The organism is Citrobacter sp. Cc139 (genome assembly GCF_030334645.1).
GTDB lineage: Bacteria > Pseudomonadota > Gammaproteobacteria > Enterobacterales > Enterobacteriaceae > Citrobacter > Citrobacter werkmanii.
The window spans coordinates 114,518-172,063 of the sequence record NZ_JAOWDM010000076.1 but is presented as its reverse complement, the minus strand read 5'-3'; the positions used below and the strand labels follow the sequence as shown (position 1 = coordinate 172,063).

The 57,546-nt window shown below is 53.4% G+C and carries 54 protein-coding genes and 1 other annotated feature (2 of these 55 only partly in view); of the genes, 17 read left to right on the top strand and 37 right to left on the bottom strand.

Annotation, left to right across the window (positions count from 1 at the left end; all coding sequences use genetic code 11):
* The 5 genes from OGV69_RS10440 to OGV69_RS10420 all read right to left on the bottom strand — a co-directional run.
* A protein-coding gene (locus OGV69_RS10440; protein ID WP_069324075.1) for an MFS transporter crosses the window boundary here: on the bottom strand, positions 1 to 1,032 show its 5' portion. Its footprint begins 312 nt before the window's first position; the window shows 1,032 of its 1,344 coding nt (coding positions 1-1,032); it begins with the start codon at positions 1,030 to 1,032; its stop codon lies off the left edge, out of view.
* Positions 1,033 to 1,179: 147 nt separating this feature from the next.
* On the bottom strand, positions 1,180 to 1,467 hold the full coding sequence (gene fixX, locus OGV69_RS10435) for a ferredoxin-like protein FixX (RefSeq protein WP_000203731.1): 288 nt from the start codon (positions 1,465 to 1,467) through the stop codon (positions 1,180 to 1,182).
* Complete coding sequence (locus OGV69_RS10430; protein ID WP_069324076.1) at positions 1,464 to 2,750, bottom strand: FAD-dependent oxidoreductase; 1,287 nt, start codon at positions 2,748 to 2,750, stop codon at positions 1,464 to 1,466. Before OGV69_RS10430 ends, fixX begins: the two co-directional genes overlap by 4 nt.
* A gap of 49 nt (positions 2,751 to 2,799) precedes the next feature.
* Complete coding sequence (locus tag OGV69_RS10425; RefSeq protein WP_069324077.1) at positions 2,800 to 3,741, bottom strand: electron transfer flavoprotein subunit alpha/FixB family protein; 942 nt, start codon at positions 3,739 to 3,741, stop codon at positions 2,800 to 2,802.
* Positions 3,742 to 3,756: 15 nt separating this feature from the next.
* Positions 3,757 to 4,527 carry an electron transfer flavoprotein FixA gene (locus tag OGV69_RS10420; protein ID WP_038637105.1) on the bottom strand — a complete coding sequence of 257 codons (771 nt, stop codon included), beginning with the start codon at positions 4,525 to 4,527 and terminating at the stop codon, positions 3,757 to 3,759.
* Positions 4,528 to 5,007: 480 nt separating this feature from the next.
* Here OGV69_RS10420 and caiT point away from each other — a divergent pair, with 480 nt between their 5' ends.
* The 6 genes from caiT (at position 5,008) to caiE (ending at position 12,114) form a co-directional block, all read left to right on the top strand.
* Positions 5,008 to 6,525: an L-carnitine/gamma-butyrobetaine antiporter gene (gene caiT, locus OGV69_RS10415; protein WP_069324079.1), complete on the top strand. Its 1,518-nt coding sequence runs from the start codon at positions 5,008 to 5,010 to the stop codon at positions 6,523 to 6,525.
* A gap of 34 nt (positions 6,526 to 6,559) precedes the next feature.
* Positions 6,560 to 7,702, top strand: a complete 1,143-nt coding sequence (gene caiA / locus OGV69_RS10410; protein ID WP_003018898.1) for a crotonobetainyl-CoA dehydrogenase — start codon at positions 6,560 to 6,562, stop codon at positions 7,700 to 7,702.
* An 82-nt stretch (positions 7,703 to 7,784) separates the two neighbouring features.
* Positions 7,785 to 9,002: an L-carnitine CoA-transferase gene (gene caiB, locus OGV69_RS10405; RefSeq protein ID WP_038637101.1), complete on the top strand. Its 1,218-nt coding sequence runs from the start codon at positions 7,785 to 7,787 to the stop codon at positions 9,000 to 9,002.
* A gap of 62 nt (positions 9,003 to 9,064) precedes the next feature.
* Positions 9,065 to 10,618: a crotonobetaine/carnitine-CoA ligase gene (caiC, locus tag OGV69_RS10400; protein WP_069324080.1), complete on the top strand. Its 1,554-nt coding sequence runs from the start codon at positions 9,065 to 9,067 to the stop codon at positions 10,616 to 10,618.
* 53 nt (positions 10,619 to 10,671) lie between these two features.
* Complete coding sequence (gene caiD, locus OGV69_RS10395) at positions 10,672 to 11,457, top strand: crotonobetainyl-CoA hydratase (RefSeq protein WP_069324081.1); 786 nt, start codon at positions 10,672 to 10,674, stop codon at positions 11,455 to 11,457.
* A gap of 60 nt (positions 11,458 to 11,517) precedes the next feature.
* Positions 11,518 to 12,114: a carnitine operon protein CaiE gene (gene caiE, locus OGV69_RS10390; RefSeq protein ID WP_069324082.1), complete on the top strand. Its 597-nt coding sequence runs from the start codon at positions 11,518 to 11,520 to the stop codon at positions 12,112 to 12,114.
* Between the two features lie 76 nt (positions 12,115 to 12,190).
* Here the strand turns inward: caiE and caiF are convergent, their stop codons facing one another.
* From caiF to OGV69_RS10365, 5 genes are all read right to left on the bottom strand, one after another.
* Positions 12,191 to 12,586 carry a carnitine metabolism transcriptional regulator CaiF gene (gene caiF, locus OGV69_RS10385; protein ID WP_038637093.1) on the bottom strand — a complete coding sequence of 132 codons (396 nt, stop codon included), beginning with the start codon at positions 12,584 to 12,586 and terminating at the stop codon, positions 12,191 to 12,193.
* Positions 12,587 to 12,860: 274 nt separating this feature from the next.
* A complete protein-coding gene (carB, locus tag OGV69_RS10380) occupies positions 12,861 to 16,085 on the bottom strand; it encodes a carbamoyl-phosphate synthase large subunit (RefSeq protein ID WP_038637091.1) in 3,225 nt (1,074 codons plus the stop codon).
* Between the two features lie 18 nt (positions 16,086 to 16,103).
* On the bottom strand, positions 16,104 to 17,252 hold the full coding sequence (gene carA / locus OGV69_RS10375; RefSeq protein WP_038637089.1) for a glutamine-hydrolyzing carbamoyl-phosphate synthase small subunit: 1,149 nt from the start codon (positions 17,250 to 17,252) through the stop codon (positions 16,104 to 16,106).
* Between the two features lie 455 nt (positions 17,253 to 17,707).
* Complete coding sequence (gene dapB / locus OGV69_RS10370; protein WP_038637087.1) at positions 17,708 to 18,529, bottom strand: 4-hydroxy-tetrahydrodipicolinate reductase; 822 nt, start codon at positions 18,527 to 18,529, stop codon at positions 17,708 to 17,710.
* Between the two features lie 268 nt (positions 18,530 to 18,797).
* Entirely contained in the window at positions 18,798 to 19,430 is a 633-nt protein-coding gene (locus tag OGV69_RS10365; RefSeq protein WP_069324083.1) for an alanyl-tRNA editing protein, read from the bottom strand.
* Between the two features lie 92 nt (positions 19,431 to 19,522).
* Between OGV69_RS10365 and OGV69_RS10360 the strand changes: the two genes are divergently transcribed.
* Entirely contained in the window at positions 19,523 to 20,431 is a 909-nt protein-coding gene (locus tag OGV69_RS10360; protein WP_069324084.1) for a LysR family transcriptional regulator, read from the top strand.
* Here the strand turns inward: OGV69_RS10360 and rihC are convergent, their stop codons facing one another.
* The 7 genes from rihC to OGV69_RS10325 form a co-directional block, all read right to left on the bottom strand.
* Positions 20,432 to 21,346 (bottom strand): ribonucleoside hydrolase RihC, encoded by a 915-nt coding sequence (rihC, locus tag OGV69_RS10355; RefSeq protein WP_038637081.1) that lies wholly within the window; start codon positions 21,344 to 21,346, stop codon positions 20,432 to 20,434. It lies immediately after the preceding gene.
* 65 nt (positions 21,347 to 21,411) lie between these two features.
* Complete coding sequence (ispH, locus tag OGV69_RS10350; RefSeq protein ID WP_038637079.1) at positions 21,412 to 22,362, bottom strand: 4-hydroxy-3-methylbut-2-enyl diphosphate reductase; 951 nt, start codon at positions 22,360 to 22,362, stop codon at positions 21,412 to 21,414.
* A gap of 1 nt (position 22,363) precedes the next feature.
* Positions 22,364 to 22,813 (bottom strand): FKBP-type peptidyl-prolyl cis-trans isomerase, encoded by a 450-nt coding sequence (gene fkpB, locus OGV69_RS10345; protein ID WP_038637078.1) that lies wholly within the window; start codon positions 22,811 to 22,813, stop codon positions 22,364 to 22,366.
* A 117-nt stretch (positions 22,814 to 22,930) separates the two neighbouring features.
* Positions 22,931 to 23,428 (bottom strand): signal peptidase II, encoded by a 498-nt coding sequence (lspA, locus tag OGV69_RS10340; RefSeq protein ID WP_069324085.1) that lies wholly within the window; start codon positions 23,426 to 23,428, stop codon positions 22,931 to 22,933.
* A complete protein-coding gene (gene ileS, locus OGV69_RS10335; protein ID WP_069324086.1) occupies positions 23,428 to 26,244 on the bottom strand; it encodes an isoleucine--tRNA ligase in 2,817 nt (938 codons plus the stop codon). The genes lspA and ileS overlap by 1 nt, the downstream gene beginning before the upstream one ends.
* Before the next feature lie 37 nt (positions 26,245 to 26,281).
* A complete protein-coding gene (gene ribF / locus OGV69_RS10330) occupies positions 26,282 to 27,220 on the bottom strand; it encodes a bifunctional riboflavin kinase/FAD synthetase (protein ID WP_038637072.1) in 939 nt (312 codons plus the stop codon).
* A 7-nt stretch (positions 27,221 to 27,227) separates the two neighbouring features.
* On the bottom strand, positions 27,228 to 27,443 hold the full coding sequence (locus tag OGV69_RS10325) for a DUF2575 family protein (RefSeq protein WP_071888087.1): 216 nt from the start codon (positions 27,441 to 27,443) through the stop codon (positions 27,228 to 27,230).
* Positions 27,444 to 27,548: 105 nt separating this feature from the next.
* On the opposite strand from OGV69_RS10325, the gene rpsT reads away from it, so the two are divergent.
* Entirely contained in the window at positions 27,549 to 27,812 is a 264-nt protein-coding gene (rpsT, locus tag OGV69_RS10320) for a 30S ribosomal protein S20 (protein WP_038637070.1), read from the top strand.
* Between the two features lie 58 nt (positions 27,813 to 27,870).
* On the opposite strand, the gene nhaR is transcribed toward rpsT, so the two are convergent.
* From nhaR to dnaK, 4 genes are all read right to left on the bottom strand, one after another.
* Positions 27,871 to 28,770 carry a transcriptional activator NhaR gene (gene nhaR / locus OGV69_RS10315; RefSeq protein WP_038637068.1) on the bottom strand — a complete coding sequence of 300 codons (900 nt, stop codon included), beginning with the start codon at positions 28,768 to 28,770 and terminating at the stop codon, positions 27,871 to 27,873.
* A gap of 38 nt (positions 28,771 to 28,808) precedes the next feature.
* Complete coding sequence (gene nhaA, locus OGV69_RS10310) at positions 28,809 to 29,975, bottom strand: Na+/H+ antiporter NhaA (protein WP_069324087.1); 1,167 nt, start codon at positions 29,973 to 29,975, stop codon at positions 28,809 to 28,811.
* A 208-nt stretch (positions 29,976 to 30,183) separates the two neighbouring features.
* Complete coding sequence (dnaJ, locus tag OGV69_RS10305) at positions 30,184 to 31,317, bottom strand: molecular chaperone DnaJ (protein WP_069324088.1); 1,134 nt, start codon at positions 31,315 to 31,317, stop codon at positions 30,184 to 30,186.
* Between the two features lie 87 nt (positions 31,318 to 31,404).
* Entirely contained in the window at positions 31,405 to 33,327 is a 1,923-nt protein-coding gene (dnaK, locus tag OGV69_RS10300) for a molecular chaperone DnaK (protein WP_038637064.1), read from the bottom strand.
* A gap of 384 nt (positions 33,328 to 33,711) precedes the next feature.
* On the opposite strand from dnaK, the gene OGV69_RS10295 reads away from it, so the two are divergent.
* The 3 genes from OGV69_RS10295 to satP all read left to right on the top strand — a co-directional run bounded on the left by OGV69_RS10295 (position 33,712) and on the right by satP (position 35,577).
* Entirely contained in the window at positions 33,712 to 34,116 is a 405-nt protein-coding gene (locus OGV69_RS10295; protein ID WP_069324089.1) for a DUF2541 family protein, read from the top strand.
* Between the two features lie 32 nt (positions 34,117 to 34,148).
* A complete protein-coding gene (gene msyB, locus OGV69_RS10290; protein WP_038637060.1) occupies positions 34,149 to 34,862 on the top strand; it encodes an acidic protein MsyB in 714 nt (237 codons plus the stop codon).
* 148 nt (positions 34,863 to 35,010) lie between these two features.
* Positions 35,011 to 35,577 carry an acetate uptake transporter gene (gene satP / locus OGV69_RS10285; RefSeq protein ID WP_006686623.1) on the top strand — a complete coding sequence of 189 codons (567 nt, stop codon included), beginning with the start codon at positions 35,011 to 35,013 and terminating at the stop codon, positions 35,575 to 35,577.
* A gap of 34 nt (positions 35,578 to 35,611) precedes the next feature.
* Here the strand turns inward: satP and OGV69_RS10280 are convergent, their stop codons facing one another.
* The 3 genes from OGV69_RS10280 to tal form a co-directional block, all read right to left on the bottom strand.
* Positions 35,612 to 36,919 carry an MFS transporter gene (locus OGV69_RS10280; protein WP_069324090.1) on the bottom strand — a complete coding sequence of 436 codons (1,308 nt, stop codon included), beginning with the start codon at positions 36,917 to 36,919 and terminating at the stop codon, positions 35,612 to 35,614.
* A 124-nt stretch (positions 36,920 to 37,043) separates the two neighbouring features.
* Positions 37,044 to 37,631, bottom strand: coding sequence for a molybdopterin adenylyltransferase (gene mog / locus OGV69_RS10275; RefSeq protein ID WP_003018973.1), 588 nt, complete (start codon positions 37,629 to 37,631; stop codon positions 37,044 to 37,046).
* Between the two features lie 110 nt (positions 37,632 to 37,741).
* On the bottom strand, positions 37,742 to 38,695 hold the full coding sequence (tal, locus tag OGV69_RS10270) for a transaldolase (RefSeq protein ID WP_005124064.1): 954 nt from the start codon (positions 38,693 to 38,695) through the stop codon (positions 37,742 to 37,744).
* A 274-nt stretch (positions 38,696 to 38,969) separates the two neighbouring features.
* Between tal and OGV69_RS10265 the strand changes: the two genes are divergently transcribed.
* The gene (locus OGV69_RS10265; RefSeq protein WP_069324091.1) at positions 38,970 to 40,400 is read left to right on the top strand and encodes an alanine/glycine:cation symporter family protein; all 1,431 of its coding nucleotides are present in this window, start codon (positions 38,970 to 38,972) and stop codon (positions 40,398 to 40,400) included.
* Positions 40,401 to 40,477: 77 nt separating this feature from the next.
* On the top strand, positions 40,478 to 41,251 hold the full coding sequence (gene yaaA / locus OGV69_RS10260) for a peroxide stress protein YaaA (RefSeq protein ID WP_042312480.1): 774 nt from the start codon (positions 40,478 to 40,480) through the stop codon (positions 41,249 to 41,251).
* 84 nt (positions 41,252 to 41,335) lie between these two features.
* Here the strand turns inward: yaaA and thrC are convergent, their stop codons facing one another.
* The 6 genes from thrC to yjjY form a co-directional block, all read right to left on the bottom strand.
* Positions 41,336 to 42,622, bottom strand: coding sequence for a threonine synthase (gene thrC, locus OGV69_RS10255; protein WP_069324092.1), 1,287 nt, complete (start codon positions 42,620 to 42,622; stop codon positions 41,336 to 41,338).
* Between the two features lie 3 nt (positions 42,623 to 42,625).
* Complete coding sequence (thrB, locus tag OGV69_RS10250) at positions 42,626 to 43,555, bottom strand: homoserine kinase (RefSeq protein ID WP_038637046.1); 930 nt, start codon at positions 43,553 to 43,555, stop codon at positions 42,626 to 42,628.
* A gap of 1 nt (position 43,556) precedes the next feature.
* Entirely contained in the window at positions 43,557 to 46,019 is a 2,463-nt protein-coding gene (thrA, locus tag OGV69_RS10245) for a bifunctional aspartate kinase/homoserine dehydrogenase I (protein WP_069324093.1), read from the bottom strand.
* 23 nt (positions 46,020 to 46,042) lie between these two features.
* Positions 46,043 to 46,169: a sequence feature (Thr leader region), on the bottom strand.
* Complete coding sequence (gene thrL, locus OGV69_RS10240) at positions 46,099 to 46,164, bottom strand: thr operon leader peptide (protein ID WP_032337689.1); 66 nt, start codon at positions 46,162 to 46,164, stop codon at positions 46,099 to 46,101. (Overlaps the previous feature by 66 nt.)
* A gap of 206 nt (positions 46,170 to 46,375) precedes the next feature.
* Entirely contained in the window at positions 46,376 to 47,062 is a 687-nt protein-coding gene (locus OGV69_RS10235) for a tRNA/rRNA methyltransferase (protein ID WP_069324094.1), read from the bottom strand.
* A gap of 398 nt (positions 47,063 to 47,460) precedes the next feature.
* Positions 47,461 to 47,601 (bottom strand): YjjY family protein, encoded by a 141-nt coding sequence (yjjY, locus tag OGV69_RS10230; protein ID WP_042998021.1) that lies wholly within the window; start codon positions 47,599 to 47,601, stop codon positions 47,461 to 47,463.
* Between the two features lie 95 nt (positions 47,602 to 47,696).
* Between yjjY and arcA the strand changes: the two genes are divergently transcribed.
* Entirely contained in the window at positions 47,697 to 48,413 is a 717-nt protein-coding gene (arcA, locus tag OGV69_RS10225) for a two-component system response regulator ArcA (RefSeq protein ID WP_001194359.1), read from the top strand.
* A gap of 60 nt (positions 48,414 to 48,473) precedes the next feature.
* Here arcA and creD read toward each other — a convergent pair whose 3' ends face one another.
* The 4 genes from creD to creA are packed head-to-tail and all read right to left on the bottom strand — an operon-like array spanning position 48,474 to position 52,492.
* Positions 48,474 to 49,835, bottom strand: a complete 1,362-nt coding sequence (creD, locus tag OGV69_RS10220) for a cell envelope integrity protein CreD (RefSeq protein ID WP_069324095.1) — start codon at positions 49,833 to 49,835, stop codon at positions 48,474 to 48,476.
* A gap of 57 nt (positions 49,836 to 49,892) precedes the next feature.
* Entirely contained in the window at positions 49,893 to 51,317 is a 1,425-nt protein-coding gene (gene creC / locus OGV69_RS10215; RefSeq protein ID WP_069324096.1) for a two-component system sensor histidine kinase CreC, read from the bottom strand.
* On the bottom strand, positions 51,317 to 52,006 hold the full coding sequence (creB, locus tag OGV69_RS10210) for a two-component system response regulator CreB (protein ID WP_038637035.1): 690 nt from the start codon (positions 52,004 to 52,006) through the stop codon (positions 51,317 to 51,319). Before creB ends, creC begins: the two co-directional genes overlap by 1 nt.
* A 12-nt stretch (positions 52,007 to 52,018) precedes the next feature.
* Positions 52,019 to 52,492, bottom strand: a complete 474-nt coding sequence (gene creA / locus OGV69_RS10205; RefSeq protein ID WP_038637033.1) for a protein CreA — start codon at positions 52,490 to 52,492, stop codon at positions 52,019 to 52,021.
* A gap of 211 nt (positions 52,493 to 52,703) precedes the next feature.
* Here creA and robA point away from each other — a divergent pair, with 211 nt between their 5' ends.
* A complete protein-coding gene (gene robA / locus OGV69_RS10200) occupies positions 52,704 to 53,573 on the top strand; it encodes an MDR efflux pump AcrAB transcriptional activator RobA (RefSeq protein ID WP_038637031.1) in 870 nt (289 codons plus the stop codon).
* Here the strand turns inward: robA and gpmB are convergent.
* Complete coding sequence (gene gpmB, locus OGV69_RS10195; protein WP_069324097.1) at positions 53,570 to 54,217, bottom strand: 2,3-diphosphoglycerate-dependent phosphoglycerate mutase GpmB; 648 nt, start codon at positions 54,215 to 54,217, stop codon at positions 53,570 to 53,572. The two genes, robA and gpmB, sit on opposite strands and share 4 nt — an antisense overlap.
* A gap of 52 nt (positions 54,218 to 54,269) precedes the next feature.
* Here gpmB and yjjX point away from each other — a divergent pair, with 52 nt between their 5' ends.
* Complete coding sequence (gene yjjX / locus OGV69_RS10190) at positions 54,270 to 54,785, top strand: inosine/xanthosine triphosphatase (protein ID WP_038637026.1); 516 nt, start codon at positions 54,270 to 54,272, stop codon at positions 54,783 to 54,785.
* Positions 54,786 to 54,840: 55 nt separating this feature from the next.
* Here yjjX and trpR read toward each other — a convergent pair whose 3' ends face one another.
* Both trpR and sltY read right to left on the bottom strand, forming a co-directional pair.
* Positions 54,841 to 55,167, bottom strand: coding sequence for a trp operon repressor (trpR, locus tag OGV69_RS10185; RefSeq protein ID WP_003837292.1), 327 nt, complete (start codon positions 55,165 to 55,167; stop codon positions 54,841 to 54,843).
* A gap of 90 nt (positions 55,168 to 55,257) precedes the next feature.
* Positions 55,258 to 57,195 (bottom strand): murein transglycosylase, encoded by a 1,938-nt coding sequence (gene sltY / locus OGV69_RS10180; RefSeq protein WP_038637023.1) that lies wholly within the window; start codon positions 57,193 to 57,195, stop codon positions 55,258 to 55,260.
* 207 nt (positions 57,196 to 57,402) lie between these two features.
* Here sltY and ettA point away from each other — a divergent pair, with 207 nt between their 5' ends.
* Positions 57,403 to 57,546 carry the start of an energy-dependent translational throttle protein EttA gene (gene ettA, locus OGV69_RS10175; RefSeq protein WP_038637020.1) on the top strand. 1,524 nt of this gene lie beyond the right edge of the window, so 144 of the gene's 1,668 nt are visible here — the first part of the coding sequence; its start codon is at positions 57,403 to 57,405; its stop codon lies off the right edge, out of view.

Genomic DNA, 57,546 nt, shown 5'->3' with positions numbered 1-57,546 from the left:
GTATACGGCAAAGGCCAGCACCACCAGCCACGCCCCCATATCAGGAATTAACCCCAGTACGGCCAGCGCCAGCGTCATCATAATAAAGCTGCCAATCAACAGCGGTCGCCGCCCCGCGCTATTGAGCCAAAACATCGGCGGAATACACCCCAGCATAAAGCACAAGCTAATCACCACGTTGCCCAACGCGGCGCTTTTCCCGGCACCCAGTCCCAGTAGCCCAACAATCTGCGGGCCAAAGGTATAGATGGCGAACATCGGGATCACCTGACAAGTCCAGATGGCGGCAACAAACAGCACAAACGGGAAATGACGACGATTAAACAGCTGGAGAAAACGCGTCTCCTGCGGCGCTTCTTCGTCGAACACCACCGGTTCGCCGAACAGCTTGATCATCATCGCCTCGCACTCTTTCACCCGCCCCTTACGCAGCAGCCAGCGCGGCGATTCAGGCAGGTCGAAGCGTCCAATCAGGATCAAAATACAGGGGATCACCGCGCTACCTAGCATCCAGCGCCATCCGCCCTCAACATCATACAAACAGTAACCGACCAGATCGGCACAGGTTGCGCCGACATACCACATAGCCGCGATAAAACCGATAGAGAAGGCACGCTGGCGGGTATTGGAAAATTCGGTAATCATCGAGGTGGCGATCGGGTAATCGGCGCCAATCACAATGCCGATCAGCACACGCATCACCAGGAGTTCAATGGGCGAGGTAACGAACATGGTCGCTGCCGATATCACGCCAATGGCGATGATATCGATAATAAACATTTTTCGCCGCCCGACCTTATCAGAAATGTAGCCAAACAACGACGTACCAACAAACAGTCCGGCCAGCGTGCCCGCACCCAGCAAGCCAATCCACTGAGCATCCAGTTTCAATGCTGGCGTGAGTTGTTCAAGCGCCACGCCAATCATTACCAGCACATAACCATCCAGAAACGGCCCACCGCTTCCCCATAGCATTATCCTGCGGTGAATAGAGGTAAATTTGATGTCATCAAAGTTCCTGGGCTGCTGCATGGTGATGTCCTGTTTCAACACGGGCAAAGCGTCATCTGTAGGCCGGATAAGGCGTTTACGCCGCCATCCGGCATTGGCACCACATGATTGCCGGATGGCGATGCTACCGCATCTTATCCGGCCTACGGGTGCACAACCTCGTACTTATTAGCCGTAGCGGAACTCCACGCCAAACGTCCCGCGTGGGTATTCCCATTTTTCCAGCGCCGTATCAAGGCCGAGGATCCGGCACGTTCCGCACTCCAGGCACCCGGCGTAATCAAAACGAACGCTACCGTCGTCCTGCTTTTTATACAGTCCCGCCGGACAGGCCTTAATCAGCACCTCCAGCGCCTGTTTATCAGGATCGGCTTTGAGAATGATGTGTGGGCTATCTTCATCCACATTGAACTTATTGACGCCCAGTTTGACGTCCACATTGACGGGAGATGTCATAATACGGTCACTCCTTTCAGGCCATCTTTCATCAGGTTGATGAAGCCCACTTTCTTCGCATGGCGCAGGATTTTTTTACGCATTGGCACCGGAGCGGAGCCATCCACGGTGAACAGGTCGCGCGCGATACTGACCGCCATTTCGGGATAAGCGGTAAACATGCGGGGATTATCAAGAAAAGCCGGCAGTTTCTGATACATGCGCATATCGCGCATCGGACCTTCGTCCAGATGCTGACGGTATTCACTCAGCGACTGCTTGCTAAAATCGTCGCGCTTCATCGCCGAAAGCACCGTCTTCGCCGCCGCTTCGCCTGCGGATATGGCGAGATCCATACCACGGATGGTAAAGCCGAGGTTCATACACATACCGGCAGCGTCTCCGGCAATCAGTACGCCATCGCCCACCAGTTCAGGCTGCATATTCATTCCCGCCTCGGGTACAACGTGCGCGGCATATTCCACCAGCTTGCCACCAGCGATCAGCGGAGCGACTGCCGGATGCTGTTTGAAATCTTCCAGCATTTGCGGGACCGATTTTTTCGCATCTTTCAGATGATGAAGGCCGCAGACCAGCCCCAGAGAAAGTGTTGTTTCATTCGTATACAGGAAGCCACCGCCCATCAGACCATCGGTTGGCGCCCCGGCAAACAGACAGGCGGCGCCTTCGTTGCCCTGTAGCTGGAAACGATCTTCAATTACCGACTTCGGCAATTCGATCAGTTCCTTCACGCCGACGGCAACATGCGATGCCTCAACACGCTTGGCCATGCCCAGCTTTTCAGCCAGCAGAGAATTCACCCCGTCGGCGAGGATCACGACTTTGGCTTCCAGAATATCGCCATCGGCTTCCACGCCCACGACTTTACCCTCGCGCTGAACGACGTTATCGACGCGAATACCGGTGATCAGTTGCGCCCCCGCCTCTTCGGCCTGCTCCATCAGCCAGGCGTCAAATTTACTGCGCAAGACGGAATAAGAAACCTGCGACGCGGCGGCCTCTTCACCATTGCAGTAGTCGATAGTCATCGCCCCGTTGTCGGTCATAAAGGCGAGTTTTTCGTGGGTAATCATGCGTTCAATGGGGGCCTGATCCGCAAAGCCGGGAATGATGCGTTCCAGGCTATGCGCATACAGACGCCCACCGGTGACATTCTTCGCGCCAGCAGAATTGCCGCGCTCGATAACCAGCACCTGTGCACCTTCGCGAGCAAGCACCAGCGCCGCAACCGAACCGGCCAGACCTGCACCCACGATGATGGCATCAAAGATATCTTCGGACATACGTACTCCTGTCAGCGGCAGGATACCTTCGCATCCTGCCCGAAATGATTTATCGCGCTAAGGCAGCCGTCAGCGCAGGCAGGATCTTCAGCGCATCGCCAACGATGCCAAAATCCGCATACTGGAAGATCGGCGCATTTTTATCTTTATTGATGGCGAAAATCGTCTGCGCGCCGTTGGCGCCGACCATGTGTTGGATCTGCCCGGAGATCCCCACCGCCAGATACAGTTCAGGCTTGAGCATCAGGTTGGAGATACCGACGTAGCGCTCGTGCTCCATCCACTTCTCGTTTTCCGCTACCGGGCGAGAACAGGCCAGCTCAGCGCCAATCGTCTGGCACAGCGCTTCGGCCAGCGAGATATTCTCTTTGCTACCGATACCGCGTCCCACACTGACCACCAGACGCGCTTTATCGAGATCGACGCTGTTGCTCTGACGCGCCTGGGTTGCGGTGCGGGTCACGGCAATGGCCGGAGCCTGCCACTGCACGGTGTGCATCTCACCGCTGCGAGAAGTGTCCGGGTCTTGTGCGTCAAACGTTCCGCTGCTGAGCGTGATCACAGCGAACGGCGAAGCAATGGTTTCTGCCCCTATCGCCAGACCGCCGTAGACCATATGCTTAACCGCCGCTTTTCCATCCTGCAGGGCGACTTCGCTGGCGTCGTTGGAAACCGCAGCCGACAAGCGAAAGCCCAGCTTTGCCGCCAACAGTTTGCCCCGGCGCGTATTCGGCAGCAGCACCGCGCCGCCCTCGCTATGCTGACGAACAGTCTCAGCCATCACATCAGCGTAGTCTTCGATCATGCGGTCTTCTGGTTTGCCGCTGAGCAGCCAGACATGATCCGCGCCCAAATGACATGCTGTCGCGCTATCCGCTTCGTTCAGTACGAACGCGTTAACTTTTTCACCTACAGCCCGCGCGCCACTCATCAGTTCGGGCAGACGAGAAGGGGTATCGCTGAATACCCAGACACTGGAAAATTTGTTCATAACATCCCCTGATAATTAAATGATTTTGCGCAGATTCTCGACAAACGCGGCGATTTGTTCTTCACCGTCACCTTCAATCACCACACGCTGACGCTCGCGCTGCTTCGGTGCGGCAACCTGTTGTGTGGAATACGCGGGTACGCTGTTCAGCCCGATATCCGCAGGCGACCAGACCTGAACCGGTTTTTTCGCCGCGCCAAGAATGGCTTTCATCGAAGGGATTTGTGGAGTGTTGATGTCGGTGGAAACCGCGATCACCGCCGGGAGCGGGATGCTCAGCGTTTCAACTTCATCTTCCAGTTCGCGTTCTACCGTCAGCGTACTGTCGGTAAGAGAGAGGATCTTACTCACGCCGTTAATCGCCGGAACGTTCAGCGCTTCGCCTACCAGCAAACCAACCTGCTGAGCATAAAGATCGGAAGAACCGTCGCCGCAAATAAGCAGATCGAAACCTGATTTTTGCGCCGCGGCGGCCAGCGCGGTAGCGGTGTGTTGCGGCAGCGCCTGCTCAAATTGATCGTCAATCACCACAATCAGTTCATCAGGGCCACGAGAAAGGACATCTTTGCGCCCTTTTGCATTAGTCAGCGCTTTGCCGCCAACGCTCATGGCGACAACCTGAGCTTCTCCCACCTGCTGTTTTAACTGGCAAGCTGCTTCAATTGCATTCAGATCATATTGGCTGATTTTGCCATCCGCTTTGCTGAAATCGAGTGAACCATCAGCATTATTAATCGCAATATCCTGTTCATCAGGTACGCATTTGTAGCAAGTAATTATCTTCATTGCATCTCCAGAAATCATGAAGGAAACGTATTTATATCGGCGGTGTTAAATACAGATATCACGCTCTTTAATTCGGAAATAAAACCTTAATCACCAATATTGAAAATGTCACACATTGAAATTCGTAACTTTCAATAGTGTTACATGCCTCACCAATATTGAAAGAAACACGTCAAATATGAAAATTTTCAATATTGCTTGCTGGTTCAACAATATTGAACGCCAGACACTTAAAAAAGTTAAAAAACCAATGACAACAATATGATTTATAAATAAAAAACAGATATTTCAAGACAAAATAACCAGCACAAAAAAGTGTGATCAAGGTAACAGAATCACGCGAAATGAATACCCATTATGAGTTACTCGTTGAGGTGTCCCAGAGGTTAATAAGTTATCAACAAACCATTAATAATAAATAAACAAACATTCAAAAACGGGCACGCTAAATAAATTTCGTTTTCACACTGGAATTCACTTATGAAAAATGAAAAGAGAAAATCGGGAATTGAACCGAAGGTTTTTTTTCCGCCATTAATAATTGTCGGAATACTTTGCTGGCTAACAGTAAGGGATCTTGATGCCGCTAACGTCGTTATTAATGCGGTATTCAGTTATGTCACCAACGTCTGGGGATGGGCATTTGAATGGTATATGGTCATCATGCTATTCGGCTGGTTCTGGCTGGTTTTTGGCCCCTATGCCAAAAAGAGATTAGGTGACGAAAAACCGGAGTTTAGCACCGCCAGCTGGATTTTTATGATGTTCGCGTCCTGTACATCCGCTGCGGTGCTGTTCTGGGGCTCTATTGAGATCTACTACTATATCTCCACCCCGCCGTTCGGCCTGGAACCAAATTCCACGGGCGCGAAAGAGATAGGTCTGGCGTACAGCCTGTTCCACTGGGGGCCGCTGCCGTGGGCAACCTATAGCTTCCTTTCTGTAGCCTTCGCCTACTTCTTCTTTGTACGTAAGATGGATGTCATCCGTCCCAGCTCCACGCTGGTACCGCTCGTCGGTGAGAAACATGCGAAAGGGTTGTTCGGTACCATCGTTGATAACTTCTACCTGGTGGCGCTGATCTTCGCAATGGGCACCAGCCTCGGTCTGGCTACCCCGCTGGTCACCGAGTGTATGCAGTACCTGTTCGGTATTCCGCATACGCTGCCACTCGACGCCATCATCATTACTTGCTGGATCATTCTGAACGCCATTTGCGTGGCCTGTGGCCTGCAAAAAGGGGTCAAGATCGCCAGTGACGTACGTAGCTATCTGAGCTTCCTGATGCTCGGCTGGGTGTTTATCGTCAGCGGCGCCAGCTTCATCATGAACTACTTCACCGACTCCGTCGGGATGTTGCTGATGCATCTGCCACGGATGCTGTTCTATACCGATGCCATCGGTAAAGGCGGCTTCCCGCAGGGCTGGACCGTTTTCTACTGGGCGTGGTGGGTAATTTACGCCATCCAGATGAGTATCTTCCTGGCCCGTATTTCTCGTGGTCGCACCGTACGCGAACTGTGCTTCGGGATGGTACTGGGCCTGACCGCGTCTACCTGGATCCTGTGGACTGTCCTTGGCAGCAACACGCTGCTGCTGATGGATAAAAACATCCTCAACATTCCGCAGTTGATTGAACAACACGGCGTGGCGCGCGCCATTATCGAAACCTGGGCCGCCTTACCGCTCAGCACCGCCACCATGTGGGGTTTCTTTATCCTCTGCTTTATCGCCACCGTAACGCTGATTAACGCCTGCTCTTACACCCTGGCGATGTCCACCTGTCGCGAAGTTCGCGATGGTGAAGAACCGCCTCTGTTAGTGCGTATCGGCTGGTCGGTGCTGGTCGGCATCATCGGTATCGTTCTGCTGGCACTGGGTGGGTTGAAACCGATTCAGACCGCAATTATCGCCGGAGGATGCCCGCTGTTCTTCGTCAACATTATGGTGACGCTGTCCTTTATTAAAGACGCCAAAGTGCACTGGAAAGACAAGTAATTCTTATTAACCCAATTGATCAAGAGGCTGAAAGATGGATTTCAACTTAAATGACGAGCAGGAACTGTTTGTCGCCGGTATTCGTGAACTGATGGCCAGTGAGAACTGGGAAGCTTATTTTGCCGAGTGCGATCGTGACAGCGTCTACCCTGAGCGTTTTGTAAAAGCGCTGGCGGATATGGGCATTGATAGCCTGCTGATCCCGGAAGAACATGGCGGTTTGGAAGCGGGTTTTGTTACCGTCGCCGCCGTCTGGATGGAGCTGGGACGTCTTGGCGCACCAACTTACGTGTTGTACCAATTGCCGGGAGGTTTTAACACTTTCCTGCGTGAAGGGACTCAGGAGCAAATTGATAAAATCATGGCGTTCCAGGGTACCGGTAAGCAGATGTGGAACTCTGCTATCACCGAACCGGGAGCGGGATCGGATGTCGGCAGTCTGAAAACCACTTATACACGCAAAAATGGTAAGGTTTATCTTAATGGCAGTAAGTGCTTTATCACCAGTAGCGCCTATACCCCGTACATCGTGGTCATGGCGAGAGACGGTGCATCGCCGGATAAGCCTGTTTACACCGAATGGTTTGTCGACATGAGCAAAGCGGGTATCAAGGTCAACAAACTGGAGAAACTCGGTCTGCGCATGGACAGTTGCTGTGAAATCACTTTTGACGACGTTGAACTGGACGAAAAAGACATGTTCGGTCGGGAAGGTAACGGTTTCAACCGCGTGAAAGAAGAGTTTGACCATGAGCGCTTCCTCGTCGCGCTGACCAACTACGGCACCGCAATGTGCGCTTTTGAAGATGCCGCGCGTTACGCTAATCAGCGCGTGCAGTTTGGTGAAACTATTGGCCGCTTCCAGCTGATTCAGGAGAAGTTTGCGCATATGGCGATCAAACTGAACTCCATGAAAAACATGCTGCTGGAAGCCGCGTGGAAAGCAGATAACGGCACTATTACCTCCGGCGACGCGGCAATGTGCAAATACTTCTGCGCCAACGCCGCGTTTGAAGTGGTAGACACCGCCATGCAGGTACTGGGAGGTGTTGGTATCGCGGGCAACCACCGCATCACGCGTTTCTGGCGTGACCTGCGTGTTGACCGCGTTTCTGGTGGTTCTGATGAAATGCAGATCCTGACGTTAGGCCGTGCGGTACTCAAGCAATACCGATAGAACGGCGCAACCTGTAGGCCTGATGAGACGCTCGCGTCGCCATCCGGCCTACATGGCCCCCATAAATGCCAGGAGAAAAATTATGAATCATTTACCAATGCCAACCTTTGGCCCTCTTGCTGGAGTACGCGTTGTTTTTTCAGGGATCGAAATCGCCGGTCCATTCGCCGGACAGATGTTCGCCGAATGGGGCGCCGAGGTTATCTGGATTGAAAACGTCGCATGGGCCGATACCATCCGCGTACAGCCTAACTACCCGCAGCTTTCACGCCGCAACCTGCACGCCTTGTCGCTCAATATTTTCAAAGATGAAGGTCGGGAAGCGTTTCTGAAACTGATGGAAACCACCGATATTTTCATTGAAGCCAGTAAAGGCCCGGCCTTTGCACGCCGCGGTATTACTGATGAAGTGCTGTGGGAACATAACCCGAAACTGGTCATTGCCCACCTTTCCGGTTTTGGCCAGTTTGGTACGGAGGAGTACACCAATCTTCCGGCGTATAACACCATCGCGCAGGCGTTCAGTGGTTATCTGATCCAAAACGGCGACGTTGACCAACCGATGCCAGCCTTCCCGTATACCGCGGATTACTTCTCCGGGATGACCGCGACGACAGCGGCGCTGGCGGCCCTGCACAAAGTGCGCGAAACGGGTAAAGGTGAAAGCATCGATATCGCCATGTACGAAGTGATGCTGCGCATGGGTCAGTACTTCATGATGGACTACTTCAACGGCGGCGAAATCTGTCCACGTATGACGAAAGGGAAAGATCCTTACTACGCCGGTTGCGGCCTGTATAAATGCGCCGATGGTTACATCGTCATGGAGTTGGTCGGCATCACGCAAATCAATGAGTGTTTTAAAGATATCGGCCTGGCGCACATTCTCGGTACGCCGGAAGTTCCGGAAGGCACGCAGCTCATCCATCGCGTGGAATGCCCTTACGGCCCGCTCGTCGAAGAGAAACTGGACGCCTGGCTGGCAGCGCATACCATCGCCGAAGTCCAGGCGCGCTTTGCTGAGCTGAATATCGCCTGTGCGAAGGTGCTAACCATTCCGGAACTGGAAGGCAATCCGCAGTACGTTGCTCGCGAATCCATTACTCAGTGGCAAACAATGGACGGCCGCACCTGCAAAGGGCCGAACATCATGCCGAAATTTAAAAACAACCCGGGGAAAATCTGGCGTGGCATGCCATCACACGGCATGGATACCGCCGCCATTCTGAAAAACATTGGTTATAGCGAAGCAGACATAAATGAGCTGGTCGGCAAAGGCCTGGCCAGGGTTGAGGAATAAACGCGACGCGCTAACCCGCTCGTGGGTTAGCGCTCACGCCTGATTTCAGTGGATAAAGCAATATGGATATCGTTGGCGGACAAAACTTACGTCAGATGTGGGACGACCTGGCCGGGGTGTACGGAAATAAAACGGCGTTAATTTTCGAATCCTGTGAAGGAATCGTTCGGCAATTTAGCTATGCCTCGCTCAATGAAGAGATTAATCGCACGGCGAACCTTTTTCATTCCTTAGGGATCCGCAAGGGCGATAGGGTCGCCCTGCATCTGGATAACTGTCCGGAATTCATCTTTTGCTGGTTTGGACTGGCAAAAATCGGCGCCATTATGGTGCCGATTAATGCTCGCTTACTGGGCGAAGAAAGTGCCTGGATCCTGCAAAACAGCCAGGTGAGCCTGCTGGTTACCAGCGCCCAGTTTTATCCTATGTACCGTGAAATACGCCAGGAAAATAGCACTCCGCTTAATCATATCTGTCTGATTGGCGAGCAGCTTCCGGCTGACGATGGCGTGAGCCACTTTACCCAACTGCAGGCTCGTCAGTCGACCACCCTGTGCTATACGCCTGCGTTATCCACTGACGATACGGCGGAAATTCTGTTTACCTCCGGTACCACCTCGCGTCCAAAAGGGGTGGTGATTACCCATTATAACCTGCGCTTTGCGGGCTATTACTCTGCCTGGCAAATCGCCCTGCGCGATGATGACGTATACATGACGGTGATGCCCGCTTTTCATATCGACTGTCAGTGTACCGCCGCAATGCCGGCCTTTTCCGCCGGCAGCACCTTTGTGCTCATGGAAAAGTACAGCGCCCGGGCGTTCTGGGATCAGGTACGTAAATATCAGGCGACGGTGACCGAGTGCATCCCGATGATGATCCGCACGCTGATGGTCCAGCCCGCCGCGCCAACGGACAGGCAGCATCATCTGCGCGAAGTGATGTTCTATCTCAATCTATCCGCGCAGGAAAAAGACGCCTTTATCGAACGCTTTGGCGTCAGGCTGCTGACCTCTTATGGTATGACTGAAACCATTGTCGGAATTATTGGCGACCGTCCCGGAGACAAACGACGCTGGCCTTCCATTGGTCGCGTGGGATTTAGCTATGAAGCTGAAATTCGCGACGATCAAAATCGTCCGCTGCCCGCCGGAGAAATTGGCGAAATCTGTATTAAAGGCGTCCCCGGCAAGACCATCTTCAAAGAGTATTACATGCAGCCGGAAGCAACCGCCAGGGCGCTGGAACCAGAGGGCTGGTTACATACCGGTGATTCGGGTTACCAGGATGAGGATGGCTATTTCTATTTTGTCGACAGACGCTGCAACATGATTAAACGCGGCGGGGAAAATGTCTCCTGCGTCGAGCTGGAAAATATTATTTCTGCACATCCGAAAATTCAGGACATTGTGGTTGTTGGTATTAAAGACGCGATCCGTGATGAAGCCATTAAAGCGTTTATTGTCCTTAATGAAGGTGAAACATTAAGCGAAGCCGAGTTTTTCAGCTTCTGCGAAAACAATATGGCGAAATTCAAGGTTCCCTCTTTTATGGAGATCAGAACCGACCTGCCGCGCAACTGCTCAGGAAAAATAATCAAAAAAAATCTGAAATAAACCTTCCGGCAGGAATCCCTCCCGCCGGGAAACTATTTATCTGGAGATGAACCATGAGTGAATCATTACATCTGACCCGTAATGGCCCGATCCTGGAAATTACCCTCGACCGACCTAAAGCCAATGCCATTGACGCCAAAACCAGCTTTGCAATGGGCCAGGCTTTTCTTAATTTCCGTGACGATCCGGAATTACGCGTAGCAATCATTACTGGCGGCGGGGAGAAATTCTTTTCTGCTGGCTGGGACTTAAAAGCGGCAGCGGAAGGTGAAGCGCCGGATGCCGATTTTGGTCCCGGCGGCTTTGCCGGTTTAACCGAAATATTTGATCTGGATAAGCCGGTCATCGCCGCGGTAAACGGCTATGCGTTTGGCGGCGGTTTTGAGCTGGCGCTGGCAGCGGACTTTATTGTCTGCGCGGAAAACGCCAGCTTCGCGCTACCGGAAGCCAAGCTCGGCATCGTGCCTGACAGCGGCGGCGTTTTGCGCCTGCCTAAGCTGTTGCCACCGGCTATCGTCAACGAAATGGTGATGACCGGTAGACGAATGAGCGCCGAAGAAGCGCTGCGTTGGGGGATCGTGAACCGCGTTGTTAGCCAGAGCGAACTGATGGATAGCGCGCGCGAACTGGCGCAACAACTGGTTAATAGCGCCCCGCTGGCGATCGCGGCGCTGAAAGAGATTTATCGTGCGACTAGCGAAATGCCGGTAGAAGAAGGCTACCGCTACATCCGCAGCGGCGTACTGAAGCAGTATCCGTCGGTACTGCATTCGGAAGATGCGCTCGAAGGACCGCAGGCATTTGCCGAAAAACGCGATCCGGTGTGGAAAGGTCGTTAATGTGACTATGCCGGATAAGGTGTTTACGCCGTCGTCCGGCAAAAAAACCGAGGTACAACCATGAGCTATTACGCCTTTGAAGGACTGATCCCGGTGGTACACCCGGACGCGTTTGTCCATCCCAGCGCCGTGCTGATTGGCGATGTCATCGTGGGTGCTGGTGTTTATATTGGCCCACTCGCGTCATTGCGTGGGGATTATGGGCGCCTGATCCTTAAGGCAGGATCTAATCTGCAGGATGGCTGCATTATGCATGGCTACTGCGATACCGATACCGTCGTGCATGAGAACGGTCATATCGGCCACGGCGCTATTTTGCATGGCTGCGTGGTGGGCCGGGACGCCCTGGTCGGCATGAACAGCGTGATTATGGACGGCGCAGTGATTGGCGAAGAGAGCATTGTCGCCGCCATGAGTTTCGTCAAAGCCGGATTTCAGGGTGAGGCAAGGCAACTGCTGGTGGGTTCACCTGCGCGAGTACTACGCCAGGTCACAGACCAGGAGCTGCACTGGAAACGCCTCAACACCAAAGAATATCAGGATCTTGCGGTCCGCTGTCGAACGGGGCTATCTGAAACGAAGCCGTTAACGCAGGTCGAAAAAAACCGGCCGCGCCTGAAAGGCACGACGGACGTGAAGCCAAAATCAGCCCAATAATTGATGCCGGATGCGCTGACGCTTATCCGGCCTACGCGTCAATCCCCATTAACGCTGCCATCAGGCAAACTAACCATTAGCGACGCATACTTTTTGACAGCATCATCTGCCATTTCTGCTCACGGTTGAGCTCTGTTGGGGGAACGGCAGACAGTCGCGGCGCTTTCGCCACACTCACTTTTCTTTCCTGCAAATTATGATTCAATCGGCGATAGAGATGAGAATCAATACTCACGACTTTCACCAGACGCTGGCACTGACAGCCTCGTCCTGCAATCTGGTTAGGGATCATCTTCACTTCACAAACAATTTCCCCAACTTCTGACAGAATATAGGAGAGCGTATTAATTGCTTTGCAGTGTTCAATATCAAATTGACGGGAAATCTCCTTGGCAGTGATCCATCGGTCCTCTGCCATCATCCAGTCAGCAATTAACAAATAAAGCGGTCTTTCAACATATTTTTCACACATAAGCACACCATTTCACAAATTAAAAATCTGGCTACGGCCTGTCCAAATTAATAAAAACTAAGCCATATTAAAATTGTGGATATAAAGATAGTATGCGACTTGAATGTTGATTAGTGTGAGCAATATCGTGCTTATTACATTGAAAATGTGGTTAAGGAAACGGACATCTCCAGGAATGACCTGATAGGGTAAAAAAAACGGCTCCTTCTCAGGAACCGTTTCAAATTTATATTGCAGATCCGATTAACGCAAATATCACCGAACCTTCTGTTTATTATTTATTGATCTGCGCGTGCATTTCCTGCACCGAGGTCACCTTCTCGGTGGCATCCGCATTCAGCGCCATGGCCGTTGCGAAACCACCGTTCAGGGTGGTGTCGTAATGCACTTTGTACTGCAAGGCGCTGCGGCGAATCAGCTTGGAGTCTTCAATCGCCTGACGACCTGCGGTGGTGTTGATAATGTAGGTGTATTCGCCATTCTTGATACGGTCCTGAATGTGCGGACGACCTTCATGCACCTTGTTCACCAGACGCGGGTTGATACCGGCTTCACCCAGCACAATCGCGGTACCGTGAGTCGCATCCAGCTCGAAGCCCTGTTTTAGCAGCTTAGCGGCCAGGTCCACGACGCGCTCTTTGTCGCCTTCGCGAACCGAGAGCAGCGCACGGCCCTGTTTCTTCATCGTGGAGTTACTGCCCAGCTGTGCCTTGGCGAACGCTTCCGCGAAGGTACGGCCCACGCCCATCACTTCCCCGGTAGAGCGCATTTCTGGCCCTAACAGCGGGTCAACGCCCGGGAATTTGTTGAACGGCAGCACCACTTCTTTCACCGAGTAGTACGGCGGGATAATTTCTTTGGTCACGCCCTGCTCGGTCAGCGATTTGCCGGCCATCACGCGCGCCGCCACTTTCGCCAGCGGTACGCCGGTGGCTTTGGAGACGAACGGTACGGTACGCGCCGCACGCGGGTTGACTTCAATCAGGTAGACTTCGTTGTCTTTCACCGCAAACTGCACGTTCATCAGGCCGCGCACCTGCAGTTCGAAGGCCAGCTTCTGTACCTGCTGGCGCATCACATCCTGAATTTCCTTGCTCAGCGTGTAGGCAGGCAGAGAACAGGCGGAGTCGCCGGAGTGTACGCCCGCCTGCTCGATGTGCTCCATGATGCCGCCAATCAGCACCATTTCGCCGTCGCAGATGGCGTCAACGTCCACTTCGATGGCATCGTCGAGGAAGCGGTCCAGCAGCACCGGCGCGTCGTTGGAGACGCTAACCGCGGTCTGGAAGTAGCGACGCAGGTCGGCTTCGTCGTAGACGATTTCCATCGCGCGGCCGCCCAGTACGTAAGACGGGCGCACCACCAGCGGGTAGCCAATTTCTTTCGCCTTCTCAACCGCTTGTTCAATGGCGGTCACGGTGGCGTTGGCTGGCTGTTTCAGCTTCAGACGGTCAACCGCGTGCTGGAAGCGTTCACGGTCTTCCGCGCGGTCAATCGCGTCCGGGCTGGTACCGATAACCGGTACGCCTGCGGCTTCCAGTTCACGCGCCAGTTTCAGCGGGGTCTGGCCGCCGTACTGCACGATGACGCCTTTCGGCTTCTCGATGCGCACGATTTCCAGTACGTCCTCCAGCGTTACCGGCTCGAAGTACAGACGGTCGGAGGTGTCGTAGTCGGTAGAGACAGTTTCCGGGTTACAGTTGACCATGATGGTCTCGTAACCGTCTTCGCGCAGCGCCAGCGAGGCATGGACGCAGCAGTAGTCAAATTCGATACCCTGGCCGATACGGTTCGGGCCGCCGCCGAGGACCATGATTTTGTCGCGGTCGACGGATGGGTTAGATTCGCACTCTTCTTCATAGGTGGAGTACATGTAGGCGGTATCGGTGGCGAATTCCGCCGCGCAGGTATCCACGCGCTTGTAGACCGGGTGCAGGTTGTACTGGTCGCGCAGCTTGCGGATTTCCGCTTCGCGAACGCCCGCCAGTTTTGCCAGACGCGCATCGGCGAAGCCTTTGCGCTTCAGGTGACGCAGGAAGTCAGCGTCGAGGCCGTTGATGCCCACTTCCGCCACTTTCTCTTCCAGACGTACCAGCTCTTCAATCTGTACCAGGAACCAGCGGTCGATGTTGGTCAGGTTGAATACGCCGTCGACGGAGAGGCCCGCGCGGAAGGCATCGGCGATATACCAGATGCGCTCGGCGCCCGCGTCTTTCAGCTCGCGGCGGATTTTGGTCAGCGCTTCCGGGTCGTCGAGGCTCACTTTCGGGTCGAAACCGGTGGCGCCTACTTCCAGGCCGCGCAGCGCTTTCTGCAGGGATTCCTGCTGCGTACGGCCAATCGCCATCACTTCGCCGACGGATTTCATCTGGGTGGTCAGACGGTCGTTCGCACCGGCGAATTTCTCGAAGTTGAAGCGAGGAATCTTGGTGACAACGTAGTCGATAGAGGGCTCGAAGGAGGCCGGAGTACGGCCACCGGTGATGTCGTTCATCAGTTCGTCGAGGGTGTAACCCACCGCCAGTTTGGCCGCCACTTTGGCAATCGGGAAGCCGGTGGCTTTGGAAGCCAGCGCCGAAGAGCGGGAGACGCGCGGGTTCATTTCGATAACGATCAGACGACCATCTTTCGGGTTCACCGAGAACTGAACGTTGGAACCGCCGGTTTCTACGCCGATTTCACGCAGTACCGCCATCGAGGCGTTACGCATGATTTGGTATTCTTTGTCGGTCAGGGTCTGCGCCGGAGCAACAGTGATCGAGTCACCGGTGTGAATGCCCATCGCATCGAAGTTTTCGATAGAGCAGACGATGATGCAGTTGTCGTTTTTATCACGCACCACTTCCATCTCGTACTCTTTCCAGCCGATCAGCGATTCATCAATCAGCAGCTCGTTGGTTGGCGAGAGGTCCAGGCCGCGTTCGCAGATTTCTTCAAACTCTTCACGGTTGTAGGCGATACCGCCGCCGGTGCCGCCCATGGTGAAAGATGGACGGATGATGCACGGGAAGCCCACGTCAGCGGCAACCGCCAGCGCTTCTTCCATGGTGTGCGCGATACCGGAACGCGCGGTGTCGAGGCCGATTTTCTTCATCGCCACGTCGAAACGACGGCGGTCTTCTGCTTTATCAATCGCATCAGCGGTCGCACCAATCATGGTCACGCCGAACTCTTCCAGCACGCCCTGACGCTCCAGCTCCAGCGCGCAGTTCAGCGCGGTCTGGCCGCCCATGGTTGGCAGAACCGCATCCGGACGCTCTTTTTCGATGATTTTGCGTACCACTTCCCAGTTGATCGGCTCGATGTAGGTCGCATCGGCCATTTCCGGGTCGGTCATAATGGTTGCCGGGTTAGAGTTCACCAGAATAACGCGGTAACCCTCTTCGCGCAGCGCTTTACACGCCTGGGCGCCGGAGTAGTCAAACTCACACGCCTGACCGATAACAATCGGGCCCGCGCCCAGAATCAGGATACTTTTTATGTCTGTACGTTTTGGCATGGCTCTTATTACTCCTGATTATTTCGCGGACTGACGGTATTGCTCAATAAGCTCGATAAAGTGGTCGAACAGCGGCGCCGCATCATGCGGGCCTGGGCTCGCCTCCGGGTGCCCCTGGAAACTGAACGCCGGTTTATCGGTACGGTGAATCCCTTGCAGGGTACCGTCGAACAGGGATTTGTGGGTCACGCGCAGGTTGGCAGGCAGCGAGTCTTCATCCACCGCAAAGCCGTGGTTCTGCGCGGTGATCATCACCACATTCTTATCCATGTCTTTCACCGGGTGGTTACCACCGTGGTGACCAAATTTCATCTTGATGGTCTTCGCACCGCTCGCCAGCGCCAGCAACTGATGGCCGAGGCAGATGCCAAATACCGGAATATCGGTCTGGAGGAATTTCTCAATGGCTTCGATGGCGTAGTCGCACGGGGCCGGGTCACCTGGGCCGTTAGACAGGAAGATACCGTCCGGATTCATCTTCAGAACATCTTCCGCGGAGGTTTTCGCCGGTACCACCGTCAGGCGGCAGCCGCGATCCACCAGCATACGCAGAATGTTGCGCTTGGCGCCAAAATCGTAGGCCACCACGTGGAACGGCAGCTCTTCTGCAGACTTCGCTTCCGGCAGGTCACCCGAAAGCGTCCAGCTACCCTGAGTCCAGCTGTAGGATTCAGCGGTGGTCACTTCTTTTGCCAGATCCATCCCATTTAAGCCCGGGAACGCTTTGGCTTTTTCTAAGGCCAGCGCAGCATCCAGATTATCGCCTGCAATGATGCAGCCGTTCTGAGCGCCCTTCTCGCGCAGCAGTCGCGTCAGCTTACGGGTATCGATATCGGCAATCGCCACAATATTATGGCGCTTGAGGTAAGAAGAGAGGTCTTCGGTGTTGCGGTAGTTGCTGGCAATCAGCGGCAGGTCGCGGATGACCAGGCCTTGCGCATGTACCTGAGAAGATTCTGCATCGGCTTCATTGGTGCCGACATTACCGATATGAGGATAAGTAAGAGTGACGATTTGGCGGGAATAGGAAGGATCAGTGAGGATTTCTTGATAACCGGTCATTGAAGTATTGAAAACGACTTCCCCAACCGCCGAACCTGTTGCCCCTATGGCCCGACCGTGAAACTGGGTTCCGTCTTCCAGAACCAATAGCGCTGACTTAATCAAAACACCCTCCAGAGAATATTCACTCACTTTATTTGCATATTAATTCATTAACACCTCATGAATCAATGCAAATTTGCTTACCTATGGATTTCTGGCAAACGGCGGCATTCTAGAGATAGCCCACGTAAAAGTCTACCCAAAAGGGCAATTTTTATTATTATTTTACGCCACTGGGATAAATCCCTCGATTTAACAGGCAAAAAGATCAGCTAACTCAGGGTGGAAAACGCTTGCGGTAGATAAAGAGTGTAAAAACGGGAGCAGCGAGAGAAAAAAGTGGACCACTTGGTCAAAATTTACATTCAGATAACAGAATGAAGCATAAAAACATATATAAACATCATCTTAGATAAAAAATAAAACCAAAAGCCAAAAAATTAAAGGGCAATAAAATATTGCCCCATGTAATCAAATAATTACGATTACCATAACCACATCACGAAGGGTAATAAAATCTATAAACTGCGTAAATCAAGTACATCTTTCATATCAAAAAGACCATTTGACTTAGATTTCAGCCAAACCGCCGATCGCACTGCGCCATTGGCAAAAGTCATGCGGCTGGACGCTTTATGGGTGATTTCAATACGCTCGCCAATATCGGCAAACATCGCGGTATGTTCGCCGACAATGTCACCGGCGCGTACGGTCGCAAAACCAATAGTGCCCGGCACACGCTCGCCGGTATAACCTTCGCGCGAGTAGACTGCGCAGTCTTTCAGATCTTTATCCAACGCCCCGGCGATCGCCTCACCCATCGCCAGCGCGGTCCCCGATGGGGCATCCACTTTGTGGCGGTGATGCGCTTCGATAATCTCAATATCGGTATAGTCCCCCATCACTTTTGCTGCTTTCTCAAGCAGTTTCAGCATGACGTTAACGCCGACGCTAAAATTCGCAGCGAAGACGATAGCAATCTCCTGCGCGGCATCGCGAATAGCCTGTTTACCGGCATCATCGAATCCGGTGGTACCAATCACCATTCCCTTACCGTGCTGGCGGCAAAACGCCAGATGCGTCAGCGTACCTTCCGGTCGCGTGAAATCGATGAAAACATCGAAATCATCTTTCACCGCCTCAAGGCTGCTTTGTACGGTAACGCCCGTTTTCCCGGCTCCCGCTAACTCTCCGGCATCGCTTCCCAGTAAGGAAGAGCCTTCGCGCTCCAGCGCCGCGCCAAGCTGTACGCCATCCATGCCAAGTGTGGCCTGAATCAACTGACGCCCCATGCGTCCTCCGGCTCCCGCGATGGCAACGCGGATTTGTGCATCATGCATAGCTATTCTCTTTTGTTAATTTTGCGTAAATCGTTTTCAGAGTAACCAGCACGCCCGGAGGCCGCTAGCTGAAAACACCCATAATTAGAATTTAATGATAAACAGAGGGGAATATCAGTAAAAGACATGATTCATCCCGCAGGATGAATCATTGCTGGAGCACTGGAAAGAAGTCAAACTTACTCAGTATGGCGCAAAGTGATGGGAAAACGATGGAAAACCGAGCAGAAACCAGCCAATCTGCGTAGATATTTTCGCGAGTGCGGTTTTATGGCACGAGCGTGTAGGTGACGATCATCTGCCCTTTTTTCATCTTCACCTGAGTAATCGTCACCTGCCCAATGTCGGATAAACGCGCAACATGCGTACCGCCGCAAGGGTAAGCGGGCAGCTCACCGAACCCGACTTCGCGCAAACCGCCGTCGAATGTCACCCGGCGAGGAAGATCCTCCGCCTGCCAGGCGTTGATTTTCGCCAGCAGTGAGGCGCCGTCCGGCAGCGTACTGCTGCCTTTTGCGGAAAACGTAATCCGCCCTTCGCCAGGCCAGTGGTGCGCTTTTACCGGTTGCCATCCGTACTCTGTACCCGCCAGCCCGATAAGGTGCCCCGCAGAGTGCAGCCGCGCATGCAGCTGACGCTGTGTCGCATCAACTCTCAGGCTGATTACGCCAGGCGCAATCGGTGTCGCCACGATATGTAGCACATCGTCATCACTCACGATCACCGTCTCGACGGGGATTTCATCAATCCAGCCAGCATCCGCGGGTTGCCCACCGCCCTGTGGGTGAAATAGCGTGCCGTCCAGCACCACCGCATAGCCTCCTTCCGCTCGCGCTGTACAGCTCATCACCGTGGCCTGGCCTTCGGTGTTATCACAGGTGTAATAAAGACGTTCGGTCATGATTGCTCTCCTCTTGATAGGAAGAGTATATTCACTTTACTGACGGCGATAATCCTGCGCCGGTTCAATGCATCTTTGCCTGGTATGCACAAATGAACCCTAACCTTCTTCCTGACCTTGCCACCTTTGTGTTGATTATCGACCAGGGGAGCTTCTCTGCCGCCGCCAAAGTCTCAGGTGCTACGCCTTCCGCTATTAGCCGCAGCGCATCACGCCTCGAGAAGGCGCTGGGCAGCAAACTGCTGCACCGTACGACACGCAAGCTGGCGCTTAGCGAAACGGGCAAAATAGTGTATGCGCACGCGCAGGAAATGCTGCATGCGGCGCAAATGGCTGTCGACTCAGGCAGCAGCCGACAAACTATTGCGCAAGGGCAACTGACCCTCAGCGTGCCCAAAGCGGTGGGGCGATTTGTCATTCATCCACTGATGGCCGAATTCTTTACGCGCTACCCACAGGTGGACGTCCGCCTTCGGCTGGAAGACCGTTATATGGATTTAATCGACGACGGCGTCGACCTTGCGCTGCGCATCAGTCAGTCGCCCTCCCCGGGCCTGTATGGGAAACCACTGATGCCGGTCAGCCATGTCATATGCGCTACCCCCGAGTATTTACGCAAGCATGGTACGCCCGAGCACCCGCAGGCACTGCGCGAGCATAGCTGTATCAGTCTTGGCGAGACCCCTGCGGATTCACGCTGGAAGTTTCGCCGCGGTGAACGTGTGGAGACCATTCAGACTCACGGTCGCTACGCCGCCAACCATACCGGCGTACGTCTGGATGCGGTGAAAAATAACCTCGGAATCGGCAGCCTGCCGCTGTTCACCGCCCGCGCGGCACTCTCCAATGGCGAGATTGTCCAGGTACTGCCGGAATGGGAATTTATCAGCGACTACAGCGGGGAACTGTGGCTGCTATGGACGCGCAATCAACATATGCCCGCCAGAATGCGGGCGATGATTGATTATCTCGGCGAAAAGGTACCGCTACACAACACCTGATTATGGTGCCAGCGCCAGCACCTCTGCCACCCACTGCTGGAACCCCTCAACGTCAAGATCCAGTGCAACCTGGGCATTTGCCGGATGCCCCAAACGCCCTTCAATATCCACCACCGTGGTACCCGAGGTATATTCCCCCTGAGTTTCCACCGCCACGAAGCACGGCTGCAGGGTAAAGAGTTCCGGGCGCACCAGCCAGGCAATCGCGCACAGATCATGCATCCGCAGTCCTGTATTCATACTGCCGCTGCGGTAATGGCTAAATAGTGCGTGCAGCATACTGCCGGTCTTATTGAGCGCGGGAAGCGTCGCCAGATACTCCGGCGTCAGCATGGCCTGATTAGTGACATCCAGCCCACACATCACGATCTCCAGCCCACTCTGAAAAACTTTCGCGGCGGCCTCAGGATCGATAGCAATATTAAACTCGGCATTTGGCGTAAAGTTCCCGCGCCCGGCTGAACCGCCCATCATCACCAGACGGTGAATATTGAATATGCATTCAGGATAATGGGTCAGCAGCAGCGCAATGTTGGTCAGCGGACCAATCGCCACCAGCGTCACGGGCTGCGGGGCATGCATCAGCGCGTCACGAATAGCCTGGAAGGCGGGTTTTGCCATCGCCTGTCGGTCGTGTTCGACAAATTCATACCCTTCCATACCGGACTCGCCGTGCACGGAAGCAGCATCACGCAGCGGCCGCACCAGCGGCATTGATGCCCCTTGCGCCAGCGGAATATCCGCATTCCAGAAATGCAGCAACTGCAACGCATTACGGGTGGTTTTTTCCACCGAAACATTGCCTGCTACCGTGGTCATGAGTTGCAGATCCAGCTCAGGGGCAAACAGCGCGGCGGCAATAGCGGCGGCATCATCAATGCCGGGATCGGTATCAAGAATGATCGGTAAGCGCATGGTTTCTCCATAAAAAATGCCAGACGTTAAGTCTGGCATCTTCTCATAATCGTATCGTGAAAGACTTACTCTACTTCACGAACATCCACTCGCAGCTCTTTGGGCACTTCGAAAACAATATTTTCTTCACGGCCTTCCAGTGGGATAGCCTCTCCACCGCCAAGTTCCTGCAGACGAGCGATCACGTTTTGCACCAGGATATCCGGCGCCGAGGCTCCGGCCGTCACGCCTACGCACTTAGCGTCTTTTACCCACGCTTCCTGGATGTCGGTCGCATCGTCAATCAAATACGCCGCTTTCCCCATTCGCTGGGCCAGTTCAGCCAGACGGTTAGAGTTAGAGGAGTTTTTCGAGCCGACCACCAGCACCACATCAGCCTGTTCCGCCAGCGCGCGAACTGCTTCCTGACGGTTGGTGGTGGCATAACAGATATCGTCTTTGCGTGGCCCGACAATTTTCGGGAACCGTTGGCGCAGCGCATCAATGACGTCAGAAGTGTCGTCAACGGAAAGCGTGGTCTGTGTCATGAAGGACAATTTACCTTCATTCTTCACGGTCAGTTTCAGTACATCTTCCGGTGATTCAACCAGATACATCCCCCCCTGTGGGTTACTGTACTGGCCCATCGTGCCTTCGACTTCCGGGTGTCCGGCGTGACCAATCAGAATTGACTCTTCACCGCGACGGCTGGCGCGCGCCACTTCCATATGCACTTTGGTGACTAACGGACAGGTGGCGTCGAAAACCGTGAGATCACGACCTTTGGCTTCGTTACGTACCGCCTGAGAGACACCGTGGGCGGAGAAGATCAGGATCGCGCCGTCAGGCACTTCACTGATTTGCTCAATAAAAATAGCGCCGCGCTCGCGCAGGCTATCCACCACATAGCGGTTATGCACCACCTCATGACGGACATAAATCGGCGCGCCATAAATAGCCAGCGCGTTTTCTACAATGCTGATAGCGCGGTCTACGCCAGCGCAAAAACCGCGCGGGTTAGCCAACAGGATCTGCATTTTACGCCTCCAGTACTGGTTCGACTTCCAGCACTTCAATATCAAAATGAACGGTATGCCCGGCCAGCGGATGGTTGAAATCAACCGTGATAGAGTCACCGTTGATTTCACGAATCACGCCAGGCATCTCACTGCCGTCCATTGCGGTAAAGAGCATGATAGCGCCAATTTCTGGCTCGCCCGCGTCCATAAATTCCCGACGCGAGAAATACTGAATCAAGTCCGGGCTTGGCACGCCAAAGGCGGCATCCGGCTCCAGGGAAAAAGTGGTTTTATCACCCTCTTTTAGCCCCAGCAGGTGTTGTTCCAGTCCTTCAGACAGAGAACCATCGCCCAGGCGAAACAGCGCAGGCTTGCCGTTATTGCGGGTTGACTCTGCGGTGGAGCCATCGTCGAGCTTAAGGGTGAAGTGCACCAGCACCGCACTGTTACTCTGTACTGATTTAGACATGCAGGTTGCTCTTTAAAATTGCTGCCGCCTGTTTGCCCGGTGGCGCTACGCTTACCGGGCCTACAAGGTTCGCGATAGATTGTAAGCCGGATTAGCATAGCGCCATCCGGCATTTTTTTATGCGGCTTTTTTCTCTTTCGACGGTAAGAAGCCTTCGAGAACAATCAATGCCGCGCCGATACAGATTGCCGTATCAGCCAGGTTGAATGTCGCGAAATGCCAGTCGCCAACGTAAAAGTCAATCATATCAACCACGAAGCCATGCCACAGGCGATCGAACAGATTGCCCAGCGCACCGCCAATGATTAACGCATACGCGATGTTGGTCAGCTTCTGCGTCGCCTTCGAGCGATACATCATCACCATCAGGATGACGCAGATACCAATAGCGATACCGGCAAAAAACCAACGTTGCCAGCCGCCGCTGTCGGCTAAGAAGCTAAACGCCGCGCCATAGTTTCGCGCGTAGTGCAGATTAAGCGACGGGAACAGCGATACCGTATCCCCCAGAGCAAAATTCTGGAGGATCAGGTACTTGCTGCCTAAATCGATAATCAGCACGACTACCACCAGCCACAGCCAGCGTAGCCCTGTTGAACAAAGAGGCTTACTCATCAGGCAAACTTACGTTGTTCGCCATCACCGGCGATGTTGCTGACACAGCGTCCGCAGATATCTGCATGTTCCGCCACCTGGCCGACGTCGGTAGTGTAATGCCAGCAGCGCGGGCACTTCTCACCTTCGGCTTTGCTCAGTACGATTTTCAGACCTTTAAGCAATTCGCTCTGCTGAGCATCAGCTGGCGCCTCGGCAAACTCCGCAACGCTCGCACCAGAGGTCAGCAGCACAAAGCGCAACTCTTCGCCGAGCGCGGTCAATTTCGCCGCCAATTCGGGTTCAGCGTACAGGGTGACTGCCGCTTCCAGAGAACCACCGACTTTCTTATCCGCACGCGCCTGCTCGATGACCTTGTTCACTTCGCCGCGTACTTTCAGCAGCTCGTCCCAGAAGGTATCGTTCATCGCTTCGGTTTCACCTAAGCCAAACAGGCCTTCGTACCATTCACCGGTAAAGACGTATTTTTCACGTTCGCCCGGCAGGTAACCCCAGATTTCATCCGCGGTGAAGGACATGATCGGCGCCATCCAGCGAACCAGCGCTTCTGCGATATGGAACAGCGCAGTCTGGCAGCTACGACGCGCCCGGCTTTCCGCTTTCGCGGTGTACTGGCGGTCTTTGATGATGTCGAGGTAGAACGAACCCATTTCTACGGAGCAGAAACGCATCAGGCGCTGCACTACTTCGTGGAAGTCATAGGCTTCGTAAGCTTTCAGGATCTCTTCCTGGGCCGCTTGCGCACAACCTACCGCCCACCTGTCCAGCACCACCATCTCTTCCGGTTTCACCATGTCTTTTACCGGATCGAACCCGTTCAGGTTCGCCAGCAGGAAGCGCGCGGTGTTACGGATACGACGATAGCTGTCGGCAGCACGTTTCAGAATTTCGTCAGAAACCGCCATTTCACCGGTGTAGTCGGTAGACGCCACCCACAGACGCAAAATATCCGCGCCGAGTTTGTTCATCACGTCCTGCGGAGAAACGGTGTTACCGATAGACTTGGACATCTTACGGCCCTGACCATCCACGGTGAAACCGTGAGTCAGTACCTGGCGATACGGCGCTTTGCCTTTCATCGCGGTGGAGATCATCAGAGATGACATGAACCAGCCACGGTGCTGGTCAGAGCCTTCCAGATACATATCCGCTGCGTGACCGGCAAATTCAGGACGCACGTCTACGACAGATGAGTGGGTGGAACCAGAGTCAAACCAAACGTCCAGCGTATCCGGGACTTTGACATACTGGTCAGCTTCGTCGCCGAGGATATCTTTCGGATCGAGATCCCACCACGCCTGGATGCCGTCAATTTCAACGCGTTTAGCCACTTCTTCCATCAGTTCGATAGCGCGCGGATGCAACTCTTCGGTGTCTTTGTGAACGAACAGAGACATCGGCACACCCCACGTACGCTGACGGGAGATACACCAGTCAGGACGGTTGGCAACCATGGATTCGATACGCGCCTGGCCCCAGTCAGGGATCCACTGCACGCCTTTGATCTCTTTCAGGGACTGCGCGCGCAGGCCTTTCTGATCCATGCTCACGAACCACTGCGGGGTCGCCCGGAAGATGATCGGCGTTTTGTGGCGCCAGCAGCACGGATAGCTATGCTGCATCTTCTCGACGTGCAGCAACGCGCCTTTTTCGCTCAGCAGAGCGACAACAATATCGTTGGCTTTAAAGACGTTCACACCGTCCAGGGTCGGGTAGGTGCCCGCCAGATAAGCGCCGTCCGGACCCACCGGGTTCGCCACTTCCAGACCGTATTTTTGACCGATGACATAGTCGTCCGGGCCGTGGCCAGGCGCGGTATGTACCGCCCCGGTACCCGCATCCAACGTGACGTGATCGCCCAGAATCGCCGGTACGTCAAAACCCATAAACGGGTGGGTAAAGCGCAACAGTTCCAGCTCTGCGCCTTTAACGGTGCCCAGAATGGTGTAGTCGGCCGCGCCAATGCGCTGCATGACGCTTTCAACCAGATCTTTCGCCAGAATCACGGCCTGGCCGTCGATCTGCACCAGCGCATAGTCAAAATCAGGCGCCAGGGAGATCGCGCGGTTCGCCGGCAACGTCCACGGGGTGGTGGTCCAGATAACCAGCGAGATCGGGCCGTTAACGTCAGAAACGGCAAATTTCGCTTTCACCGCGTCCTGATCGGCGGCGTGGAACGCCACGTCGATGGACGGGGAGGTTTTGTCATAATACTCAACTTCCGCTTCCGCCAGCGCGGAACGGCAGTCAACGCACCAGTGCACCGGTTTCGCCCCCTTATGCAGGTGACCGTTGCCGATGATTTTACCCAGCGCGCGAATGATGTTGGCTTCGGTTTTGAAGTCCATGGTCAGGTACGGATGTGACCAGTCGCCCAGCACACCAAGACGGATAAAGTCTTTACGCTGACCGTCAACCTGTGTAGCAGCGTATTCACGGCATTTAGCGCGGAACTCAGCGGCGGTGAACTTCTCGCCCGGTTTGCCATATTCCTGCTCTACTTTCAACTCGATCGGCAGACCGTGGCAGTCCCAGCCCGGAACGTAAGGCGAGTCATAGCCCGTGAGTCCTTTGGACTTCACGATAATGTCTTTCAGAATCTTGTTAACCGAGTGACCAATATGAATGCTGCCATTCGCATAAGGAGGGCCATCATGCAGAATGAAGGTTTTTTTGCCTTTTTTGGCCGCACGAATGATGCCGTACAGGTCATCATCAGTCCAACGCGCCAGCATTCCCGGTTCACGCTTGGCGAGATCGCCGCGCATCGGGAACCCTGTTTCCGGCAAATTCAGGGTTGATTTATAGTCACTCATCAGATTCTCGGTTCCGTATTTAAAACTCGTATAGGCATTAAGCCGGTTTTGTTAGCCCAAAAAAATCGCGGGCAGTCAACTCATCACGCGCAATCTGCGCTTTTAGTTCATCCAGCGAAGCAAATCGCTGCTCGCTGCGAATTTTTTTACGCAGCACTACATCTATATGGCGACCATAGAGGTCCATTACAACGTCCAGTAGATGCACTTCCAACTGCTGACGTACGCCGGCTACCGTCGGGCGGGTGCCGATGTTGGCAACACCGGGAAAAGGTTTGTCACCCAGCCCCATAACTTCAACCGCATAAACCCCTTTCACCGGAGAAACCTGGCGACGAAGCGGTAAGTTTGCCGTCGGAAAGCCAATGGTGCGTCCTAACTCGTCACCATGCACCACCCGTCCTGAGATGGTAAAAGGGTGCCCAAGCAGGCTTTCGGCCAACTGCAGGTTATCTTCAGCCAGCGCCTGACGTACCGCGGTGCTGCTGATACGAACACCGCCTTCACAGAAGGTTTGGGTACTGGTGATATCAAAACCATACTCAGCGCCCGCTTCCTGTAATAACAAGAAATCGCCCGCACGGCTAGCGCCAAAGCGGAAATCATCGCCCACGGCAAGAAATTGTACACCAAGGCGCTTAACCAGCAGATCGCTGATAAAAGTCTGCGCCGTTAATGCCGCGAAGCGCCTGTCAAAACGCACGCACAATACGTAATCTACGCCACACTCCGCCAGATAACGCAGTTTTTCTCGCAGGCGAGTAAGGCGCGCAGGTGATTTGTCCGTTGCAAACAGCTCTAATGGCTGTGGCTCGAAAATCATCACCATCACCGGCAAATTGCGTTTGCGCCCTTCTTCCCGTAAGCCCTGCAGCAACGCACGGTGGCCACGGTGCACGCCGTCGAAATTACCAATAGTCAGCACACACCCATGCGGGGCCTGACTGAGATTATGTATGCCTCGTATCAGCTTCATGTCTGGCTCAAAACAGTGAAAATCGTGAAAGTATACCCTGTACCGCGGTCAAGGTTAACCGGCGATTGTTTCTCCGAAACAGAAAGAGGATGGTTTTCATTGTTATGAAACAAATTGCAGACCTTAACGGGCAATCCAATGCAATTTTTCTCGTGGAAAAGCTGTATTCACGCCACGCAAGCTGGTAGAATCCTGCGCCATCACTACGCAACGAGTGCTGCAATTTAAACGGCGCTTATTTGCACAAATCCATTGACAAAAGAAGGCTAAAAGGGCATATTCCTCGGCCTTTGAATTGTCCATATAGAACACATTTGGGAGTTGGACCTTGGCTAATATCAAATCAGCTAAGAAGCGCGCCGTTCAGTCTGAAAAGGCCCGCAAGCACAACGCTAGCCGTCGCTCTATGATGCGTACTTTCATCAAGAAAGTATACGCAGCTATCGAAGCTGGCGACAAAGCTACTGCACTGAAAGCATTTAACGAAATGCAACCACTCGTGGACCGTCAGGCTGCTAAAGGTCTGATCCACAAAAACAAAGCTGCACGTCATAAAGCAAACCTGACTGCACAGATCAACAAACTGGCTTAATCGCCTGCTTGTTGTCGCTTTGTGAAAAAACCCGCGCAAGCGGGTTTTTTTATGGCTGTCATTTGTTCATTGGCGTAAAGAGCGCCGAGTAGTCCGCATTACAAATACGCTGCACCGCCGGATGCTGGATCATCCTTTCCGCAAATATAGCGTGATACTCCTCCATCACATTCTCCACGCGCCCTATCTCCACAATTGAATCGTCGGCATAGAAGTTGTTCGAATAGAGCGTCGGGGCAACGAAAATAGCGTTATGCGTTGCACCAAAAGCTTTCATCAGCGCTGCGTCATCAAATTCGCCGAGGATTTCAACGTTCAAGCCTTGTGAGTTAATCCAGTTCAATAGCTTACGACCGAGCATCGAACGACGTCCAGGGATCAGCAATCGGCGCTCTTCCAGACAGGCCGGAAACGGCTTCTCAGGCAAAGGCTGGGTGCACCAAAAACTTACGCCGCATTCGCCTATGCGCACCGAGAACAACCCTTCCTGTTGCGTAGAATCAATCGGACAGTCAGAGATAATCATATCCAGCTTATGCTGACTGAGTTGATCCAGCAGCATCTCGTGCGTTGATTCAAAACAGCGCAGATGGATTTGTTCATCTTCCACCACCGCGGCATTCAACACACGGCTGACCAACTGTTTGGATAGCGCATCCGCCACGCCGACATCAAACAGCAAGTTAGACTCTTTGCGGTAGTTCACGATATCCAGCATTTCCTGGCTTAACGTGAACATTTTATCCGCATAACGAAAGACTAACTCGCCTAACTCGCTTGGCTCCAGCCCACGCCCCTTCCGCTTGAACAACTTTCCTTGTAAACGTTCTTCAAGCGCTTTGATCTGCCCGGTTATGGTCTGCGGTGTCAGATAAAGCGCTTCTGCTGCACCAACCACCGAACCTTCTTTATAGACATGCCAAAAGTAATACAGGTGGTTGTAATTTATATGAGACATACTCTCTCCCTGAAAATTGTCACGAAAGGGTTATCCTGTCAGGCGGATGCGTTTAACCGGGTGCGTAACCAGCAGTAACCAATTACCGCCGACAGCAAGGAGCCAATCAGGATCCCCAGTTTCGCCCAGTTAATCAGCCCAGGATCGACATTACCAAACGCCAGGCTGGCGATGAAAATCGACATCGTAAAGCCAATACCGCACAGAATCCCGACCGCCATGATCTGCTGGAAATTCGTTCCTTCAGGTAATTGCGCCAGCTTTAAGCGTAACGCCAGCCAGCAAAACAGGCTGATACCCAGCGGTTTACCAATCAACAGACCTGCAATAATCCCCAGCGGTAATACGGAGGTCAGCCCATCAATGGTGACACCCTGCAGTGAAACACCCGCGTTAGCGAAGGCAAACAGCGGCAGGATCAGGTATGCCACCCACGGATGCAAAACATGCTCCAGACGCTTTGCCGGTGAACGTCCGTGTTTTTCCTTTAACGGAATGAAGAAACCGACGATCACGCCCGCCAGCGTCGCATGCACACCGGACTTCAGAACTGCCGTCCACAGCACCACGCCCACCAGAATATAAATCCCGGTACGTCTCACGCCACACAGATTCAAGGCCGCCAGGACGAGAATGGCACACGCGGCAACGCCCAGCGACAGCAGCGAGAGATCGCTGGTGTAGAACAGCGCGATGATCACGATAGCGCCAAGATCATCGATAATCGCCAAAGCCATGAGGAAGATTTTCAGCGCCAACGGAACACGACTGCCCAACAGTGCCAGCACACCTAATGCAAAAGCGATATCCGTTGCAGCCGGGATCGCCCACCCTTCACGGGTAATAGGGTCAGCATAGTTGAATGCCAGATACAGCAGCGCCGGGACAATCATCCCCCCGATAGCGGCAATGATCGGAAATGCCGCCTGACGCAGACTGGCCAGCGAGCCTTGCATTAACTCGCGTTTTACCTCCAGACCAATCAACAAGAAGAACACTGCCATCAACGCGTCGTTGATCCACAGCAGCATATTTTTGTTGATCTCAAGCGCGCCAACCCGCAGTTGAACGGGCGTTTCCAGAAAGGCATGGTACCATCCACTGGTGACCCCGATATTTGCCATCAACATAGCGATGACGGCTGCGATGATCAGGATGATGCCCCCCGAGGCGTCACTACTAAAAAAACGATGCAGATGTTTCACTTTTATTCTCTCTATTGGGTGAATACTTCGTAAATACTATCTTACACCCTCAAAAAGCTCGTTAAAATTAGATTATTCATGATAGATAGATCGGTTTTTACGAACAAATAGACTGAAATTAAAAAAGATTTTCCGAACGGAAAACAGAAATAAAAAAGCCTGAAACTTTTCAGTCCCAGGCTTTTTATCAAATATTGAGTCGAGAGAATCAGCGAGTCAAATCGTCAAAGAACTTTTTCACGCCGTCGAAGAAGCTTTTGGAGCGCGGGCTGTTTTGCTCGCCGGTCGGGCCGCCAAAACTGTCCTGCAGGTCTTTCAGCAACTGCTTCTGCTTTTCGTTCAGACCCACAGGGGTTTCAACAACGACACGACACAGCAGATCGCCCTGAGCGCCACCGCGTACAGACTTGACGCCCTTTCCACGCATGCGGAACAGTTTGCCGGTCTGCGTCTCGCCCGGAATCTTCAACTTCACGCGACCGTCCAGCGTCGGGACTTCAATCTCGCCGCCCAGCGCTGCCATCGCAAAGTTAATCGGTACTTCGCAGTACAGGTTATTGCCTTCACGCTCAAAAATTGGGTGCTGTTTTACCTGCACCTGAACGTATAAATCGCCTGCTGGCGCGCCATGCTCACCGGCTTCACCTTCACCCGCTAAACGAATACGGTCGCCGGTATCAACGCCAGCTGGGATTTTGACGGACAGCGTTTTGCTTTTCTCAACGCGGCCATGACCGTGACATTTGTTGCACGGATCTTTGATCAGCGTACCGCGCCCCTGACAATGTGGACAGGTCTGCTGCACGGCAAAAAAGCCCTGGCGCATCTGCACCTGGCCGGAACCGTGACAGGTTGGACAAGTTTGCGGCTGAGTACCTGACTTCGCGCCGCTGCCATGGCAGACGTCACACTCTTCCAGCGTCGGAATACGGATCTCTTTGGTGACGCCACGCACGGCTTCTTCCAGAGTGAGATCCATGTTGTAACGTAAATCAGCACCACGTGAGGCGCGCTGACGACCACGACCGCCGCCAAAGATATCGCCAAACACGTCACCAAAGATATCGCTGAAGTCAGCCCCGCCACCAAAACCGCCGCCGCCGCCCATGCCGCCTTGCTCAAACGCGGCATGACCGTACTGATCGTAAGCCGCGCGTTTTTGCGCATCGGTCAGGATCTCGTACGCTTCTTTGATCTCTTTAAACTTGGCTTCAGCCTCTTTATCACCCTGGTTGCGATCCGGGTGATATTTCATGGCCAGGCGCTTGTAGGCCTTTTTGATTTCACGCTCTTCCGCTGATTTGGAAACGCCTAAAATCTCGTAATAGTCTTGCTTTGCCATTGGTTTTTTTAAGCCCCTTAACATACAAGCACGGGCGAAGAGGAAACCTCTACGCCCGTGCCGATTAACTACCCTGCATCAGGGCGATTATTTTTTGTCTTTCACTTCTTCAAACTCAGCGTCGACAACGTCGTCATCTTTCGCATTGTTTGCAGAAGCATCAGCGCCTGCTGCACCAGCCTGCTGCTGTGCGTGCTGCTGCTGAGCGATTTCCATCAGTTTCTGGGAAACCTGAGCCAGCGCCTGCATTTTCGCTTCGATATCCGCTTTGTCTTCGCCTTTCAGAGACGTTTCCAGCGCGGTCAGTGCAGACTCAATGGCAGTTTTGTCGTCAGCCGGCAGCTTGTCGCCTGCTTCTTCAACCTGCTTACGAGTGCTGTGCAGCAGATGGTCGCCCTGGTTACGAGTCTGAACCAGCTCTTCGAACTTACGGTCAGATTCTGCGTTCGCTTCTGCTTCGCGAACCATTTTCTGGATTTCTTCTTCGTTCAGACCAGAAGAAGCCTTGATGGTGATCTTCTGCTCTTTACCGCTGTTTTTGTCTTTCGCGGAAACGTGCAGGATACCGTCGGCATCGATATCGAAGGTAACTTCGATCTGCGGCATACCGCGCGGAGCCGGGCTGATACCATCCAGGTTAAACTGACCCAGATCTTTGTTATCGGCAGCACGTTTACGTTCACCCTGCAGCACATGGATGGTTACCGCAGACTGGTTGTCTTCAGCGGTAGAGAACACCTGGCTGTGCTTGGTCGGGATGGTGGTGTTTTTCGCGATCAGTGGCGTCATCACGCCGCCCATGGTTTCGATACCCAGAGACAGCGGGGTAACGTCCAGCAGCAGTACGTCTTTCACATCACCCGTCAATACACCACCCTGAACGGCAGCACCGATTGCCACGGCTTCGTCCGGGTTAACGTCTTTACGCGGCTCTTTACCGAAGAATTCAGCAACTTTCTTCTGCACCATCGGCATACGCGTCTGACCACCAACGAGAATAACGTCGTTGATATCAGAAACAGACAGGCCAGCGTCCTGCAGAGCAACTTTCAGCGGCTCGATAGAACGGTTAACCAGGTCTTCAACCAGGCTTTCCAGTTTCGCACGGGTCACTTTGATGTTCATGTGTTTCGGACCAGTCGCGTCTGCAGTGATGTACGGCAGGTTCACGTCGGTCTGCTGAGCGGAAGACAGCTCGATCTTCGCTTTCTCAGCGGCTTCTTTCAGACGCTGCATCGCCAGCGGGTCATTACGCAGGTCGATACCCTGATCTTTCTTAAACTCGTCAACCAGGTAGTTGATCATACGGCTGTCGAAGTCTTCACCACCCAGGTGGGTATCACCGTTGGTTGCCAGAACTTCGAAGGTTTTTTCGCCGTCAACTTCGTCGATTTCGATAATAGAGATATCGAAAGTACCACCACCGAGGTCATATACCGCGATAGTGCGGTTGCCGACTTCTTTATCCAGACCGTAAGCCAGTGCAGCTGCGGTTGGTTCGTTGATGATACGTTTTACTTCCAGACCTGCGATACGGCCGGCGTCTTTGGTTGCCTGACGCTGAGCATCGTTAAAGTATGCAGGTACGGTGATAACCGCTTCAGTTACCGGTTCACCCAGGTAATCTTCAGCCGTTTTCTTCATTTTCTTCAGCACTTCTGCAGAGATCTGCGGCGGTGCCATTTTCTGACCTTTTACGTCAATCCAGGCATCACCGTTGTCAGCACCGATGATTTTGTACGGCATGATGGCTTCATCACGCTGTACTTCTTCGTCCTGGAAGCGGCGGCCAATCAGGCGTTTAATCGCAAACAGGGTGTTTTGCGGGTTTGTCACTGCCTGACGTTTAGCCGGCTGACCAACCAGAGTTTCACCATCCTGGGTATAAGCAATGATAGAAGGCGTGGTGCGATCGCCCTCGGCGTTCTCCAGCACACGTGCAGTAGTGCCATCCATAATCGCTACACAAGAGTTGGTAGTACCCAGGTCGATACCAATAATTTTACCCATCTAAACGTCTCCACTAAAAATTCGGTCATCATGTGGTTGTGAATCTGTAATAAGGGCGAAACGTGCGGTTTCAACTACCCTGAATCGTTTTTTTTCAGACTCACCACTGCGGTTGACTACTAAGTGGGGTCGTAACCCACTTCATCAAGGGGGGCATGAAAAATTTTTTTAGCGCAGAAGCAATAAATTTGCCGAAAAAAGGCACAAAACCACAAAAAATGAATAATCGCCAATCAAAATTAATTCATGAAGCCAATTAATAAAGCACTGTTATTCACATAAAAATTGTAATAAAAAGAAAAGATTACGTGAATGAATCGTTTTTGTGTCGGCGGTAAACTAGCGCGAAGCCACGCACTTTTGCAGCCGTCAAAGAGAAATTTCATGAAATCCGTTTTAACCCTTTCCGCCACCCTGCTTATGGGCCTGGTGTCGAGCAGCGCCGCTCACGCTAACGATCATAAAGTTCTGGGGATGATTGCTATGCCCCGCAACGCAACTAACGATCTCACGCTCAAAGTTCCCGTTTGTCGGGTGGTGAAGCGTATTCAACTCACCGCCGATCGAGGCGATATTAACCTTAACGGCGCATCCGTTTACTTCAAAGCTGCGCGCACCTCCAGCCAAAGCCTGAACGTCCCGTCATCCATTAAAGAGGGACAAACCACTAATTGGATCAATATTAATAGCGACAACGACAATAAACGCTGCGTATCCAAAATCACTTTTTCAGGCCAGTCGGTAAACTCCTCTGACATGGCGACGCTTAAAGTCATCGGCGACGACTAACTACGCCCTTTTATTCAGAAGCCATAGAAAACATGAATGTCACGTATTTGCATGACGACGACCTCGACTTTCTGCAGCATTGCAGTGAGGAACAACTCGCCACAATTACTCGCCTGTTAACGCATAATGAAAAAGGGAAAGCCCGTCTGTCGAGCGTTCTGAGCCACAACGAATTATTTAAATCGATGGAAGGACACCCGGAACAGCACCGCCGCAACTGGCAACTGATCGCCGGCGAACTTCAGCATTATGGTGGCGACAGCATTGCCAATAAACTTCGTGGCCATGGAAAGCTGTATCGGGCGATTTTGCTGGATGTTTCGAAGCGCCTGAAGCTTAAAGCCGACAAAGCGATGCCCACGTATGAAATTGAACAGTATTTGCTGGAACACTTTCTACGGAATGCCTGGCAAAAAATGGATGCGGACCATAAGCAGGAATTTTTGCAGGCCGTTGAGGCAAAAGTCTCTGAACTGGAAGAGTTACTGCCGCTATTAATGAAGGATCGCCATCTGGCGACTGGCGTTGCTCATTTGCTCTCCGGTCAGCTCACGCAGATCCTGCGTACCCATGCCGCAGTTAGCGTCATCGGGCATGGATTGCTACGCGGCGCAGGGCTTGGCGGCCCGGTTGGCGCGGCTTTAAACGGGGTTAAAGCGGTGAGCGGCAGCGCCTATCGCGTGACGATTCCGGCGGTGCTACAAATCGCCTGTCTGCGCAGAATGATCAACAACACACAAGCGTGATGTCCATCACAGGGAAAATAATTCATTTTCCCTTTGTTAGATCATAGACAGTCTGCTCTCCCCTGATTATCATGCCGCGCCCCGAAGACAGTGATCGTTATTCGGGGAAACTATTTCACCATTCAATCAATGATGATTTTGAGGAATTATGGGCAACACTAAGTTGGCTAATCCGGCACCGCTGGGCCTGATGGGCTTTGGCATGACCACCATTCTGCTTAACCTGCATAACGCGGGTTTCTTCGCCTTTGACGTTATTATTCTGGCGATGGGCATTTTCTACGGCGGTATCGCGCAAATTTTTGCCGGGCTGCTGGAATATAAAAAAGGCAACACCTTCGGTTTAACCGCCTTTACCTCCTACGGCTCGTTCTGGCTGACGCTGGTTGCGATCCTGATCATGCCGAAAATGGGCCTGGCGGATGCAACCAACGGCCAGTTCCTGGGCGTATACCTGGGGCTGTGGGGCGTGTTCACACTGTTCATGTTCTTCGGCACGCTGAAAGCTGCGCGTGCGCTGCAGTTTGTCTTCCTGAGCCTGACGGTGCTGTTCGCGCTACTGGCCGTGGGCAACATTGCAGGTAACGAAGCGATCATCCACGTTGCTGGCTGGGTTGGCTTAGTGTGTGGTGCAAGCGCCATTTACCTGGCGATGGGCGAAGTGCTGAACGAACAGTTTGGCCGTACCATCCTGCCGATTGGTGAAGCGCACTAATCTGACGCTATCCCCCCGGACGGGGGGATATTCCTTACAAGCGCTGTAACTCTCCCTGCACGCTGGTATCGCGATGATAAATATCCTGTCGCAGCCAAATCCCCAGCCCTAACCCCACCAGCGATAACGCCAGTACATACCAGGCTGGAGCCATTGGCGACACGCTCATTAACATCGTCACAGCGATTGGCGTCAGACCACCAAAAATGGCGTACGAAACGTTGTAAGAAAACGAGATACCGGTAAAGCGGACTTCCGCTGGAAACGCTCGTACCATGACATAAGGCACAGCCCCCACCACGCCAACGCACAAGCCCACCAGCCCATACAACAAGAACAAATGCTGAGGATGACTACCGGTCAGATGATAGAAAAACCAGCTCGAACAGGCCAGCAACAGGCTACCGACAATAAAGGTTTTGCTGGCGCCAACCCGGTCGACAATAAACCCGGCCAGCAGACAACCGACGCATAGCATAATGGTCGCGACACTGTTGGCTTGTAATGTCAATGCTGGCGCAAAGCCATACTGTTTCTGCAGCCAGACTGGCGACATCAGGATCACCACCACGATCCCGGCCGATAACAGCCAGGTCAGCAGCATGGAAATGACCACCGCTTTTTTATGTTTGCTCACCACCGACTTTACCGGTAGCTCTTGCGCCAACGCTTTACGCTGCTGCATTTCGAGGAAGATGGGCGTTTCCTGCAGCCAGCGGCGCAGATACATCGCCACCAGGCCAAACACGCCGCCCAGCAGGAAAGGAATACGCCAGCCGTAGTCATGCACCGCTTGCTGCGTCAGGCTGGTGTTCACCAGCGTTGCAACAACCGACCCCAACAGAATCCCCACAGTAAGCCCGGCAGTCAGCGTGCCGCAGGCGATACCGATGCGACGCGCCGGTACGTGTTCCGCCACGAACACCCACGCCCCCGGCACTTCGCCCCCAATGGCTGCGCCCTGCAAAATGCGCATCAGTAATAACAGTAACGGCGCGAGGATCCCCATTGAGGCATAGGTAGGCAACAAGCCAATCGCCAGCGTCGGTATCGCCATCAACAAAATGCTCAGGGTAAACATTTTCTTGCGTCCGACCAGATCGCCAAAATGCGCCATAATGATGCCGCCCAATGGACGCGCCAGGTATCCGGCGGCAAAAATGCCGAAGGTTTGAACCTGTCGTAGCCATTCAGGGATATCGGCCGGGAAGAAAAGTTCGCCAACAACCGCGGCAAAGAAGACGAAGATAATGAAATCATAAAACTCAAGCGCCCCGCCGAGGGCAGCAAGCGTAAGGGTTTTATAATCCTGGCGATTCAGGGGTCGAGTGTGTTGTGACATAGCAAACCATGAGTCAGTGGAGTAATTGAATATGTCTGTCGATATATGTAAATCAAAAATTACTATATCGTAAACAATTCAATACTCCACCTTCATTGTTACTTATATCACAACCAGGCTACTTTCAGGCGTTTGTATCGCGGATCGCGCTTTTAGGGCGAAAAGATGCTACTACTGCCGGTGCAGTCTCGACATAAGGTCCATCTAACAACTGTATACAATACGGTACACTTGCAAAAATGCCTGGCACGATGACCTTACCATCGGCATCTTTCACGCCTTCCAGCGTTTCTTTGATCGATTTCGGCTGCCCAGGCAGATTCAGGATCAGCGCCTGTTTGCGAATCACGCCAACCTGACGGGAAAGGATTGCGGTTGGCACAAAGTGCAGACTTATCTGGCGCATTTGCTCACCAAAACCAGGCATCTGGCGGTCGGCTACGGCCAGCGTAGCGTCTGGCGTTACGTCGCGACGTGCCGGCCCCGTTCCGCCGGTCGTCAGTACCAGATGACAGCTCATTTCATCAACCAGCTCGCATAAGGTTTGTTCGATGATCGCCTGTTCATCCGGGATCAGCCGTGTTTGCAGCTCAAAAGGGGTTGTTAGGGCTGATGCCAGCCACTCTTCAAGGGCCGGGATACCTTTATCCTGGTAAACGCCGCTGGAAGCACGATCAGAAATGGACACCAGGCCAATGCGTAAAGTATTCATGATTATTCCGTTTAAACAGTCTCGTTAAACAGAATGATACACTGCGAAAGGAAGGACAGACAGGTTTCAGAAGAGGTAGCGTGACCCCTGTCAGGGCCACGCCGAAATGATTACAGCAGATCGCCGATCATTTTTTCCAGTTTGCCCTGGTCTACAGCAAACTTACGGATACCGTCCGCCAGTTTGTCTACAGCCATTGGATCCTGGTTGTGCTGCCACAGGAACTCAGCTTCAGTGATACGTGCAGGACGCGCTTTCACTTCGCCAGAGAAGGACAGTTTACGTTCGATAGCGCCTTCGCTTTCCGCCAGCTCTTTCAGCAGCGCCGGTGCAATCGTCAGACGATCGCAGCCCGCCAGCTCGATGATTTCACCGATGTTACGGAAGCTCGCGCCCATAACTACGGTTTCGTAACCGTGCTGTTTGTAGTACTCGTAGATTTCCGTTACGGAAACCACGCCCGGATCTTCTGCCGGTGCATACTCTTTCTTGTCGGTGTTGGCTTTGTACCAGTCAAGAATACGACCAACGAACGGAGAAATCAGGTATACGCCAGCTTCTGCACAAGCGCGCGCCTGCGCGAAAGAGAACAGCAGAGTCAGGTTACAGTTGATGCCTTCTTTTTCCAGCTGCTCAGCGGCACGAATGCCCTGCCAGGTTGAAGCCAGTTTGATCAGAATGCGATCGTTGCTGATGCCAGCATCGTTGTACAGTTTAATCAGACGTTTTGCTTTCGCGATGGATGCGTCGGTGTCGTAGGACAGGCGAGCGTCAACTTCTGTGGAAATGCGACCCGGGACCAGTTTCAGGATCTCCAGACCAATGTTTACCGCCAGTTTGTCGGTCGCGTCGACGACCTGCTGCGCGCGGTCGTTGCTCTGCTGCTTAGCCCAGGCTACAGCGTCATCAATCAGCTTGCGATATTCCGGGATCTGCGCTGCGTTAAGAATGAGAGAAGGGTTAGTTGTGGCATCCTGAGGCTGATACAGCTTCATTGCCGCGATGTCTCCGGTGTCGGCCACTACTGTGGTGAACTGACGAAGGGAGGTCAATTTGTCCGTCATGATAGTGATTCTCTTTAAACAGCTTGTTAGGGGGATGTAACCGATCTTCCCTGATGATAGCACGACGCACTCTCAGCGCAACCGCCTGTATTGTCCGACCTGCCGCTCAGCCCTGATTACGCAGCTCAAAGCCTGAGATGCGCAATTAAGGGATAGACCTGTTGTTATGATAAACTCCCGTAATCAATCTACTTAGAAGGTATATACTGGTCGATAATTGGTAGCGCTTACATGGGATTATTCGCGCTTACCGGCATCAACAAGAGGGATGTTAATGCCTGATTTTTTCGCATTTATTAATGAAATACTCTGGGGCTCGGTAATGATCTACCTCCTGCTTGGCGCAGGATGTTGGTTCACCTGGCGTACGGGGTTCATCCAGTTTCGCTACATTCGCCAGTTTGGCAGAAGTCTTAAAAACAGCATCAGCCCGCAACCGGGCGGTTTAACTTCCTTTCAGGCTTTATGCACCAGTCTTGCCGCGCGGATCGGCAGCGGAAATCTGGCGGGCGTGGCGTTGGCAATCGCCGCAGGCGGCGCGGGAGCCGTTTTCTGGATGTGGGTCTCGGCAGTCATTGGGATGGCAACCTCGTTTGCCGAATGCTCACTTGCGCAACTGTATAAAGAACGCGACAGCAAGGGACAGTTTCGCGGCGGTCCTGCGTGGTATATGGCGCGTGGACTGGGTATGCGCTGGATGGGCGTGCTTTTTGCCATCTTTTTACTCATCGCATATGGACTGATTTTTAACAGCGTGCAGGCAAACTCGGTCTCGCGCGCACTTGCTTTTGCTTTCGATATCCCTCCCCTCTTCTCCGGTATCGCCCTGGCTATCACATCATTACTGGTCATCGTCGGCGGTATTAAAGGCGTTGCCCGTCTGATGCAATGGTTTGTTCCGGTGATGGCTCTGTTGTGGGTCGGTTGTAGCCTCGTCATCTGCCTTTGGCATTTCGCTCAGCTTCCCGACATTATCATAACCATCGTTAAAAGTGCCTTTGGCTGGCAGGAAGCCGCCGCCGGCGTCGCCGGGTATACGCTAAGCCAGGCCATTGCCAGCGGCTTTCAACGCGGTATGTTCTCGAATGAGGCCGGAATGGGCTCAACCCCGAACGCCGCCGCCTCGGCTGCGTCATGGCCTCCGCATCCTGCGGCACAAGGCATTGTGCAAATGATCGGTGTTTTAGGCGATACGCTGATTCTTTGTACGGCCAGTGCGATGATCGTTCTGCTGGCGGGTAATGGCACCAGTTCTATCCCCATTGAAGGCATCCAGTTGCTGCAGAGAGCGATGGTCTCGCTGACGGGTGAATGGGGTGCCGGATTCGTCGCCTTTATTGTGATCCTGTTTGCCTTTAGCTCTATCGTCGCCAACTACATCTACGCGGAAAACAACCTTATTTTCCTGAAGCTGGACAATATCCGGGTAATTTGGCTATTACGTATCGCGACCGTGAGCACCGTTGTCGGCGGCACATTACTCAGCTTCCCGCTGCTCTGGCAACTTGCTGACATCATCATGGCCTGTATGGCCATCACTAACCTGACGGCGATTTTACTGCTCTCACCGGTTGTCCATACCCTCGCCAGCGACTATCTGCGCCAGCGTAAACTCGGGGTGCGCCCGGAATTTGATCCGCGCCGTTATCCTGATATCAGGCAGCAGCTTGCGCCCGAAAGCTGGGATAAAACGCCGCGTGATTAACGCGGCAATCGCAACCATCGATCAATTCTGTCCATTTTTTTGCTAAAGTCGCAGTAAATTTCCTGCAAGGACTGGATATGCTGATTCTGATTTCACCTGCAAAAACGCTCGACTACCAAAGTCCGCTGGCAACCACACGCCACACGCTGCCCGAACTGCTGGATCACTCGCAGCAGCTTATTCACGTGGCGCGACAACTCTCCGCGCCGCAGATTGGCAAGCTGATGGGAATTAGCGACAAGCTGGCGGATCTGAACGCCACCCGTTTCCATGACTGGCAACCCGATTTCACACCGGAGAATGCGCGTCAGGCTATTCTGGCGTTTAAAGGCGACGTTTATACCGGGCTGCAGGCTGAAACCTTCAGCGAAGCGGATTTTGACTTCGCTCAGCAGCATTTACGCATGTTGTCCGGGCTGTACGGCGTGTTGCGTCCGCTGGATTTGATGCAGCCTTACCGTCTGGAGATGGGCATTCGTCTGGCTAATCCAAAGGGGAAAGATCTTTACCAGTTCTGGGGCGATACCATCACCGACAAACTTAACGAAGCGCTGGAAGCGCAAGGCGACAGCGTGGTGATTAACCTCGCATCAGATGAATATTTTAAATCCGTGAAGCCGAAAAAGCTGAACGCCGAACTTATCAAACCGGTCTTCCTCGATGAGAAGAACGGTAAGTTCAAAGTCATCAGCTTTTATGCCAAAAAAGCGCGTGGCCTGATGAGCCGCTACATCATTGAAAACCGCCTAACTCAGCCAGAGCAACTGACGGCATTTAACAGTGAAGGCTATTTCTTTGATGAAGAAGCGTCAGGGAATGGCGAACTGGTGTTTAAACGCCACGAGCAGTAGTGTACATGCCGGATGGCGGCTAACGCCTTATCCGGCCTACAGGTTTTGCAGGCCCGCTAAGCACAACGCCAGCGGGCACTACCGTTAACCGCGGGTCATCATCAGCTTACGCAGCGCAGCAAAATCAGCAGGCAGGTGATGAGAGAGCAGCGGCAAATCAGCGCGCTCCGCCAGCTCTTTTGGCAGAGCCAGCGTAAGCTCAAGAATCTCTTCAACGCTTTCCTTAAACTTCGCCGGATGCGCGGTGCCGAGGAACAAGCCATACTCGCCAGGATTCAACTGGTCACGCAGCGCACGGTAAGCCACCGCCGCATGCGGTTCTGAGGTGTACCCCATTTCATGCAGCTCGCGCATCGTATCCTGAGTGGTAGCATCGTCAACGGCGGCATACCCCAGCTCATTCAGACGCCAGATTTTACGGCGGAACAGTTCTTCCACACGCGGCCAGTTGTTCGGCTGGCTGACATCCATCGCGTTGGATAACGTCGCCTGCGTCGCCTTCGGCGCCCACTCGCCTTCTGCAAGGAAGCGTGGAACCGTATCGTTGACGTTGGTCGCCGCAATAAAGCGCTTCACCGGCAAGCCCAGCGATTTCGCCAGCAGTCCGGCGGTCAGATCGCCAAAGTTGCCGCTGGGAACGGAAATAACCAGTTGGTTGCGCGCTTCTTGCGGCAGTTGAGCCACAGCTTCAAAGTAGTAACAGATTTGCGCCAGCAGACGGCTGATATTGATTGAGTTAGCCGAGTTCAGCCCCAGCGCCACCTTCAGTTCTTCGTCATCAAACGCCTGTTTCACCAACGCCTGGCAAGCATCAAAATCTCCATCAATAGCGACGGTTTCAATGTTACCGCCCAGCGTACAGAACAGTTTTTCCTGTAATGGGCTGATCTTGCCGTTCGGGTAGAGGATCACCACGCGAACGTTCGGCAGACCATAAAACGCATGCGCCACGGCAGCACCGGTATCGCCGGAGGTCGCCGTCAGAATCGTTACCGGTTTGTCGCCGCTGATGTGCGTCAGCATCTGCGCCATAAAGCGCCCGCCAAAGTCTTTAAATGCCAGTGTAGGACCGTGGAACAGCTCCAGACAGCCAATGTCCGCTGCAACCTGAGCAACCGGCGCGGGGAACGCAAACGCCGCGCGTACGCGCTCTTCCAGGATCTCCTGCGAGATCTCGTCGCCAATAAATGCGGAAAGGATCTTAGCGCTGCGGCTAACGAAGTCCTGGTTCAGCATCTCATCCACTTCTGTCAGATTGAATTCCGGCAGATCGTGCGGAAAAAACAACCCCTGATTCTTGCCAAGCCCTTGCGTGACGGCCTGCGCAAAGCTGACCTGTTCGTTATGATCTTTCAGATTATAGAGTTTCATTGATTATCCCAGTACCCGTGCGCCTGCCGTGTCCAACCGGCAAATATGAACAAAGCCTTCCTGATTTTGCAGATAATGTTTAGCCAGCCAGTCTGCAACACGCTGCGCCGTATCCGGCTTATCGCACAAGGCGAACAGCGTCGGCCCTGACCCGGAGATCCCGCTGGCCAACGCGCCGATTTCCGCTACCGCCTGACGCGCCTGACTGAAGCCTGGCAGCAAGCGGGTACGATACGGCTCAGCGATGACATCTTTCATCAGCTTCGCGGCCAGAAGAGGCTGACGGGAATAGCAGGCATGGATAAACCCTGCCAGATGCCGCCCGTGGGCGATGCAGTCCTGACGGCGATACTGCGCAGGTAAAATGGCCCGCGCTTCCGCCGTCGACACTTTAATCCCCGGATACGCCAGTACCCACAGCCACTCATCAAAGCCTGGCACCTGCTGGCTGATAATGCCGTTTTCTTCGATCATTAACTGCATACCGCCCAAAAAGCACGGGGCAACATTATCGTAATGAATACTGCCGGAGATACGTCCTTCCAGCTCTCCCATGATCGCCAACAGGCGCGTGTCGTTGAGCGGTTTCCCACAGTGCTCGTTCATGGCGACTAACGCCGCCACAACGGAACAGGCGCTGGAACCTAACCCGGAGCCAATCGGCATATTTTTTTCCAGCGTCATTGCCACCGGAACGGTTTTACCCAGTTCCTGACAGAATCGCTCCCAGCACTGATAGACGATATTTTCTCGCGGCTCAGAAGGCAGTTTGTCAGCAAAGCGCCCAAGATTATTCAGACTGAACTGGTCGGCTGGCTCAACAGAGACCACATCGCCCAATAGCGAACCGTCTACGGGGGTTACCGCCGCCCCGAGCACATCAAATCCGACGCTCATATTGGCGCTGGAAGCCGGGGCATAAACTCTTACCATGTCAGACTCCTAACTTCCATGAAAGGGTACGTAGCAGGTCGGCAAATACGCCCGCCGCCGTTACGTCATTACCTGCGCCGTATCCGCGCAGCACCAACGGTAACGGCTGATAGTAATGGCTATAGAACGCCAGCGCGTTTTCACCGTTTTTCACTTTGAACAGCGGATCGTTGCCGTCTACTGCATCAATTTTCACGCGACAGACGCCGTCCTCTTCAATATTGCCAACATAGCGCAATACTTTCCCCTCATCACGAGCTTTCGCCACGCGCGCGGCAAAGGCGTCATCCAGTTGCGACAACTTCGCCATAAACGCGGGAACATCACCGGAATCATCAAATTCTGTTGGCAGGACCGGTTCAATGACAATGTCAGACAGCTCCAGCTCACGGCCGGTTTCACGTGCCAGGATCAGCAGCTTACGCGCCACATCTGTACCGGAAAGATCATCACGCGGATCGGGCTCGGTATAGCCCAGCTCACGCGCCATGGTGGTCGCCTGCGAGAAGCTCATGCCTTCATCCAGCTTGCCAAAAATAAACGACAGCGAACCGGAAAGAATGCCGGAGAATCGTTGCAGTTCATCACCTGCGCTGAGCAGGTTTTGCAGGTTTTCAATAACCGGCAAGCCCGCGCCCACGTTGGTGTCGTACAGGAATTTACGTCGCGACTTCGCCGCAGCAAAACGCAGTTGATGGTAGTAATCCATCGACGACGTATTGGCCTTTTTGTTCGGGGTGACCACATGGAAGCCTTCGCGCAGGAAGTCGGCATACTGATCCGCCACCGCCTGGCTTGAGGTACAGTCGACAATCACCGGATTGAGCAGATGATATTCTTTCACCAGACGAATTAAACGCCCAAGGTTGAAAGGCTCTTTCGCACACTCCAGCTCAGACTGCCAGTTTTCCAGATTCAGACCGTGGACGTTGGTCAGCAGGGCCTTCGAGTTCGCCACGCCGCACACGCGCAAATCGATATGCTTGTTTTTCAGCCAAGTTTGCTGACGTTTAAGCTGCTCCAGCAGCGCACCGCCCACCCCACCGACGCCAATCACAAACACTTCAATCACCTGGTCGGTGTTGAACAGCATCTGATGGGTCACGCGTACGCCGGTGGTGGCGTCGTCGTTGTTCACTACCACCGAAATAGAACGCTCAGAAGACCCTTGGGCGATGGCCACGATATTGATGTTCGCACGAGCCAGCGCGGCAAAGAATTTCGCCGAGATGCCGCGCAACGTGCGCATACCGTCGCCAACCACCGAGATGATAGCCAGACGCTCAGTCACCGCCAGCGGCTCCAGCAGACCTTCTTTCAGCTCGAGATAGAATTCATCCTGCATCGCGCGCTGCGCACGCGCGCAGTCGCCCTGCGGGACACAGAAGCTGATGCTGTATTCAGAAGAGGATTGCGTGATCAGCACCACCGAGATGCCTGCACGCGACATCGCGGCGAAAACGCGCGCCGCCATGCCCACCATACCTTTCATTCCAGGGCCGGAGACGCTAAACATCGCCATGTTATTGAGGTTAGAAATGCCTTTTACCGGCAAGTCGTCGTCATCACTGCTGGCACCGATCAGCGTACCGGGCGCTTGCGGATTGCCGGTATTTTTAATCAGGCACGGGATCTGGAACTGGGCAATAGGGGTAATGGTGCGCGGATGTAGTACTTTAGCGCCGAAGTAAGAAAGCTCCATCGCTTCCTGATAAGACATCGACTTCAGCAGTCGGGCGTCGGGTACCTGACGCGGATCGCAGGTATATACGCCGTCGACATCGGTCCAGATCTCGCAACAGTCCGCACGCAAACAGGCGGCCAGTACGGCGGCGGAGTAGTCAGAGCCATTACGCCCCAGCACCACTAACTCACCTTTTTCATTCCCGGCGGTAAACCCGGCCATCAGAATCATATGGTCCGCTGGAATACGGCTGGCGGCAATGCGGCGCGTAGACTCGGCGATATCAACAGTAGATTCGAGGTAATGGCCAACCGCCAGCAGTTTCTCAACCGGGTCGATGACCGTCACGTTGTGCCCGCGCGCTTCCAACAGGCCAGCCATGATGGCGATCGACATTTTTTCGCCACGGCAGATAAGCGCGGCATTGATGCTGTCCGGGCATTGCCCCAACAGGCTGATACCGTGCAGGACGTGCTTAATCTGAGCAAATTCTTGTTCAACCAAGGCTTTGAGCGGAGCCAGCGGGAAACCCGCCTGCGCGGCGGCAAGACCAGCTAAAAGCTCTGAGAAAATGCGTTCGGCATCGCTGATGTTGGCTAAAGCATCCTGACCACCGATGGTCTTTTCAATCATCGCCACCAGATGGTTGGTAATTTTGGCAGGGGCAGAGAGAACGGTCGCGACCTGCCCCTGTCTGGCATTGCTTTCCAGAATGTCGGCAACCCGCAGAAATCGCTCTGCATTTGCCACTGATGTACCGCCGAACTTCAACACTCGCATGGTTTACCTCATTGCCTTTGGTCGAAAAAAAAGCCCGCACTGTTTAGGTGCGGGCTTTTTCTTGTGTTTCCTGTACGCGTCAGCCCGCACCGTTACCTGTGGTAATGGTGATGGTTGTGGTAATGGTGATGCTGATGCGTTTCATGATGTTGTGTGCTCTGTAATTATTATCTGTCTGTCTTGTATTCTTTTAGGGTTAAAGTATCTGCTGACCTAAGTCAATAAATTTTTAAATTGATCACATTCCGAAACTTGTTCATGAGCCACTGCTTGCCCTTTTACTTTCAACCAATACAGCATGTCCGACCCACTTGAAACCAAAACAAAACGCCAATGATAAAACATTAACCAGCATTTTATTTTGTTATGTTTTTTTCTATATCATGTAAAAAACGGTGCAGCATTGCCGTGTCTCGCTGCCCTAATAAGCCCATTCGCTGTTGCAGCCAGTCGGTGAGTTTGATGTCGTCAGAAACGTTCAGCGTGGCTAATAAACGTAAAACGCGCGCACGCAATGCCTGCAACTGAAGTTCATCCGCTACCTCATTATTTTTGGCCGGTTGTTGTATTAAAGCTGCTAATTGATAGCAATACACCATCACCGCCTGTCCCAGATTGAGTGAAGGGTAGTCAGCCACCATTGGTACCCCGGTAAGGACATCCGCCAGTGCTAATTCTTCGTTGGTCAGCCCGGAATCTTCGCGCCCAAACACCAGCGCGGCGTGATCCATCCACGCGGATTTTTCCTGCAACAGAGGAACGAGTTCGACCGGCGTGGCGTAATAATGAAACTTCGCCCGACTGCGCGCCGTGGTCGCCACGGTAAAATCAACGTCGTGCAACGCTTCGGCTAGCGTTGGAAAAACGCTAATATTATCAATAATGTCGCCCGATCCATGTGCGACCCATCGCGTTGCAGGCTCCAGGTGGGCCTCGCTGTCCACGATCCGCAATTGAGTGAATCCCATGGTCTTCATCGCGCGGGCAGCCGCACCAATATTTTCCGCTCTGGCAGGGGCAACCAGAATAATTGTTAAACGCATTTCGATACTCTTTTGGCCAGTCGGCAGGTAATAATGTGACGCACATCAACATATTACGCAGCGCGAATTTACATATTTTTAACAGAAATCACTGAAAAAGGATTTCGCATCCAATAAAAAATGCTAAACTATTTCCAACCTGTACTATTGCTTTTTATGTTAACAAAAGTTGCATATCCTGCTGTTTATCCATGATAATTTAATTTAAAATGGATAGCATTGGTTGGATTCATTACATTTATTAATTAGCTCGTGCAACTAGTTGTAATATTGCAATTTTGTGATGAAAGCAAACATTTGGATGCGTTGATTTCATCAAACTGTTAACGTGCTACAATTGAACTTGATATATGTCAACGAAGCGTAGTTTTATTGGGTGTCCGGTACGTCTTAGCCTGTTATGTTGCTGTTAAAATGGTTAGGATGACAGCCGTTTTTGACACTGTCGGGTCCAGAGGGAAACTACCCACGACCAAGCTAATGATGTTGTTGACGTTGATGGAAAGTGCATCAAGAACGCAATTACGTACTTTAGTCATGTTACGCCGATCATGTTAATTTACGGCATGCATCAGGCAGGTCAGGGACTTTTGTACTTCCTGTTTCGATTTAGTTGGCAATTTAGGTAGCAAACATGCAGACCCCGCACATTCTTATCGTTGAAGACGAGTTAGTAACACGCAACACGTTGAAAAGCATTTTCGAAGCAGAAGGCTATGATGTATTCGAAGCGACAGATGGCGCGGAAATGCATCAGATTCTCTCTGAATATGACATCAACCTTGTGATTATGGATATCAATCTGCCTGGGAAAAATGGTCTCCTGTTAGCGCGCGAACTCCGCGAACAAGCTAACGTTGCGCTGATGTTCCTGACGGGCCGTGATAACGAAGTCGATAAAATTCTCGGCCTCGAAATCGGCGCCGACGATTACATCACCAAACCGTTTAACCCGCGCGAACTGACTATCCGTGCTCGTAACCTGCTGTCGCGTACCATGAATCTGGGTACCGTCAGCGAAGAACGCCGTAGCGTCGAGAGCTACAAGTTCAATGGCTGGGAGCTGGACATCAACAGCCGCTCTCTGATTGGTCCTGATGGCGAGCAGTATAAACTGCCACGCAGCGAATTCCGCGCCATGCTTCACTTCTGTGAGAATCCTGGCAAAATCCAGTCTCGCGCAGAACTGCTGAAAAAAATGACCGGTCGCGAACTGAAGCCACATGACCGTACCGTTGACGTGACTATCCGCCGCATTCGTAAACATTTCGAATCAACGCCGGATACGCCAGAAATCATCGCTACCATCCACGGTGAAGGCTACCGTTTCTGCGGCGACCTGCAGGATTAATTCGATCCTCACACGTACAAAAACGGCGCTTTATGCGCCGTTTTTCATTTCACCGCTCCGCTATTTCCATATACGTAATTCATCACTCTCATCGGGTTGCGGCTCAGGAAGCGCTTTCGACATTGGTTTTGGCTGCGCCAGCGAGTGCCAGTCAAGATGACGCGTCAGGAACATCACGCCACACAGCGCGAATAACAGCACGCTGGTGCCAAGCAGTAAAGAACTGTCCTGCGAACGGAGCAACACCCACATCACGCCATCCAGCCCCAGCAGCGCTACGGTGAACAAAATACTCTTGCGCCAACCCTGTAATATCGCCTGCAGATATACACCGTTCATCAATGCGCCCACAAGGCTTGCCGTAATCCACGCGGCGGTAAAACCAATGTGTTCTGACAACGCCAGCAGCAACAGATAAAACATCACCAGCGATAACCCCACCAGCAGGTACTGCATCGGGTGCAGTCGAAGGCTGGTCATGCTTTCAAGCACAAAGAAAGACATAAAGGTCAGCACAATCAGCAAAATGGCATATTTTGTCGCCCTGTCCGTCAATTGATACTGATCCGCAGGGGTGGCGACAGCGACGCTAAATGCAGGCATTCCCTCCCAGCCAATCTTTTCACCATCAAAGCGTTCGCCGAGGTTATTAGCAAACCAGCTGCTTTGCCACTGGGCATTGAATCCAGATTCACTGATTTCGCGCTTAGCCGGAAGAAAACCCCCAAGAAAGTTGGGATGCGGCCAATTGCTGGTTAAGGTCATTTCACTGTTACGGCCAACCGGAACGACGGAGAAGTCGCCGGTTCCGCTCAAATTAAGCGACAGCGCCATGCTGAGATTTTGCGCCGTCCAGCTCGCGTTGGGTAGCGGAATATGGATCCCCTGAGCACGACCCGCCAGACCTGTTCCTGGCTCCACGGCCAGCGACGTGCCGTTGACCAGGGGGGCTTTCACCACGCCGATCCCACGCGCATCCCCCACGCCCACCACTATGAACGGTTTGCCGATACTGACATTAGGATGGTTTAAATCACTCAAACGTTCAGCGTTAAACTCGGCTTTCACCGCCAAATCGTTATGCCAGACCTGGCCTTCATAAATACCAATTTTACGCGCTTCAACGTTTTGGCTTCCCTCAACGACCAACGATTCCGGTAGCCAGAAATGAATATAGCTGCGTTTACGCTGGACCTCTTTACCCTCCTCCAGCTCGGTATAAAGTTCCGTCACCGGAATGGCAATCAACGGGCCAACCATCTTTTGCGGTCCGCTGGTGCTCTGGCGGATTGCATCTTCAACATCATGGCGATAGTCCGATCGCTCAACGATTATCTGCCTGACCATTGTCAGGGGAATTAACAGCAACAGCATGGCGCCACCCAAAGTGACGATTTTCCAGAACAGGGGTGATTTCAACATAGCGTTCTCCTTTGCAATACCAGCAAGGTAGAACAGCTATGTGCGGGGAATTTGAAGTTATGTGAAGTGACGGTGAAGCGTAAACGAAGCCTGTGCCCCACCTTCCGGTCGATTGCGTAGGGTCACCGAGCCTGCATGCAGTCGCGCAACCTCACTGACAAACGCCAGTCCCAATCCGCTGCTCTTAAGCCCATTTTCACGGGGCAGCGAGTAGAAGCGTTCAAAAATACGCGGCAACGCAAAGTCAGGGATCCCGCTGCCGCTGTCGGTAACCTGCAACGTGACCTGATCCTCATGCTGATGCGCGCTCAACACAATCGTCCCGTCCTGTGGCGTAAAGTCGATGGCGTTGTCGAGCAAATTCCCCAATGCCTGCTCCAGCAGCGCGGGATCGGCATCGACGCTAAGCGATGAAGGCATAATGGTCAGCGTGATGTTTTTTGCCGCCAGTTGCACGCTCCGGGCCTCTTTGAGCTGGGCAAACAACGCATCTACCGCCACCGGCGTCAACGTAATGTCCTGGCGATTCTCCAGGCGCGCCTGGCGTAACAAGGTTTCAACCAGCGCCTGCATGCGCGCATTTTGTACCAGAATATTATCGGTAAAACGCGCCACCACGTTCGGCGGCGGGCCTTCGCGCAAAATTTCCGCCGCGCCGCGAATGGCCGCCAGAGGACTTTTGAGTTCATGCGTTAACGCATAAACGTACTGCTCAATATAATTCTTGCCCTCCAGCTTCAGACGCATACTTTCCAGCGCCTGCGCCAGTTTACGTAGCTCGCTGCTGCCTAAATCAGGTAGTGGGACGGGGCGATTCTCAGTAACGGAATCGGCATAGCGCGCCAGTCTGGCAATAGAACGGTTGATCCACCATACCATCCCCGCGCCAATCACTAAGGCGATCCCCAGCAATACCGCGCTGGCCCACAGCATCCGCCGTTCACTGCGTTTAATCACCGGCGCCATCGCCGCATTGGGTTTGCCAACGCTAAGCACCCCGATAATACGTCCGCCGTCAACGATCGGCGCGGCAACGTACATTACCGAACTTTCCGGATCGTTCGGATTCTGCAACGTACTGCGGGCGCCATACTGCCCACGCAACGTTAACCACACGTCATTCCAACGGGAGTAGTCCTGGCCGACCGCTTTGTTAGCGGAATCAAACAGCACCTTACCCTGCGCGTCCGTCATATAGACATGGTATTCATTACGCACTTTGTTAATGCCGCTGATATTGGCACGGAATGGGCGGTTATGCAGTTGGGAAAATGCCTGCGCCAGCTTACCGTTGGCGGGCGCGTCAGAGAGTAAATCATCACGCGCCAGCGCAGCCAGCAACGTGGCGGTATCAATCAATGTGCCTTCAGTCGCCCGGCGGACGCCAGGCTTAATTTCCTGCACAAAGATCGACAACACGAACCAGGCGGCAACGGCGACAATCAGGAAATAGCCGAGCAGCAAACGCATACCAATGCGCATCAGACGCTCCTCAGGCTGTATCCCATACCGCGATGCGTATTAATGGGCGAGATCTCAGGGTTGATCGCCCGTAGTTTGGCTCGCAGCGTTTTGATGTGGGTATCGACCGTTCTGTCGAAGGTGTCCTGCGCATCGGCCCAGACTAAATCCATCAATTGCTGGCGAGAGTAAATGCGCCCCGGCGACATCAGCAGTGTTTTCAGCAACAGGAATTCATAGCGCGTCAGAGTTAACGGTATACCGAACCAGGTAATCTGCGCGGCCAGCTCATTAAGCTCAAAATCCCCGCAGCGCGTCGTTGTGGAAGGAGAGGCGAATTTTTGCACCCGCCGCAGCAGTGTACGTACGCGGGCGCACACCTCACGCGGCGAGAAGGGTTTGGCAACATAATCATCCGCGCCGATCTCCAGCCCCAGCAGGCGGTCCACTTCATCGCTGCGCGCGGTGAGAAAGAGGATCGGCAGCGCCGGATGGCGTTCCAGCAGGCGTCGACACAGCTCAAAACCACTGATATCCGGCAGGCCGACGTCCAGAATTATCGCATCGGGGCATCTCTGGCGCGCATTTTCCAGCACCGGCAGCCCGCGCTCAAACGCTTCTACGCGAAAGCCTTCCTGCTGCAGCATGTAAATAAGCGTATCCGCGATGCCCTGCTCATCCTCAACCAACCAGATCAACGGCTGTTGCATTTTGCTTCCTTGTTATTGCCGCCACGGCATAATGGGCACAGCGCTGATGGCATTTTTGGGCGATCCATCAACCACTTTATCTGAATAGGCCAGATAGGCCAGCGCATTACGTTTTGCGTCATAAAAACGTACGACCTGTAAGGACTTAAACACCAGCGAGGTCCGTTTTTTAAACACCACTTCGCCTTGCGCTTTACCGTTCTTGATTCTGTCGCTCAGTTCCACCGGTCCTACCTGCTGGCAGGAGATGGCGGCATCAGAGGTATCTTCAGCCAGCCCCAACCCACCTTTGATGCCGCCGGTCTTGGCACGACTCACGTAGCAGGTCACATTTGTCACATCCGGATCGTCAAACGCCTCGACCACAATTTTATGGTCCGGCCCAAACATTTTGAACACCGTATCGACAGATCCAATCTGCTCCGCATGGGCGACTTGCGCCAACATCAGCAAAATTGAGGAAATGGCTAAGCTCTTATATTTCATATTGTTACCATTCTTAAAAGTTACTCTGGGTAATTATTCGACATTCTAAGATAAAACGTATACAGATCACAGGATTACAATAATCACGCTTTCGAATGTCCAAAAAAAGCATTTATGAGCAAAAAAAACACTGAATGCTAAAACAACAAAAAATGCTATTATCCTCATACCTGACGTCAGGTACTCGTTGTTGAAAGGATGAGGATATTTTATGGATCAGGCTGGCATTATTCGCGACCTATTAATCTGGCTGGAAGGTCATCTGGATCAGCCTTTGTCGCTTGACAATGTGGCGGCAAAAGCAGGCTATTCCAAGTGGCACCTGCAGAGAATGTTTAAGGACGTGACGGGCCATGCTATTGGCGCCTATATCCGCGCCCGTCGTTTATCGAAATCCGCAGTGGCGCTTCGCCTGACTGCGCGCCCTATTTTGGATATTGCCCTGCAATACCGCTTCGACTCTCAACAAACCTTTACCCGCGCGTTCAAGAAACAGTTTTCTCAGACGCCAGCGCTGTATCGCCGCTCGCCGGAATGGAGCGCTTTTGGTATTCGCCCGCCAATGCGACTCGGTGAATTTGCTATGCCTGCGCACGAGTTTGTGACGCTGGAAGATACGCAACTGCTGGGCACCACGCAAAGCTATTCCTGCTCGCTGGAACAGATTTCAGATTTCCGTCATGAAATGCGTATTCAGTTCTGGCGCGACTTCCTTGGCCATGCGCCTTCAATCCCGCCGGTGCTGTACGGGCTGAACGAAACGCGTCCGAGCATTGAAAAGGACGACGAACAAGAAGTGTTTTACACCACGGCACTGACGCCGGAACAAGCCAATGGCTATGTACCGTCGGCGCAGCCTATCCTGCTGCAGGGCGGCGAGTACGTGATGTTTACCTATGAAGGGCTGGGGACTGGCGTACAGGAGTTTATCCTGACGGTATACGGCACCTGCATGCCGATGCTAAACCTGACCCGCCGTAAAGGGCAGGATATCGAGCGATACTACCCGGCAGAAGATGCCAAAGCGGGAGATCGCCCGATCAACCTGCGCTGCGAATTCCTGATACCGATTCGCCGCTAACGCTGCAGCTCATCCAACGCAGGGGCGTCCAGATGTGAGATGTCCCCTGCCGTTTCAACCACCCATCCCGGCGCAAGCCATAAACTTTCCTGGTAATCAACGCGGGAAATAGAGCAATTGCGCAGACGCAGGCGACGTTCGGCCCATGCCGGCAATCCCAGAATCGTACTCACCAGGCAGCCCAGCGCGATCCCGTGGCTCACCAACAGTGGGCGGCTCCCCTGCGGAAGGTCCAGGCAGGCTGCCAGCGCCGCGTTAACGCGATCGCTCAACTCCTGCATCGATTCCCCTTCCGGAATACGCCCATCAACCGTACCGTTCACCAACTGACGACGCCAGCCCTCTTCTTCAGCCGTCAGCGTGTCGATATGACGTTTTTCCAGCACGCCCATATTCAGTTCACGCAGCCGGGAGTCATAAGTGATATCACAACCACAAGCCTGAGCGATGATTTCTGCTGTGCGTCGTGTACGACCTAAATCACTACTGATGACATGCGTAATACCCAACGAGCGGGCGCGTTCACCAACCTGCATGGCCTGCTGCTCACCTTTAGCGGTCAGTGGGCTGTCTGACTGGCCTTGAATACGTCGCTCGGCGTTCCACTGCGTTTCACCATGGCGAACAAGGTATACCTGTAACATGCTTTTTTTCCGTTATACTGCGATGCGATGAATTTTCAAACTGAGCTTTATTATGCACAAGGTTATCTCTGCTACCACCAATCCTGCCAAAATTCAGGCAATTCTCCGGGCATTTGAAGAGATTTTCGGGGAAGGATCCTGCCATATCGAACCCGTCGCCGTCGAGAGCGGCGTGCCGGAACAGCCTTTTGGAAGCCAGGAAACGCGCACTGGCGCACGAAATCGCGTGGATAATGCGCGCCGCCTGCATCCACAAGCTGATTTCTGGGTAGCCATCGAAGCTGGAATTGACGATGACGCCACCTTCAGTTGGGTGGTAATTGATAACGGCGTTCAGCGCGGTGAAGCGCGATCGGCCACGCTGCCGCTGCCCGCCGTTATTCTCGACAGAGTCCGCCAGGGAGAAGCGCTTGGCCCGGTGATGTCGCAGTACACAGGCATTGATGAGATTGGTCGTAAAGAGGGCGCGATTGGCGTATTTACCGCGGGTAAGCTGACGCGCTCAAGCGTTTACCATCAGGCGGTCATTCTGGCGCTTAGTCCGTTTCATAACGCGGTGTATTTATAGCATTGTGCCGGATGTTCAATCGTAGGCCGGATAAGGCAAAGCCGCATCCGGCGGATCAATTTTTCCCGAGCAGTACCTGCTCCAGCCACTGGCGCAGATCCACCGGCGCGGATTTCAGGCTGTTCGAACCGCGCGTAATGGTGGCGATACCCGCCCCAAGCTCATTTTTCAGCTCGCGCTGGCTCATCTCGCCGCGCAACAGCTCTTCAATGATACGAACGCGCGTGCCCAACGCTTCGCGCTCATCCGGCGTCAACATCAAATTGAGTAGCGGCAGATGTAAATCTTGTTCATAGGCGTGTTTAAGTAAGTCGACAAAACGTAACCACTCCTGGTGACGCTGTTCTGCCATCTCTGCTGAATAGGGTGATTGCTGAGTCATAAGATATCGCCATCGTTGTGGGGGAAGCGTGCTTGCCTCCCCCCTTTTGTACTCTTTAACGAGTACGATAGCATAACACAACCGATGCGATCAGTAACGACGTTGCCATTCTGCGTCGCTCATCAGCTCCGGTTTATCGCCAAGGAAATAACGATAGTACGCATCGTAAGCCAGCACGTTCTTCACATAACCACGCGTCTCTGAGAACGGAATGCTTTCGACAAACGCCACGGCATCGATCCGACCTGCGCTATTGCCCAGCCAGGTGCGCACACGCCCCGGTCCGGCGTTATAGGCCGCCGATGCAAAGATGCGGTTATTGCCAAATTGCTGATAAACATACTGCAAATAGCTGGTGCCAATGTTGATGTTGGTATCAGGATCCAGCAGTTGACTCGGACTACTGTAACCCGGAATCGAGAACATTTTCACCGTGTGCGTTGCGGTGCCCGGCATAATCTGCATCAGCCCACTGGCGCCAACCGGCGATTTCACTTTCGGGTTCCAGGCGCTTTCCTGACGCGCGATCGCCATCGCATAACTTGGCGGAATATCTTTCCCGCTGGTATAGCGGGTAAACAGATCTTTATAGGCCAGCGGGAAGCGCTCTTCCAGATGATCCCACAGTTTACCGGCGATCGTCGCCTGTACGCTCAGATCCCACCAATGATTGTTAAACGCGTAGCGCGCCAGCTGCGCCTGCTCGGACTTGGTGCGGCTGGTGACCAGATTTGCCCATTCACTGCGCGCGGTATTATCCAGATTCCAGTACATCAGCTCGCGTACGCGCGCCATTTCCGGTCCCTGGGTCAGCGCAGAGTCAACGTTCGCTGGCGCTTTATCCACCTTCAGCTCGTACTCTTCGCCGAGGCGTTGCGCCGCCACCATCGGGTAGAAACCGCGCTGCTGCATGAGTTGATGCAGGATCTCTTTCGCTTCCGCCTCGCGCCCGCGCTCCAGCAGCAGATCCGCTTGCCAGTAGCGCCACTCATCTTTTTCTTTAGCGTCCATCGGCAGACGCGCCAGCCAGGTATTCAGGCCGCGACGATCGCCAGTTCCCAGCGCCATCCGCACGCGACGCTCCACAAGCGAGGTGGAATTTGAGCGCATAATCGCATCATCACGCCATTTCGCCTGCTCGTCGGTGACGTCATTGCCCATCAGACGCCAGGCGACGATGTCGCGCAGCTCCTGAGTCTGCTCGTCATTTAACTGCTGCGCCTGCACCAAAGAGGGGATCATCAGGCGGGCGTTTTCGACATCCTGACGCGCCACGCTGGCAAAAGCCACCGCCGCCATCTGACGGGTGAAATCCGTTGCGCCAGTGGTGCGCGCAAAAGTCATTACGGTGTTTGGATCGTTAGCCAGCGCGATGATTGCCGACGCAATCGTCTGGTACTCCCCAGGCATTTGCCCGGCCAGCGCGGTGACCAGCCCCGTATTGCCCGCTTTCATCGCCAGACGAATACGCTCCAGATAAGCCAGCGGATCCTGAGTGCCTGAGGCGCGCCATACGCCGAATAATTTGTCACAGGCGTTCGGCTGACTTTTCCCGGTCAGCCACAGCTCTTTCGCGCCCCGCCATGCCTCTTCGGTTTGTCCGGTACTCCATTTCGCGAAGTAATAGTTACATTGCGCTTCCGTGGTACCCGGTTTTTCCGGGCTAAACGCCAGCAGTCCACGCCAGTCTTCCCGTCGCGCCAGTTCATTCACAAAACGCGATTGCAGAGTACGCGCCGGGGGCAGCGTCGGGTTGGCGCGCACAAAATTGGTGACGGTAATGGTCGGCTGATTCATCAGATCGTCAGTAATCTGACGATATTCCAGATAAGGATACAGAGGATAGTTCTTCAGGCCGGGCATCATCTGCTCTACGACATCCATCTGTCGGTTGTCCCAGGCCTGCTTAATTTGCGCATAGCGATTGCGCTGCTCATCCAGGGAATCGGCTCGCGCCACTTGACTGACCGTCAGCAGACATACGCTGGCCGCCAGCAGGCGCCAGGTAAATTGTTTGGCTTTGTCCACAAGCTCTTCCTCTTGTCATGTTACGTCTGTGCAGCATCATGCCGCTTAATTCATTCATGCTAACCAGACATTGCAGAATGCGCCACGTCACGGACACTTTTTTACTTTTGTTGCGAGTGAGATCTGCTGGCTGGGATTGGGCAATGAAAAAGGCTACACTTCGCTTTTGATAACTCTATTCATCACTATAAAAGAGGCGAAGTCCACGTGGCTCAATTCGTTTATACCATGCATCGTGTCGGCAAAGTCGTTCCGCCGAAACGTCATATTCTTAAAAACATCTCACTGAGCTTCTTCCCTGGCGCCAAAATCGGTGTACTCGGTCTGAACGGCGCGGGTAAATCTACCCTG

What these genes read in the sequence shown, in the direction of transcription:
- nhaR (WP_038637068.1), bottom strand. Translation starts at nt 28,770, where the DNA reads ATGTCTCATATAAATTACAACCACCTGTATTACTTTTGGCATGTCTAT.
- caiB (WP_038637101.1), top strand. Translation starts at nt 7,785, where the DNA reads ATGAATCATTTACCAATGCCAACCTTTGGCCCTCTTGCTGGAGTACGC.
- caiA (WP_003018898.1), top strand. Translation starts at nt 6,560, where the DNA reads ATGGATTTCAACTTAAATGACGAGCAGGAACTGTTTGTCGCCGGTATT.
- carB (WP_038637091.1), bottom strand. Translation starts at nt 16,085, where the DNA reads ATGCCAAAACGTACAGACATAAAAAGTATCCTGATTCTGGGCGCGGGC.
- dapB (WP_038637087.1), bottom strand. Translation starts at nt 18,529, where the DNA reads ATGCATGATGCACAAATCCGCGTTGCCATCGCGGGAGCCGGAGGACGC.
- OGV69_RS10235 (WP_069324094.1), bottom strand. Translation starts at nt 47,062, where the DNA reads ATGCGTTTAACAATTATTCTGGTTGCCCCTGCCAGAGCGGAAAATATT.
- thrB (WP_038637046.1), bottom strand. Translation starts at nt 43,555, where the DNA reads ATGGTAAGAGTTTATGCCCCGGCTTCCAGCGCCAATATGAGCGTCGGA.
- dnaK (WP_038637064.1), bottom strand. Translation starts at nt 33,327, where the DNA reads ATGGGTAAAATTATTGGTATCGACCTGGGTACTACCAACTCTTGTGTA.
- mog (WP_003018973.1), bottom strand. Translation starts at nt 37,631, where the DNA reads ATGAATACTTTACGCATTGGCCTGGTGTCCATTTCTGATCGTGCTTCC.
- gpmB (WP_069324097.1), bottom strand. Translation starts at nt 54,217, where the DNA reads ATGTTACAGGTATACCTTGTTCGCCATGGTGAAACGCAGTGGAACGCC.
- trpR (WP_003837292.1), bottom strand. Translation starts at nt 55,167, where the DNA reads ATGACTCAGCAATCACCCTATTCAGCAGAGATGGCAGAACAGCGTCAC.
- creC (WP_069324096.1), bottom strand. Translation starts at nt 51,317, where the DNA reads ATGCGCATTGGTATGCGTTTGCTGCTCGGCTATTTCCTGATTGTCGCC.
- thrA (WP_069324093.1), bottom strand. Translation starts at nt 46,019, where the DNA reads ATGCGAGTGTTGAAGTTCGGCGGTACATCAGTGGCAAATGCAGAGCGA.
- caiD (WP_069324081.1), top strand. Translation starts at nt 10,672, where the DNA reads ATGAGTGAATCATTACATCTGACCCGTAATGGCCCGATCCTGGAAATT.
- OGV69_RS10280 (WP_069324090.1), bottom strand. Translation starts at nt 36,919, where the DNA reads ATGTCACAACACACTCGACCCCTGAATCGCCAGGATTATAAAACCCTT.
- caiT (WP_069324079.1), top strand. Translation starts at nt 5,008, where the DNA reads ATGAAAAATGAAAAGAGAAAATCGGGAATTGAACCGAAGGTTTTTTTT.
- OGV69_RS10430 (WP_069324076.1), bottom strand. Translation starts at nt 2,750, where the DNA reads ATGTCCGAAGATATCTTTGATGCCATCATCGTGGGTGCAGGTCTGGCC.
- creB (WP_038637035.1), bottom strand. Translation starts at nt 52,006, where the DNA reads ATGCAACAGCCGTTGATCTGGTTGGTTGAGGATGAGCAGGGCATCGCG.
- arcA (WP_001194359.1), top strand. Translation starts at nt 47,697, where the DNA reads ATGCAGACCCCGCACATTCTTATCGTTGAAGACGAGTTAGTAACACGC.
- OGV69_RS10265 (WP_069324091.1), top strand. Translation starts at nt 38,970, where the DNA reads ATGCCTGATTTTTTCGCATTTATTAATGAAATACTCTGGGGCTCGGTA.
- OGV69_RS10360 (WP_069324084.1), top strand. Translation starts at nt 19,523, where the DNA reads ATGAACCCTAACCTTCTTCCTGACCTTGCCACCTTTGTGTTGATTATC.
- fixX (WP_000203731.1), bottom strand. Translation starts at nt 1,467, where the DNA reads ATGACATCTCCCGTCAATGTGGACGTCAAACTGGGCGTCAATAAGTTC.
- thrC (WP_069324092.1), bottom strand. Translation starts at nt 42,622, where the DNA reads ATGAAACTCTATAATCTGAAAGATCATAACGAACAGGTCAGCTTTGCG.
- fkpB (WP_038637078.1), bottom strand. Translation starts at nt 22,813, where the DNA reads ATGTCTAAATCAGTACAGAGTAACAGTGCGGTGCTGGTGCACTTCACC.
- rihC (WP_038637081.1), bottom strand. Translation starts at nt 21,346, where the DNA reads ATGCGCTTACCGATCATTCTTGATACCGATCCCGGCATTGATGATGCC.
- ribF (WP_038637072.1), bottom strand. Translation starts at nt 27,220, where the DNA reads ATGAAGCTGATACGAGGCATACATAATCTCAGTCAGGCCCCGCATGGG.
- OGV69_RS10365 (WP_069324083.1), bottom strand. Translation starts at nt 19,430, where the DNA reads ATGACCGAACGTCTTTATTACACCTGTGATAACACCGAAGGCCAGGCC.
- creD (WP_069324095.1), bottom strand. Translation starts at nt 49,835, where the DNA reads ATGTTGAAATCACCCCTGTTCTGGAAAATCGTCACTTTGGGTGGCGCC.
- OGV69_RS10420 (WP_038637105.1), bottom strand. Translation starts at nt 4,527, where the DNA reads ATGAAGATAATTACTTGCTACAAATGCGTACCTGATGAACAGGATATT.
- dnaJ (WP_069324088.1), bottom strand. Translation starts at nt 31,317, where the DNA reads ATGGCAAAGCAAGACTATTACGAGATTTTAGGCGTTTCCAAATCAGCG.
- yjjY (WP_042998021.1), bottom strand. Translation starts at nt 47,601, where the DNA reads ATGACTAAAGTACGTAATTGCGTTCTTGATGCACTTTCCATCAACGTC.
- OGV69_RS10295 (WP_069324089.1), top strand. Translation starts at nt 33,712, where the DNA reads ATGAAATCCGTTTTAACCCTTTCCGCCACCCTGCTTATGGGCCTGGTG.
- ispH (WP_038637079.1), bottom strand. Translation starts at nt 22,362, where the DNA reads ATGCAGATCCTGTTGGCTAACCCGCGCGGTTTTTGCGCTGGCGTAGAC.
- lspA (WP_069324085.1), bottom strand. Translation starts at nt 23,428, where the DNA reads ATGAGTAAGCCTCTTTGTTCAACAGGGCTACGCTGGCTGTGGCTGGTG.
- OGV69_RS10425 (WP_069324077.1), bottom strand. Translation starts at nt 3,741, where the DNA reads ATGAACAAATTTTCCAGTGTCTGGGTATTCAGCGATACCCCTTCTCGT.
- ileS (WP_069324086.1), bottom strand. Translation starts at nt 26,244, where the DNA reads ATGAGTGACTATAAATCAACCCTGAATTTGCCGGAAACAGGGTTCCCG.
- yaaA (WP_042312480.1), top strand. Translation starts at nt 40,478, where the DNA reads ATGCTGATTCTGATTTCACCTGCAAAAACGCTCGACTACCAAAGTCCG.
- caiC (WP_069324080.1), top strand. Translation starts at nt 9,065, where the DNA reads ATGGATATCGTTGGCGGACAAAACTTACGTCAGATGTGGGACGACCTG.
- satP (WP_006686623.1), top strand. Translation starts at nt 35,011, where the DNA reads ATGGGCAACACTAAGTTGGCTAATCCGGCACCGCTGGGCCTGATGGGC.
- msyB (WP_038637060.1), top strand. Translation starts at nt 34,149, where the DNA reads ATGAATGTCACGTATTTGCATGACGACGACCTCGACTTTCTGCAGCAT.
- tal (WP_005124064.1), bottom strand. Translation starts at nt 38,695, where the DNA reads ATGACGGACAAATTGACCTCCCTTCGTCAGTTCACCACAGTAGTGGCC.
- creA (WP_038637033.1), bottom strand. Translation starts at nt 52,492, where the DNA reads ATGAAATATAAGAGCTTAGCCATTTCCTCAATTTTGCTGATGTTGGCG.
- yjjX (WP_038637026.1), top strand. Translation starts at nt 54,270, where the DNA reads ATGCACAAGGTTATCTCTGCTACCACCAATCCTGCCAAAATTCAGGCA.
- robA (WP_038637031.1), top strand. Translation starts at nt 52,704, where the DNA reads ATGGATCAGGCTGGCATTATTCGCGACCTATTAATCTGGCTGGAAGGT.
- caiF (WP_038637093.1), bottom strand. Translation starts at nt 12,586, where the DNA reads ATGTGTGAAAAATATGTTGAAAGACCGCTTTATTTGTTAATTGCTGAC.
- caiE (WP_069324082.1), top strand. Translation starts at nt 11,518, where the DNA reads ATGAGCTATTACGCCTTTGAAGGACTGATCCCGGTGGTACACCCGGAC.